This window comes from Pseudomonas sp. SDO52101_S400 (assembly GCF_054071635.1).
This window is the reverse complement of the sequence record NZ_JBSVWF010000024.1, coordinates 1-57,671: the sequence shown is the minus strand read 5'-3', so window position 1 is coordinate 57,671 and position 57,671 is coordinate 1. Positions and strand designations below refer to the sequence as shown.

At 62.8% G+C, this 57,671-nt stretch carries 16 protein-coding genes (1 of these 16 running past the window's edge); 8 read left to right on the top strand and 8 right to left on the bottom strand.

Going from position 1 to position 57,671, the window contains the following annotated elements; genetic code table 11:
• The 3 genes from mgtA to ACW9HX_RS14180 all read right to left on the bottom strand — a co-directional run.
• Positions 1-2,005 carry the 5' portion of a magnesium-translocating P-type ATPase gene (gene mgtA / locus ACW9HX_RS14190; RefSeq protein ID WP_457381090.1) on the bottom strand. It extends 695 nt beyond the left edge of the window, so only the first 2,005 of its 2,700 coding nucleotides appear in the window; the start codon lies at positions 2,003-2,005; its stop codon lies beyond the left edge, outside the window.
• A 603-nt stretch (positions 2,006-2,608) separates the two neighbouring features.
• A complete protein-coding gene (locus ACW9HX_RS14185) occupies positions 2,609-3,946 on the bottom strand; it encodes a lysine N(6)-hydroxylase/L-ornithine N(5)-oxygenase family protein (RefSeq protein WP_457381089.1) in 1,338 nt (445 codons plus the stop codon).
• Positions 3,947-4,078: 132 nt separating this feature from the next.
• On the bottom strand, positions 4,079-4,561 hold the full coding sequence (locus ACW9HX_RS14180; RefSeq protein WP_457381088.1) for a sigma-70 family RNA polymerase sigma factor: 483 nt from the start codon (positions 4,559-4,561) through the stop codon (positions 4,079-4,081).
• A 320-nt stretch (positions 4,562-4,881) separates the two neighbouring features.
• Between ACW9HX_RS14180 and ACW9HX_RS14175 the strand changes: the two genes are divergently transcribed.
• The 3 genes from ACW9HX_RS14175 to ACW9HX_RS14165 are packed head-to-tail and all read left to right on the top strand — an operon-like array spanning position 4,882 to position 9,430.
• Complete coding sequence (locus ACW9HX_RS14175) at positions 4,882-6,054, top strand: efflux RND transporter periplasmic adaptor subunit (RefSeq protein WP_457381087.1); 1,173 nt, start codon at positions 4,882-4,884, stop codon at positions 6,052-6,054.
• Positions 6,055-8,028, top strand: a complete 1,974-nt coding sequence (locus tag ACW9HX_RS14170; RefSeq protein WP_457381086.1) for a MacB family efflux pump subunit — start codon at positions 6,055-6,057, stop codon at positions 8,026-8,028. It begins immediately after the preceding gene.
• A 7-nt stretch (positions 8,029-8,035) separates the two neighbouring features.
• Entirely contained in the window at positions 8,036-9,430 is a 1,395-nt protein-coding gene (locus tag ACW9HX_RS14165) for an efflux transporter outer membrane subunit (RefSeq protein ID WP_457381085.1), read from the top strand.
• Between the two features lie 33 nt (positions 9,431-9,463).
• On the opposite strand, the gene pvdP is transcribed toward ACW9HX_RS14165, so the two are convergent.
• Positions 9,464-11,074, bottom strand: a complete 1,611-nt coding sequence (gene pvdP / locus ACW9HX_RS14160; protein ID WP_457381084.1) for a pyoverdine maturation tyrosinase PvdP — start codon at positions 11,072-11,074, stop codon at positions 9,464-9,466.
• A gap of 184 nt (positions 11,075-11,258) precedes the next feature.
• On the opposite strand from pvdP, the gene pvdM reads away from it, so the two are divergent.
• The 5 genes from pvdM to ACW9HX_RS14135 all read left to right on the top strand — a co-directional run bounded on the left by pvdM (position 11,259) and on the right by ACW9HX_RS14135 (position 20,821).
• On the top strand, positions 11,259-12,629 hold the full coding sequence (gene pvdM, locus ACW9HX_RS14155; RefSeq protein ID WP_457381083.1) for a pyoverdine-tailoring dipeptidase-like protein PvdM: 1,371 nt from the start codon (positions 11,259-11,261) through the stop codon (positions 12,627-12,629).
• Entirely contained in the window at positions 12,626-13,939 is a 1,314-nt protein-coding gene (gene pvdN / locus ACW9HX_RS14150; protein ID WP_457381082.1) for a pyoverdine-tailoring periplasmic protein PvdN, read from the top strand. Before pvdM ends, pvdN begins: the two co-directional genes overlap by 4 nt.
• Positions 13,940-13,978: 39 nt before the next feature.
• Entirely contained in the window at positions 13,979-14,887 is a 909-nt protein-coding gene (gene pvdO / locus ACW9HX_RS14145) for a dihydropyoverdine dehydrogenase (protein WP_457381081.1), read from the top strand.
• 88 nt (positions 14,888-14,975) lie between these two features.
• Positions 14,976-16,634, top strand: a complete 1,659-nt coding sequence (locus tag ACW9HX_RS14140; RefSeq protein ID WP_457381080.1) for a cyclic peptide export ABC transporter — start codon at positions 14,976-14,978, stop codon at positions 16,632-16,634.
• A 35-nt stretch (positions 16,635-16,669) separates the two neighbouring features.
• A complete protein-coding gene (locus tag ACW9HX_RS14135; protein ID WP_457381079.1) occupies positions 16,670-20,821 on the top strand; it encodes an amino acid adenylation domain-containing protein in 4,152 nt (1,383 codons plus the stop codon).
• Positions 20,822-20,986: 165 nt separating this feature from the next.
• On the opposite strand, the gene ACW9HX_RS14130 is transcribed toward ACW9HX_RS14135, so the two are convergent.
• From ACW9HX_RS14130 to ACW9HX_RS14115, 4 genes are all read right to left on the bottom strand, one after another.
• The gene (locus ACW9HX_RS14130; RefSeq protein WP_457381078.1) at positions 20,987-23,467 is read right to left on the bottom strand and encodes a TonB-dependent siderophore receptor; all 2,481 of its coding nucleotides are present in this window, start codon (positions 23,465-23,467) and stop codon (positions 20,987-20,989) included.
• Between the two features lie 346 nt (positions 23,468-23,813).
• The gene (locus tag ACW9HX_RS14125) at positions 23,814-27,026 is read right to left on the bottom strand and encodes a non-ribosomal peptide synthetase (RefSeq protein ID WP_457381077.1); all 3,213 of its coding nucleotides are present in this window, start codon (positions 27,024-27,026) and stop codon (positions 23,814-23,816) included.
• Positions 27,023-40,528 (bottom strand): non-ribosomal peptide synthase/polyketide synthase, encoded by a 13,506-nt coding sequence (locus ACW9HX_RS14120; protein WP_457381076.1) that lies wholly within the window; start codon positions 40,526-40,528, stop codon positions 27,023-27,025. The genes ACW9HX_RS14125 and ACW9HX_RS14120 overlap by 4 nt, the downstream gene beginning before the upstream one ends.
• Positions 40,528-57,492 carry a non-ribosomal peptide synthase/polyketide synthase gene (locus ACW9HX_RS14115; protein ID WP_457381075.1) on the bottom strand — a complete coding sequence of 5,655 codons (16,965 nt, stop codon included), beginning with the start codon at positions 57,490-57,492 and terminating at the stop codon, positions 40,528-40,530. Before ACW9HX_RS14115 ends, ACW9HX_RS14120 begins: the two co-directional genes overlap by 1 nt.
• Positions 57,493-57,671 lie beyond the last annotated feature (179 nt).

Below are 57,671 nucleotides of genomic sequence, written 5' to 3'. Positions count from 1 at the left end.
CTTCCTTGGCGATATCGACTGCGCTGTCCACGGAAATACCGATGTCCGCGGTGCGCAGCGCCGGCGCGTCGTTGATGCCGTCACCCATGAACCCGACCACATGGCCGTTGCCTTTGAGGATGCGCACGATGCGTTCCTTGTGGGTCGGCGTCAGCTTGGCGAACACGTTGGTGGTCTCTACCGCCACCGCCAGCTCCGCGTCGCTCATGCGTTCGATGTCGTTGCCCATCAACAGGCCTTGCTGAGCCAGGCCCACTTCGCGGCAGATCTTGGCAGTTACCAATTCGTTGTCGCCGGTCAGCACTTTCACGGCAACACCATGTTCGGCCAGGGCCTTGAGTGCCGGTGCAGTGCTTTCCTTCGGTGGATCAAGGAATGCCACATAACCGATCAGCGTCAGTTCCTGCTCGTCGCCCAGGCTGTAAGTGTCGCGACCTTCAGGCATCGACCGTGCTGCCACCGCTACCACGCGCAAGCCTTCAGCGTTGAATGCTGCTGTTACCTGACGAATTCTCGCCAGCAATTCATCGCTCAAGGCTTCGTCGACTTCACCGTGACGAACCCGGGTGCACACCGACAACACTTCTTCCACCGCACCTTTGCAGATCAACTGATGCGGTTGACCGTGACCTTCGACCACTACCGACATGCGCCGGCGATTGAAGTCGAACGGGATCTCGTCGACCTTGCGAAACGCCGTGCCGACCTTCAGTTCACGGTGGACTTCCACATGCTCCAGCACCGCCACGTCGAGCAGGTTTTTCAGGCCGGTCTGGTAGTAGCTGTTCAGATAAGCCATTTCCAGCACGTCATCGGAGTCTTCGCCCCAGACATCGACATTGCGCGCCAGGAAGATCTTGTCCTGGGTCAGCGTGCCGGTCTTGTCGGTGCACAGCACGTCCATGGCGCCGAAGTTCTGGATCGCATCCAGACGTTTGACGATGACCTTCTTGCGCGACAGGAACACCGCGCCTTTGGCCAAAGTCGAGGTGACGATCATCGGCAGCATTTCCGGGGTCAGGCCCACAGCGATCGACAGCGCGAACAGCAGCGCTTCGGTCCAGTCACCCTTGGTGAAACCGTTGATGAACAACACCAGCGGGGCCATGACGAACATGAAACGGATCAACAGCCAGCTGACTTTGTTCACGCCTTGCTGGAACGAAGTCACCGCCCGATCGGTTGCCCCGACCCGCAGCGCCAGCGCTCCGAAATAGGTGCTGTTGCCGGTAGTGAGAATCACCGCCACCGCCGTGCCGGACACAACGTTGGTGCCCATGAACAGGATGTTGTCCAGCTCCAGCGGGTTGCGTGTATCGCGATCCGCCTGACGGGGGAATTTTTCCACCGGCATCGATTCGCCGGTCATCGCGGCCTGGCTGACGAACAGGTCCTTGGCACTGAGCACGCGGCAATCGGCAGGAATCATGTCGCCGGCCGAGAGCACGATCAGATCGCCAGGCACCAGTTGCTTGATCGGCAATTCAGCGCGTGGCGCATCCCGACGCAGTACGGTGGCAGTGTTGCTGACCATCGCCTTGAGCGCGTCGGCCGCCTGGTTGGATTTGCTTTCCTGCCAGAAGCGCAGCAGGGTCGAGAGCACCACCATCGAGAAGATCACGACGGCAGCCTTGAGGTCGTCAGTCAGCCACGAGATCACCGCCAACAGGGTCAGCAGCAGGTTGAACGGGTTTTTGTAGCAGTGCCACAGGTGGGTCCACCACGGCAGCGGTTGCTCATGCTCGACTTCGTTGAGGCCATGCTGCGCACGCAGCACATCGACTTCGAAATCGGTGAGGCCGTCGGTGTGGGTACCGAGGTTCGACAGCAGCACGCCGCTGTCGCAATGGGCGGCGTCCACCAACGTGTTGGCCAGGGTGGACGGCACTTCACGGCTGACCGTGGTGTCGCGAAGACTATCCAGCACGGCCAGACGACGGAAGTGCCGGGCGATGTGACGGGTCCGCAGGAAGCCTGCGAAAAATTCCTTGAGCGTAAGTTTCATGGCTGTTGCCCCTATGGTCAGCCGGGAAACCGTCAAGCAGGTACATCCAGCCCTCTTGCACCGAAAAACCGGCACGGCAAGGGTTGGCGCGCCGGTCAAAAAAGACAGGCGTGTCGATAGGGCTGCGATTGCGACGAAAAAGTCGAAACCACGCTCTTTTCAGCGTCGATGAGAAGGACGTCGGGACATGGTCTCGAGTGACCATGATCGGGATGCCGCTGCTCGCTGTTCGGCGAGACAACGGCACAAAGGAATGCGCGTTATCTTGCCGAGAATCTGCCGGTTACAAGGACCGGCCGACAACTGTCACTCGAACAAGTACCCACTGTGGGTCTCCGCTATTGATGAAAACGCGCGAAGCTTACGCCCCGATGCCTGGAGAGTAAACCCGCAAAAAGAAGTGTGTCGGGGAATGTGGCGGGTGTTCAGGAAGGGTTCAGGAATGAGTTTTTGCGGTGTACTTGAAGGCCTCTTCGTCGGATCTCCGCCCGGACCAAGCCTGCTCCCACAGGGGATCTTCATTGAGCACAGATTTTGTGGTCAGCAGAGATCCAGTGTGGGAGCGGGCTTGCTCGCGAAAGCGGTGTGTCAGGCGCTCAAAAATCAGCTGGCAGTCGCCAACAACAGATCCATCACCGAACGGCTGTGCCCGCGATGCTTGCCATGCTCATACAACGAGCCGGCAATCTCGTCCGCGCGGATCGGCAGGATCGACAGCAGCGTATCGCTCAGGCCGTGGCTGGCCTGGCAGAAGCCCTGCATGTACAGACCGGCCTTGCAGCGCTCGTCGGTGATCAGTCTGTAGTTGCGATCGACCTCGAAGTCGCCCAGGTACTCTTCCAGCGGCGCCAGCAGTTTGCGATGCATCTGACGCTCGTAACCGGTGGCCAGCACGACTGCGTCGTAGGCACGCACGGTGACTTCGCCGGTGGCGTTGTTGCGCACGGTCAGTTCAATACCGTGCTCGGTAGCGGTGGCTTTCTCGACAGTGGTCAGGGTGCGGAACGCATGGCGTGCAATACCGGAGACTTTCTGGCGATAGAAGATGCCGTAGATGCGCTCGATCAGGTCGATGTCGACCACCGAGTAGTTGGTGTTGTGGTACTCGTTGACCAGACGCTCACGCTCGCTGCTCTTCTGCTGGAAGATCAGGTCGGTGAACTCCGGCGAGAACACTTCGTTGACGAACGGGCTGTCGTCCGCCGGTTTCAGCGCCGAGCCGCGCAGGATCATGTCGACCTGCACCGACGGGAACGAATCGTTCAGGTCAATGAAGGCTTCCGCCGCGCTCTGGCCGCCACCGATGATCGCGATGCTCATGGGTTGATTGTTTACGCACGGTTGTTTGGCCATCTCGGCCAGGTATTGCGAGTGGTGGAACACTCGGGCATCGCCCTTCAGCGCCTTGAACGCTTCCGGAATGCGCGGCGTGCCGCCGGCGCTGACCACCACCGAACGCGCGGTGCGAACGAATTGCTGGCCGTCCGTCCCACGGGAAATCACCCGCAGCGCTTCAACCTGATGGTTGTGCAGCACCGGCTCGATGGTCAGCACTTCTTCGCCGTAACGGCTTTGTTCGGTGAACTGTGCCGCCACCCAGCGCAGGTAGTCGTTGTACTCCATGCGGCACGGGTAAAAGGTGCCGAGGTTGATGAAATCCACCAGGCGACCGTGCTGTTTGAGGTAATTGACGAACGAGTACGGACTCGTCGGGTTGCGCAGGGTCACCAGATCCTTGAGGAAGGAAATCTGCAGCTCGCTCTGGGTCGAGAGCGTGTTGCCGTGCCAGCTGTAGGTCGGTTGCTTGTCGAGAAACAGCACATCCAGCTCGCCCTGGGTCGGGCCGCGCTCTTGCAGAGCGATGGCCAGCGCCAGGTTCGAAGGGCCGAAACCGACGCCGATCAGGTCGTGAACGATGGGCGATGCAATTGCCTGTGTCATTTCCAGTGTCCTCTGGATGTACCCCTCAACAGCGGGGATGAAGCCTGGGTGACCTGACCGGCCTTGTGCAGGACAGCAGATCGTCTGTTGAGTAGGAACGAGGACGGTGAAAAAAAATTTAACCGGGAACGATCAATGTCCATCCCATTGCTTGATGCGCACCCGGCAATGTTTCATGGCATTGACGATGTGTTTTTCGACCAATGCCTTGGAAATGCCCAGGTGCTCGGCGATCTCAGGGTGCGACAGCCCTTCGATCTTGCGCAGCAAAAAGCTCTCGCGGCACAACGCCGGCAACTCGGCCAGCGCGCGCTGCAACAGCGCCAGGCGCTGGCCATGATCGAGAGTGTGATGAGGGGAAGGACTGAAATAGCGCTCTTCGCTGTCGAGCACATCAAGGGATTCGACCTGGCGCGAGGCATTGCGCCGATGGTCATCGATCACCAGGTTGAGGGCCGTGCGGTAGAGAAATGCGCGGGGCTGCTCGATTGGCGTGTCGCTGGAACGCTCCAGTACCCGCAGATAAGCGTCATGCACCACATCTTCGGCCACCTGGCGGTTGCCTAGCTTGGCGTTCAGGAAACACACCAGCTCGCGATAGTAGTTTTCCAACATGACTCCCGGCCGCAGGGTGCGGTTTCGATCCTTGAGCCAGACCGGCGATCTGCCGAAACAGGCAGTGGCACGATGGTGGCAAATTCAGACGCGTAATTTATAGTAATTCTCATATAGATTTAAAGCGCTGTTTCCATTTGCCCGACAAATTGTTGCCAGCTATACCTGTTACCGCGTTTTTCAACGCTTAAATTCCCCACCCTGTCTCTCGTTTAAAGGACAGCCCCCCGTGTCTGTCGCGCCCTGCGACAGCGTTCGACCGTGGCCCGTTCGCGGTGCCTGCTGAACGACGGGCCGATTTCCACTGGCCGGAACCCTGCATGAAACGTCCCCGTCCCGCCCGACGCGCCCTGCTCATCGCCCTTTGTCTGATTCCCGTTATTGCTGTTGCGGCCTGGCAAGTCTTGCCGCCCGGCCGAGACAAATTTGCCACCGTGCAGGTCTCTCGCGGTGATATAGAAAGCAGCGTGACCGCACTCGGCACCCTCCAGCCACGGCGCTATGTGGATGTAGGCGCCCAGGCCTCGGGGCAAATTCGCAAGATCCACGTGGAAGTCGGCGACGTGGTCAAGGAAGGCCAACTGCTGGTGGAAATCGACCCGGCCACGCAAAAGGCCAAACTCGACGCCAGCCAGTTTTCCATCGAAAACCTCAAGGCGCAGTTGCAGGAACAACAGGCTCAACACGAACTGGCGCGCCAGAAGTACCAGCGCCAGCAGAACCTGGCCGCCGGCGGCGCCACCCGTGAAGAAGACGTGCAAACCGCCCGTGCCGAGCTAAAAGCCACGCAGGCGCGCATCGACATGTTCCAGGCGCAGATCCGTCAGGCACAGGCGAGCCTGCGCAGCGATCAGGCCGAGCTCGGCTACACCCGGATCTTCGCGCCGATGGCCGGCACCGTGGTTGCGCTGGACGCTCGTGAAGGCCAGACACTCAACGCGCAACAACAGACACCGCTGATCCTGCGGATCGCCAAGCTGTCGCCAATGACGGTCTGGGCTGAAGTCTCCGAAGCCGACATCGGCCACGTCAAACCGGGCATGAGCGCTTATTTCACCACCCTCAGCGGCGGCAACCGGCGCTGGAGCAGTACCGTGCGGCAGATCCTGCCGGTGCCACCCAAACCGCTCGACCAGACCAGCCAGGGCGGCGGCAGCCCGACCAGCACCAGCAAAAGCGGTGCCGGTCGCGTGGTGCTGTACACCGTGTTGCTGGATGTCGATAACGCCGACAACGCGCTGATGGCGGAGATGACCACCCAAGTATTCTTTGTCTCGAATCAGGCGAAAGACGTCCTCACCGCACCGATTGCCGCCCTGCATGGCAGCACCCAACCCGACAGCCAGATTGCCCGGGTCGTGGCGCAGAACGGCGACATCGAGCAGCGCACCGTGCGCACCGGTATCAGCGACCGTTTGAAAGTGCAGATTCTCGACGGTCTCAGCGAAGGCGATCATCTGTTGATCGGCCCGGCCGACGGCAACGGAGGCTGAATGCAAACGCCCCTGATCGACCTGCAGGACATCCGCAAATCCTACGGCGGCGGCGATGCACCCGAAGTTCACGTGCTGCGCGGCATCGACCTGTCGATCCATGCCGGCGAGTTCGTGGCAATCGTTGGCGCGTCCGGCTCCGGCAAATCGACGCTGATGAACATCCTCGGCTGCCTCGACCGCCCCACGTCCGGCGAATACCGGTTTGCCGGGGAAAACGTCGCCGGCCTGGACACCGATGAACTGGCCTGGCTGCGTCGCGAAGCCTTCGGTTTTGTGTTTCAGGGTTACCACCTGATTCCGTCCGGCTCCGCCCAGGAAAACGTCGAGATGCCGGCCATCTATGCCGGCATTCCCGCCGCCGAGCGCCATGCGCGTGCCGCTGCCCTGCTCGAGCGCCTCGGCCTGGCCTCGCGCACCGGCAACCGCCCCCACCAACTCTCCGGTGGTCAGCAACAGCGGGTGTCGATTGCCCGCGCCTTGATGAACGGCGGTCATATCATTCTGGCGGACGAACCGACCGGCGCCCTCGACAGCCACAGCGGCAAGGAAGTCATGGCCCTGCTCGACGAGCTGGCGAGCCAGGGCCATGTGGTCATCCTCATCACCCACGACCGTGAAGTGGCAGCCCGGGCCAAGCGCATCATTGAAATCAGCGACGGCCTGATCATCCGCGACAGCGCCGAGGAAGATCCCACCGTGCAGACCAGCGCCAACCCCGGCGCCTTGCAAGCGGTGGATCTGCGCAAACGCCTGAGCGAGGGCAGCGAAGCGAGCGGCGCCTGGAAAGGCGAACTGGTCGATGCGGTGCAAGCGGCATGGCGCGTCATGTGGATCAACCGCTTCCGTACCGCACTGACGCTGCTGGGGATCATCATCGGCGTGGCGTCGGTGGTGGTGATGCTTGCGGTCGGTGAAGGCAGCAAGCGCCAGGTCATGGCGCAGATGGGCGCCTTCGGCTCCAACATTATTTACCTCAGCGGCGCCGCGCCGAACCCGCGCACGCCACCGGGCATCGTCACCCTGGATGAAGTCGCCGCACTGGCCAGCCTGCCGCAGATCACGCGCATCATGCCGGTCAACGGCGCCGAAGCGGGGGTGCGCTTCGGCAACCTCGATCACATGAGTTACATCGGAGGCAATGACACCAATTTCCCGGACATCTTCAACTGGCCGGTAGTCGAGGGCAGCTACTTCACCGAGGCCGATGAGCGCAACGGTGCGGCCGTCGCGGTGATCGGCAAGAAAGTCCGCGACAAGTTGCTCAAGAACGTCAGCAATCCCATCGGCCAATACATCCTGATCGAGAACGTGCCGTTCCAGGTGGTGGGCGTACTGGCCGGCAAAGGCGCCAGCTCCGGCGATCAGGACAGCGACAATCGCATCGCCATCCCCTACTCCGCGGCCAGCGTACGACTGTTCGGCACGCACAACCCCGAGTACGTGGTGATCGCCGCCGCCGATGCGCGCAAGGTCCATGAAACCGAAATGGCCATCGAGCAATTGATGCTGCAGTTGCACAACGGCAAGAAGGATTTCGAGCTGACCAACAATGCCGCGATGATTCAGGCCGAAGCCCGCACGCAAAACACCCTGTCGCTGATGCTCGGTTCGATTGCCGCGATTTCGCTGCTGGTCGGCGGCATCGGCGTGATGAACATCATGCTCATGACCGTGCGCGAACGCACTCGCGAAATCGGCATCCGCATGGCCACCGGTGCCCGTCAGCGCGACATCCTGCGTCAGTTCCTGACCGAGGCGGTGATGCTCTCGGTGGTCGGCGGCATTGCCGGCATCGGCCTGGCGCTGCTCGTGGGCGGCGTGCTGATACTCAGCGAAGTCGCTGTCGCATTTTCCCTGGTGGCCATCGCCGGCGCCTTCGCCTGCGCCCTGATCACCGGGGTCGTTTTCGGCTTCATGCCCGCCCGCAAAGCTGCCCGGCTCGACCCGGTCACGGCCCTCACCAGTGAATGATCGATCTATGAAACCGCAACTGAGCCTGTTGACCCTTTGCCTGATGCTGAGCGCCTGCGGCAGCTCCGCACCACGCCCGGAAAGCGGCGTGATCGCCCCTGCCGCGTGGCAGTCGCCGACCGGGCAATCGGTGGCGCAAACCAACCAGCAATGGTGGACGCACTTTGCCAGCCCGCACCTGAACCAACTGATCGGGCAGGCACAAAACGGCAGTCACGATCTGGCCGCCGCCATCGCCCGCGTACGTCAGGCTCGCGCCAGCACGGTGATCGCCGGCGGTTCGCAATTACCGGAAATAACCGCCGGCCTGAATGCCAACCGCCAGAAACTGCTGCGCGGCAACGGCTACAGCCAACTGGATGCCGACAGCAGCAACAAGGCGGTGGACTACTTCGACGCCAACCTCAGCGCCAGTTATGAAATCGACTTCTGGGGCGGCCAGGCCGCCACCCGCGAGAGCGCCCGCCAGGGCCTGCGCGCCAGTGAGTTCGATCAGGCCACCGTGGAATTGACCCTGCTCAGTGACGTCGCCAACCGCTACACCCAGGCGCTGTCATTGCAGGAGCAAAGCCGCATTGCCGCGCTGAACCTGGCCAACGCGCAGAGTGTCTTGCAACTGGTGCAGACCCGCTTCAATGCAGGCTCCGCCACCGCGCTGGAACTGGCTCAGCAGAAAAGTCTGGTGGCCGCGCAACAGCGGCAACTGCCGACGGTGCAGCAACAGGCCGAGGACGCGCGAATCGGTCTGGCGGCACTGCTCGGGCGACCGGTGCAAGAGCTGCCACCGAGCCTCGAGTCGTTCGACCAACTGCAGTGGCCACAAATCGCTGCCGGGCTGCCCAGCGACCTGCTGACCCGACGCCCGGACATCGCCCGCGCCGAAGCGCAACTGGCAGCCGCCCGGGCAGACGTCAAAGTCGCCCGCGCCGCCATGCTGCCCAAGGTCACCCTGAGCGCGCAGCTGGGCTCCGGCGCCAACCGCTTCGACGATGTGATGCGTAGCCCGTTCTACAACCTCACCGCCGGGCTGATCGCACCGATCTTCAATAACGGTCGCCTGTCCGCAGAACGCGACAAGGCAACCGCCCGCCAGGAAGAACTGCTGGAAACCTATCGCGGCGCGATCATCAATGGCTTCGCCGACGTGGAAAAAGCCCTGAACAGCATCCAGGGCCTGGATCAACAGCGACAATGGCAGACCGAAGAGTTGAATCAGGCACAGACTGCGTTCAACCTTTCGCAAAGCCGCTATCAGGCCGGCGCCGAAGACTTGCTGACCGTACTGGAAACCCAGCGCACGCTGTACGCCGCGCAAGACCTCAACGTGCAACTGCGACTGGCGCGGATGCAAGCGAGCATTGCGTTGTACAAAGCGCTGGGTGGGGGCTGGGAGACGCGCTGAAAAACAAAAGATCGCACGCAGCGATCTTTTGCTTCAAACCTTGGCTTTCAAATGACGCGCATACCACGGCCGTTGCGGCACGCGGCGGAACAGTGCGGCGAGTTTTTTCTCGTCGCCGATGAAGGTGATGCGCAACGCCAGCTTCATGGTCTCGGGGTCCATTTCCACGGACTTGCCCACCTGCAACCCCGGCGTGGTGCTGCAACCGTGGGTGGTCGGCCCCAGCCACGGATCCGCCACCTCGTTCCAGCGTCCCGGCGCAAACCACTGCACACCGTTGACCACTTGCCGCGTTACTTCGCCCGGATGGAAACGCTCGTGAGCGCGGAACCAGTCCTCGATGCGGTCATCGATCCAGCCGTGGAAATGCCAGAACACCGGGTTGACGTGGGATGAAAACGGATCGCCGAGGAAGTCGTTTTCCGCCGCAAACCAGCGTGCGGCGAAATCCGCCGGATCCCGGGCAAACGGTACCGGCTGACCGTTGGACGGATCGCGCGGTACCGAGGCCCAGCGCATGTGCAGCCAGTCGTGCAGCCCCAGCTCCACTTCTGAACCGAACTGGCCCAACGTGAGCTTGGCCAGATAGGCCGGATCGCGGTACTGCGACTCCCAGACCTGAAAGTTGCTTTCATAGGTCTCGGCGGTTTTCAGGTCGCTGACCCATTGGCTGTACTCGTTGTCGCCATCGGCCAGCCACGTCGGCGGCAGTGCCGTGCCGTCGTGATTGTCGAAATAGCGGGCGAAACCGACCCGGTCGCGGATCAGCTCGGGCTGCGGCAGCGGGAAGTACTTCCACGACGGCAGATCCTGCATCGAGCGCGCCGTGCCCAGCATGTGCCGGTGCATGAAAAAGAAGTCGACGCCCGAACCGTTGCGGTCCTTGCGATCGCCACGGGCATCACGCTCGTTGTCACGCGGGCCGGGCTGCCAGCCGAGACCGCGCAACGCGTTGCGCTTGTCTTCGGCCAGGGTGTGCCACTTGTCCCGCGTGGCGTGCCAGACCTGGTGAAACAACCGATGCTCGGGAGAGATCAGCCACGCCAGCAGCGTCGGGTTCAGCGGCGTGCGCTGCCGGGCTTCGGGGAACAGATGTTTGACGGCAATGAAGCGATTGTCCTGCATCGGCAGAGCCAGCGGCCGATCCAGACGTGACACCCGACCACTGAGGCTGCCGCTGCCGGCGTTGCCGAAATCGGCCCAGACTTCGTCGAGGATCATTTGCAGCTCATAGTCGATATGACCGTCTGCACCGATCAGCCGCCAGCTCAACTTCGCCGCATCGCCACCCGCCAGATCACCGATTATTCGGTAACGCGGTGTTTCACCAGAACGCAGACGCTCAGGCGTATCCAGAAAACCGCAGACACCGCGCCCTTTCTGGCCGATGTCGAGAAACACCTGCAAACCGCTTGCCGGCAGTCCTTCGACGCCCGCGTCGCGGCCCTCGAAACGAATATCCCAGACCCCGCGCAATTTGTTCGCCAAACGCTGACCGGCCATGTCGGCCACGTCGAACGACGCCTCGCCGGGGGTGATCGTGGGGTCCGGTCTGGTCCATTCACGATGACCAAAATAAGCCGCAGGCACCGCAGCGCCGGTCAGCGCCAGGCCTGCCATGAACCATCGTCGAGAAATCTTCATTGCCCTACCTGTGTCAGCCATGAAGCAGGCTTTATCCAAGCTAGAACGTACGCTGCCTCGACAAATTTAAGGGTGCCCTCGCCACAGGGCGATGCGACTAAATTTCGTTGCCAATCACTCGTTCTTTCCAGATAGCAATGGCCCCTGCGCCAGCACCTTGACGGCGAACCTGACTGAGATGGCAATGACAAAACCACGTTCGAAAAAGGCTCTTTTCATTGGCCTGCCACTGGCCCTGGCGATCAGTGCCGCAGCAGGCTTCGCAGCCTGGGACTACTGGCTCAACGACAATCCCGGCTATCCGGCCAAGGTCATGGACCAGGCCCGCGAGATGCACCAGCACCTGCTGTCGTTCGACAGCCACATCACCGTCCTCCAGGACTTCGGCACCCACGGCAATGAAGCCGACAAGGACGGCCCCGGTCAGTTCGACCTGATAAAAGCCAATCGCGGGCAACTCTCCGGCGCGGCCCTGACGATTTTCGGCTGGCCGGAGCTGTGGAACGGCGCCAATGCGCCGCACAAGCCTACGGCCGGGTTCGTTGAAGAGGCGCGCAACCAGCAGGAGATCCGCTACAAAATCATCTCCGGCATGGTCCGCGACTTCCCCAATCAGGTCGGGATCGCCTACACGCCCGATGATTTCCGCCGCCTGCACGGCGAAGGCAAGTTCGCGATCTTCATCAGCATGCTCAACGCCTACCCGCTGGGCCACGACCTGAACCTGCTGGACCTGTGGACGGCGCGCGGCATGCGCATGTTCGGTTTCAGCTACATCGGCAACAACGACTGGGCCGACTCGTCCCGGCCACTGCCGTTCTTCAATGATTCGCCGGACGCGCTCGACGGCCTCTCCGACATCGGCAAGCAAGCGGTCAAGCGCCTCAATGACCTGGGCGTAATCATCGACGTGTCGCAGATGTCGACCAAAGCCCTGGAGCAAGTCGCGCAACTGAGCCGCACGCCGATGGTCGCCTCGCACTCGGCGCCACGGGCGATGGTCGACATCCCCCGCAACCTCAGCGACAAAGAACTGCAACTGATCAAGAACAGCGGCGGCGTGGTGCAAGTGGTGGGCTTCTCGCAATACCTGCGCCCGCTGACCCAGACCACCCAGGACAAGCTCAACGAACTGCGCAAGAGCTTTGACCTGCCGCCCCTGCCCAACCTGGCCGTGGCGCTGATGCCGGGCGACCCGATCATCGCCGCATGGCCCGAGGCCAAGTTCGGCCAGTACGCCAGCCGCCTCTACGCGATCCTCGATGAAGAACCCAAAGCCACACTCAAGGACTACGGCGACGCTATCGATTACACCGTGCGCAAGATCGGCATCGACCACGTCGGCATCAGCTCCGACTTCAACGAAGGCGGCGGCGTCAAAGGCTGGGAGAACGTCGGCGACATCCCCAACGTCACCGCCGAGCTGATTTCGCGCGGCTACTCCGAAGCCGACATCGCCAAGCTCTGGGGCGGCAACTTCCTGCGGGTCTGGGATCAGGTGCAGAAAGCCGCCCGACCTGCGCTGATTTCACAGCAGGACAAGATCAAGCCATGAGTGATCGTCGTACGTTTCTCAAGCAGGCGGGAATTCTCGCCGCCGGCCTGCCGCTGGCCTCGGGCATCGCCCAAAGCGCCAGCGCCACCAGCACCGCCAGCACCGCCAGCACCGCGAACGTTGCGCCCACAGCACCGGCACAGGACAAGTGGACGCAATTACGCACACTGTTCGAGCAGGATCCCGACTGCCTGCACTTCTCCAACTTCCTGATCACCTCGCACCCCAAACCGGTGCGTGACGCCATCGCCCTGCACCGCGCTGCCCTCGACAAGAATCCGGGACTGGCGATGGACTGGGACCTGGGCGTGATCGAGCAGCGCGAGGAAGAGGTGCGAGTCTGGGCCGGGCGCTATCTGCAAGCCGACGCCAGACAGATCGCCCTGACCGGCAGCACTACCGAGGGCCTGGCGATGATTTACGGCGGCGCACACGTGCGTGCCGATCAGGAAATCCTCACCACTCAGCACGAGCACTACGCCACCCACACCATCCTCGCGCTGCGCAAACAGCGTGAAGGCACCAAGGTGCGCAAGATCCGCCTGTTCAAGGATCCGCACACGGCAACCAAGGCCGAAATCCTCGCGGCCATCGACAGCAACATCCGCCCCGAAACCCGTGTGCTGGGCATGTGCTGGGTGCATTCGGGCAGCGGCGTGAAACTGCCGATCGCCGAAATCGGCGCGCTGGTCGACAAGCACAACAAGGGCCGTTCGGACGACAACCGGATCATTTATCTGGTGGACGGCGTGCACGGCTTCGGTGTCGACGACCTGAGCTTCCCGGCGATGAACTGCGACTTCTTCATCGCCGGCACCCACAAATGGATGTTCGGCCCGCGTGGCACCGGCATTGTGTGCAGCCGTTTCGATCAGGTCAGGTACGTCACGCCGATCATTCCGACCTTCTCCGAAGCCACCGCGTTTTCCACCACCATGACCCCCGGCGGCTATCACGCCTTCGAGCACCGCTGGGCCTTGAACGAAGCGTTCAAATTGCACCTGCAACTGGGCAAGGCCGACGTCCAGGCACGCATTCACGCCTTGAACAGCTACCTGAAAAAACGCCTGCAGGAACACCCACAGATCGAACTGGTCACGCCGCTGAGCCCCGAACTGTCCGCCGGTTTCACCTTCTTCCGGGTCAAGGGCAAGGACTGCGACAAGATCGCCGCCTACCTGATGCAGAACAAGGTGATCGCCGATGCCGTCGACCGCGACGTCGGCCCGGTCATTCGCAGCGCGCCGGGGCTGCTGAACAACGAACAAGAAATCGACCGTTTCATGACCGTGCTCGTCAGCCAGATCTGAGCACCGCGAACTCCTTTAAACCTGTTATCGAGAGAAATGATGAACAGTGAGCTACGTAGTTTTTCCATCAAGTCGCTCCCCGCGCTGACCCTGGCCGCGCTGCTCGCCAGCCTGATGCCGGGGCTGGCGCAGGCGGCTGAACCGCTGCAGCCGGGCAAGGTGTTCAAAGACTGCAAGGACTGCCCGGAGATGGTCGTGCTGCCCACCGGCACCTTCACCATGGGCACCCCGGAAGACGAAGTCGGCCGCGAACCGGACGAAGGTCCGATGCACCCGGTAACGTTCGCCAAGCCGCTGGCCATCAGCCGCTTCCAGGTCCTTCGGGGCCAGTGGGACGCCTACCTCAAGGACACCGGCTATCAGATGCCCGACGGTGATGATCGCGAGGGCCGCGCGTGCAAGGCCGGGATTCCGGATTACGCGGGCAGCGACCCGCGCAAGCAGTACACCGACAGGCATCCGGCCGTGTGCATGGACTTCGCCGAGGTCAATGCATACGTGGCGTGGCTCTCGAAGAAGACCGGCAAGCAATACCGTCTGGTCAGTGAGTCCCTGCGCGAATATGCCGCGCGTGCCGGCAGCGCCGGGCCCTTCCCGTTCCCGTTCGATGAGGGCAAGGAATACAGCATCGCCAAACACGCCAACACCTATGGCGCCGCCGATGGCTACAACTTCACCGCACCGGCCGGCAGCTTTCCGGCCAACGCCTTCGGCGTCTATGACATGCACGGCAACGTCTACGAATGGACGGCCGACTGCTACAACGAAAACTACGTCGGCGCTCCGAGTGACGGCAGCGCGTGGCTGACCGGCGACTGCAGCATCCGGCGCATCCGCGGCAATGACTGGGGCGAAGCGCCAGTGTTCTCGCGTTCCGGCAACCGCAACGCGGTCTACCCCAAAGTGCGTGGCGACTGGCTGGGCTTTCGTGTAGCCCGCGACCTCTGATCCACCCCGGCGTCGGCCATCGGGCCGACGCCCTCCCGGTTTTCTCGAATCATCGCCCCCAGCGGCCTCCAAAAGCGGAATCCCCCCCATGACCACTAAATCCCGTGGCGCCATCAGCGAAGTTCTCAGTCTGCTCAAGCCCTATTGGCTGGTGGTCATGATCTCGATCATGCTCGGCATGGTCGGCGGCCTCAGCGTCACGGCGTTGCTGGCGACCATCAATGACGCCCTGAACGCCAATGGCAGCCCGTCGCTGGGCGTGCTCGCCAGTTTCGCCGGGCTGTGTGCACTGGCGCTGTTGAGTTCGATCCTGTCCGACATCGGCACCAACCATGTCGGCCAGCACATCATTGCCGGGCTGCGAAAATCCCTTGGCGAAAAAGTCCTGCTGGCGCCGATCGAACAGATCGAACGCTTCCGCAGCCATCGCCTGATCCCGGTGCTGACCCATGACGTCGACACCGTCAGCGACTTCGCGTTTTCCTTCGCACCGCTGGCCATTGCCTTCACCGTCACCCTCGGTTGCTTGGGTTACCTGGCTTACCTTTCGGTGCCGATGTTCGCGTTGTTGCTGGTGGCGATCGTCATCGGCACCGTCGTGCAGTACGTCGCCCGGGCCAAAGGCATCAAAGGCTTTGAAGCCGCCCGTGAAGCCGAAGACGAACTGCAAAAGCACTACAGCGCCATCGCGGCCGGCGCAAAGGAACTGCGCATTCATCGCCCGCGCCGTCAGCGCATGTTCAGCCAGCGCATCGAAGGCACCGCCGATTACATCTGCAAAACCCACATCCGTTCGATCAACACCTTTGTGGTCGCCAAGACGTTTGGCTCGATGCTGTTCTTCGTGGTGATCGGACTGGCACTCGCCCTGCAATCCTTCTGGCTGGGCACCGACAAAGCGGTGCTCAGCGGTTTCGTACTGGTGCTGCTGTACATGAAAGGCCCGCTGGAATACCTGGTGACCACCCTGCCCGTCGTCAGCCGCGCCAACATCGCCTTCAAACGCATTGCCGATCTGGCGGAGCAGTTTTCCTCTCCGGAACCCCACCTGCTGCTGAGCGACACCGCCAGCGCCAAACCGGTGGTCGAGCATCTGGAACTGCGTGACGTGCATTACGCATTTGCCGCCGTGGACGACAACAAACCGTTCACCCTCGGCCCGGTCAACCTGTCGATCCGTCAGGGTGAAATCGTGTTCATCGTCGGCGAGAACGGCGGCGGCAAAACCACCCTGATCAAATTGCTGTTGGGGCTGTATGCGCCAAAGGGCGGGGAAATCCTGCTCAACGGTGCGCCCGTGGTGGCCGAGAACCGTGACGATTACCGTCAGTTGTTCACTACGATTTTTGCCGACTACTACCTGTTCGACGAACTGGTGCAAGGCGATCAACAAGTGCCCGAGGACGCCAACCGCTACCTCGAACGCCTGGAGATTTCGCACAAGGTCAGCATTCGCGATGGCGCGTTCAGCACCACCGATCTGTCCACCGGCCAGCGCAAACGCCTGGCCCTGCTCAACGCCTGGCTGGAGGAACGTCCGGTGCTGGTGTTCGACGAGTGGGCGGCCGACCAGGACCCGGTATTCCGGCGGATTTTCTATACCGAGCTGCTGCCGGAACTCAAATACCTGGGCAAGACCATCATCGTGATCTCCCACGATGACCGTTATTTCGACGTCGCCGACCAACTGGTGCGCATGCAAGGCGGCCAGGTCATCAGCGAAAAAGCCCCGGCAGCCGTCTGCTGAACCGGCCCGCCCCTGTCGAGTGTTAAGAGAAAGCCATGAACGAACTTCTTGATGATGACCTGCTGGCGCTGCTGTTGGCCGATGCCGACGCCGTCGATCCAGACCCGGTCGCCACCCGCCGCGAGCGTCTGGACCGGGCGCCGCTGTCGTACGCCCAGCAACGTCTGTGGCTGGTGCAGCAACAGGCACCGGCGAATGCCGCCTACAACTTGCCGCGTGCCCTGCGCCTGGACGGTGACCTCGATCCGCAGGCGCTGGAAAGCGCGCTCAACGCGGTGATCGACCGCCACGACATCCTGCGCACTGCCTTTCGCGAAATCGACGGCGTGCCGATCCAGGTGGTCGAGCGCCAGGCACGCCTGAACCTCAAGCGCCAGGACCTTTCCTCACTGGATGAGGACACCCGTCGCCTGCACCTGGAGCAACGCCTGCAAACCCAGGCCCTGCAACCGTTCGACCTGAGCCGCGCACCGCTGATCCGCACCACCCTGGTCAAGACCGCCGAGCGTGAACACGTGTTGCTGCTGAACATGCACCACATCGTGTCCGACGCCTGGTCCAACGCGATCCTCATGCAGGATCTGGCGCGCGCCTATGCGCAGGCCAGCGTCGGCCTCAGCCCGGTACTGAGCGAGTTGCCGATCCAGTACAGCGACTACGCGCAGTGGCAGCGCGGCGAGTACCTCGACGGCGTGGCCTGCAAGCGCGCCGACCATTACTGGCGTCAGTACCTGGGGCGAGAACTGCCGGTGCTTGAACTGCCGGTCGATCACGCCCGCGCCGAAGGCCAGCAACACCTCGCCGGGCGTCATTCCCTGAGCCTTGCGCCCACAGCGCTGCAATCACTCAACCGTTTTTGCCAGAACGAGGGCCTGACCCCGTTCGTAGTAGCGATGGGCGCGTGGCAATTGCTGCTCGGCCGCTACAGCCAGCAACGCGAATTCACCGTCGGCGTGCCCAACGCCAGCCGCAACCGCAGTGACAGCCAGGAACTTGTGGGTTTTTTTGTCAGCAGCCAGGTGTACAAGGCGACGCTCGATGGCCAGCAACCGGCGCGGGACTTTCTGCACGCCTTGCGCGCTCATTCGCTGGCAACACTGGAACACGCCGATTACCCGCTGGAGTTGTTGTTCGATCAACTGCAACGCGGCAGTGCCACTTCGCTCAATCCGCTGTTCCAAGTGCTGTTCAACTGGCGCACGGGTGGCGGCGAACCGGCGGCCGTGGAATGGGGCGGGCTGAACCTGCAGTTTCTCGATGCCGGTGAAAGCCAGGCCAAGTTCGACCTGTCGCTGGACGTCGACTTCAGCCCACAGAACCTGCAAGCCATATTCGAATACAGCCGCGACCTCTACACCCCTGCCACCATCGAGCGCATGGCGCGGCACTGGCAGCAACTGTTGCTACAACTGATCGCCCGCCCCGACCTGCGCCTGGACGAGTTGCAGCTACTTGCCCCCGAAGAGCATCGGCAGACCCTCGCCGAATGGAACCCGCAGCAGACCCGAATCGCCCCGTCACTGTGCCTGCACCAGTTGATCGAAGCGCAGGTCGCCCGCAATGGCGAAGCCATCGCCCTGACCTTCGGCGAACAACAGGTCAGCTACGCCGAGCTCAATCGCCAGGCCAACCGTCTGGCCCACCGCTTGATCGCCAACGGTGTCGGCCCGGACGTGCTGGTGGGCATCGCCGCCGAGCGCTCGCCGCAGATGCTGATCGGCTTGCTGGCGATTCTCAAGGCCGGCGGCGCCTATGTGCCACTGGACCCGGCCTACCCGGCTGATCGCCTGGCCTACATGATCGAAGACAGCCACATCGACTGGGTGTTGACCCAATCCCACCTGCGTGAACAATTGCCATTGCCGGCCCACGTGCGCTGCCTGCTGCTCGATGACGCCACAAGCCTGATCGACGCCGCCGAGCACAACCCCGACGTGGCCGTGCAGCCGGACAATCTGGCGTACGTGATCTACACCTCCGGCTCGACCGGCAAACCCAAGGGCGCCCTGCTGCCGCATCACAACGTGGTACGCCTGTTCGAAGCCACCAGCGGTTGGTTCGGCTTCGATCAGAACGATGTCTGGAGCCTGTTCCATTCCTATGCCTTCGACTTTTCGGTCTGGGAGATCTTTGGTGCGTTGCTGTACGGCGGTCGCCTGGTGATCGTGCCGCACGCCGTCAGCCGTTCGCCGCAAGACGTCTACACGCTGCTCTGCGAAGAAAAGGTCAGCGTGCTGAACCAGACGCCGTCGGCGTTCAAACAACTGATGAAAGTCGCCTGCGAACCTGACCAGACGCTGACCCAGCAACTGCGCTACGTGATTTTCGGCGGTGAGGCGATCGAGGTGAAAAGCCTGCGTCCCTGGTTCGAGCGCTTCGGCGATCAGGCCCCGCAACTGATCAACATGTACGGCATCACCGAAACCACCGTTCACGTCACCTACCGGCCGCTGTCGCTGGCTGACCTGAATGCCGAGTCTGCCAGCCCCATCGGCGTGCCGATTGCCGACCTGTCCTGGTATCTGCTGGATGAAGGCCTCAACCCTGTCGCCAAAGGCTGCACCGGCGAGCTGTATATCGGTCGCGCCGGGCTGGCCCGGGGTTACCTGAACCGCACCGACCTGACCGCCACGCGCTTCATCCCCGACCCGTTCGACAGTGTTCCGGGCGGGCGTCTGTACCGTACCGGCGACCTGGCGAAATACTGCAACGACGGCAGCATCGAGTACGTCGGGCGAATTGACCATCAAGTAAAAATCCGTGGTTTCCGCATCGAACTGGGCGAGATCGAGGCGCGTCTGCTCGATCAGCCGCAGGTGCAGGATTGCGCGGTGCTGACCCACGACGGCCCGAGCGGCCTGCAATTGGTGGCCTACGTCATCGCTGCGGGTTCGACGGAACTGCGTGACACCCTGATTAGCGCTCTGCGTGCGCAATTGCCCGATTACATGGTGCCTGCGCACCTGTTGTTCCTTGAGCGCTTCCCGTTGAACGCCAACGGCAAACTCGACCGCAAGGCCCTGCCGGAACCGGATGCCAGCCTCTGGCAACGTACCTACGTGGCGCCGGGCAATCCGCTGGAAGAAGCGCTGGCCAGTCTTTGGCAGCAGTCGTTGAACATCGAGCGCGTCGGGATCACCGACAACTTTTTCGAGTTGGGCGGCCATTCGATTCTCGCGATCCAGTTGATCGCCCAGCTCAAGGCGCAGCTTGATATCGAAGTGCGCCTGCAAGAGCTGCTGGCCCACCCGACCATCGCCGAACTGTCCGCTTTCGTCGCCCGTCAGCATTTCGCAACCGCGCAGTGCGTGGTCGAACTCAACAACGCACCGGCCGACGCACCGGCAATGTTCTGCCTGCACCCCAGCGGCGGCATCGTGTTCTGCTATCAGCCACTGGCCAAACGCTTGAACAATCGGGCGAAAGTCTATGGCGTGATGCATCGCGGCTTCGCACAACAACACAACGACGCGCAAACCTGGTCGGAGATGATCGCCGACTACAGCCGCGAAATCGTCAACACCCAGCCAAAGGGGCCCTATCACCTGATGGGCTGGTCGCTGGGTGGCCCGCTGGCCATGGATGTGGCCGCGACGCTGGAGTCTCAGGGCCATGAAGTGGCGTTTCTCGGGCTGGTCGACGGCACCGTGCCGACTTCGGCCTTCCCTGCCGACCTGCCCCGCTTCCAGCGACCGGACGACGAAGCGCTCGGCGTCACCTCGGAAGAAGTGCTCGACGCCGTGCACTACTTCAACCTGTTGTTCCCCACCCTGGCACTGCGCACCGCCGCCTACCTGCAAGCGTCGCCGCACGGCAGCGTCAAAGACTTCTATGACTGGGCAGCCGGTCAGGTCGAGCCGGGGCAAGGTGACTTGCTGACCACCGTGCAGAACATCAAGAGTGAAGTCATGAACGCCCAGGCGTTCTCGGTGCACGATCGTCTGGTGGAAGCCTTTGACGCCTTTACCTTCAAGCCACTGCGAGTCAAACCGAGTTGCTGGTGGGCGGTGCCGGAGAAAACCGCAGAGGAACTGGCCTTCAGCCAGGCGCTGATTCAGCGCTACAGCCAATCGGGCGAACTGAACTGCTCGCAGCTGTCACCTCTGGAACACCGCAGCATGATCTTTCAGGATGAACTGCTTGAACCCCTGATCGATACTTTCCTGAGCAACAGTCGAGTGCGCTGAGCGCTCTGCGCGAGACCCGAAAACCCCGTCAATCCTTGATTGACGGGGTTTTTCTTTGGAGGGTCTTTCGTTCATCCGCCGCTGAAGCCAGGCGCCGCCGATTTCTTCGGGGCAATAAAAAACCCGGCCTGCAATGGCAGGCCGGGTTCGGGTGTTACCGGTGGATCAGAACTGCGGTTTGTACGTCACGCTGAACATCACGTTACGCGGGTCGCCGTAGTAGCTGTTGCTGTTGATCTGGGCGAAGGCCGGAATGATGTAGCGCTTGTCGAACATGTTGTTCAGGTTGACCGCCAGATTGACCTCGTCGGTGGCCTGGTAGGCAACGCGCGAACCCCAGATGGCAAAGCCCGGCAGATCGAAGCTGCGGTCGAAGCTGACCGTACTGCTCTGGGCATTCACACCGGCCCCGACGCTGACTTTGTGGAAGTCACCCGGCAGGGTGTAGTCGCCCCACAGGCGGAACATGTGCATCGGCGTACCAGTGGCGAAGCGCTTGCCCTTGAGGTCGGAGTCTTCGAGGAACTTGGTGGTGTTGTAGGTATAGCCACTGGAAATCTGCATGCCGTCAAACAGCTCACCGGCGATTTCCGCCTCCAGACCCTGGCTGCGAACCTTGCCCGACGCCGTCGAGCAGTACCAGCCATTGCAGGCCTCCGGTCCTTCGATGTCGGTGGTCAGGTCAGACACGGCGCGGTTTTTCTGGATGTAGCGGAACAACGCCAGGGAGGTATTGAAGCGGCCATCCATCAGCTCGCCCTTGATACCCAGCTCGTAGTTGGTGCCTTCGATCGGCTTGAGCGCGGTCTTCTCTTTGGTCAGCTGGGTTTGCGGAATGAACACCTCGGCAACACTGCCGTAGGCCGACCACTGTTCGTTCAGCGCATACACCATGCCGACGTAAGGCGTCACACGGCCGGTGCTCTTGATCGAGTTTTTCTCGCCGCCTTCCTGCAGTTCACGGGCGAAGTAGTTGTCCTGGTCGAAGGAGAAGTCATACCAGCTGGTACGCGCACCGAGGATCAGGGTCAGCGGGTCGGTCAGGTTGATCCTGTAACTGCCGTAGATGCCCTTCTGGCGAACATCGTAAGTGCTCACGGCCAGGTTGGCGTTGTCGGCGATCATGTCGAACGACTGCTGCGGACGGTTGTGATCGATGTCGAAGACGTCTACACCCGGAGTGAACTGACGCGCGTATTTGTCATCGCTGGTGAACTTGGAGTAGTTGGCACCCACGGTCAGGCCTTGCTTGAAGCCGAAGCCTTCAAACTGGCCGTCGAGGTAGATGTCGAACGCACGGTTCTTGTTGGCAAAGTCGGTCGAGTAGTCGGAGAAACGCGGACCGGTGCTGCCTCCGACCGGTACCACGCCGGCGATGAACTGGTAGGTCGCCTCGTTCGACTCGTTCATGGCAATGGCCGAAGCCTTGATTTTCCAGCTGTCGTTAAAGTGGTGTTCAAGATCGGCGTACACCGCGGTCTGGTCGTTCATCGAACGGTTCCAGGTCGCGCCGGTGTAGGTCGAGCGCGGCAGGTTGATGTTGCTCGCGTCGGCATAGCGCGGCAGGCCCAGCAGGTACGGACGGCCGTGGCTCTTCTTGTTGCTGAAACCGATGCCGAGCACGGTGTCTTCGTCCAGGTCGAAATCCAGGGCGCCGTACACGGTCTGTTCCCAGTTCCAGGCGTAATCGGTGAACGAGTGGTCTTTTTCATAGTTGACCACTGCGCGACCACGGATGGTGCCGGCATCGTTCAGCGGGCCACCGACGTCAGCCTGGGAGCCATAACGGTCCCAGCTGCCCGCCTTGGCGGTGAGGGTCACGGTCGGTTCGGCCTGGCCGCGTTTGCGCACCATGTTGATCGCGCCGCCCGGGCTGTTCGCACCTTGCAGCAGGCCGGCCGCGCCACGGATCACTTCCATGCGGTCGTAGATCGCCATGTTTTCGGTGATGTAGCTGCCCAGTGCATACACGTTGCGCGGGATCGGCACGCCGTCGTACTGGATCGCTTCGATGTCGAAACCACGGGAGTAAATGAAGATACCCGGGCCTGGCGACTTCAGCGCGGTCAGGCCGGTGGTGGCTTCGACGGCCTGAGTCAGGTTGCTGATGTTCTGGTCATCCATGCGCTTGCGGGTCAGGACGCTGACCGACTGCGGGATGTCCTTGAGTTTCTGCTGGCCCTTGCCGATGGTCACGGCACCGGTGGTGTAGGAGTTGGTGCCTTCAGTAGTGGTGCCCAGCGCGGTGGCGTTGATCGTGGTGGCACCCAGTTCCAGACCTTTGGCGCTGCCACTGCGCACCAGCATCAGGGTGTTGCCTTCCACGGTGAAACGCACATCGGTGCCGCGCAGGAGCTGGCCGATGGCCGATTCCGGAGTCATGTTGCCTTTGACTGCAAAGCTCTTGAGGCCCGCCAGATCATCGGCGCTGTAGATGACCTGCATGTTGCTCTGTTCGCCAAACGCCTGCAGCGCCTGTGGCAGGGACTGTGCCGCGATATTGAAGGCTTTGTCCTCGGCCTGGACCTGAGCGCTGAGCGGCAGCAGGCACGCCATGCCCATTCCCGCCAGCACAGAGCGCGAGCGCAACGTTCGGGAAATCACCAGGGCCTTGAACAGGGGTTTCAATTCGTGAATTGCGGACATTGTGCTCTCTATTATTGGTCGAAGTGGAAAAGCCTGCGGGCCGCCGAGCGCCCCTCGAAATGCACACCCGCGCTCCGGGATCGTTCAATCATGTGAATCGATCGACTGGCCCCTCCCCGGGCAGCAGTCGCCCGCGCAATGGCGCGAGCCGGTCATGGGTTGCGTAAGAAATCCGTTTGTTGCCGCGTGAAAACCTGACTGAAAAGGCCCTTTTTCGAGTCATTTCACGCGCTTACGTTAGTAAGACGGAGCAGACCGGAAAAACCGGAATGCGTTTGTTTATCATTTGTGAAATAAATTAAAAAAAACCGCCGCACGGGGGCGACGGTTTTTCCTGGCCGGACGGTCAGACGTCCTGAGCGACCTTGGCGGCTTGCATCTGCCGGGCCTTTTCGGTCAGCAGGGCTTTCTCCTCGGGGCTCATGGACTCAAGACGCACCCGCGCCTGAGCCAGTTTGTCCAGTTGCCCGGGACTCGTTTCCTGACCACGCAACGCTTGCGCGAGCCCGGCCACGGTCGGATGGTCGAAGACCACGCCCGGGTGGATTTCGCACTGCAACAGCTTGCGAATACCCGCGACCAGTTTGATCACCAGCAACGAGTGGCCACCGGCGGCGAAAAAGTCGCGTTCGATGCTCAGGCGATCCTGCCCGAGCAATTGCGCCATGCGCCCGGCAAGCAAGGTTTCGAGGGCGTCTCGCGGCGCGACGTAGTCATCGTCGACGCCTTGATCGACCAGTTGCTGCAAGGCCTTGCGGTCGATCTTGCCGTTGGCCAGCCGTGGCAGGCGTTCGATGAAGCGAATCTGCTGCGGCACCATCACCGCCGGCAGTTGCTGCGCCAGTTGCTCACGCAGACTGTCCGCCGCCAGCGATTCACGCGCCACGACGAACGCCTGCAAGCCTTGCTCAGGACGGTCCCCGGCAATCACCACGGCTTCCTGCACCGATGGCAGGCGCAGCAATTGCGCCTCGACTTCCGTCAGTTCGATGCGGAAACCGCGCACCTTGATCTGATGATCGCGCCGCCCGTGCAGGACAATCGCGCCTTCAGGCAAATAGCGCGCAAGATCGCCGGTGCGATACAGGTGTTCACCGCGGATGAACGGGTTGTCGATCAACAATCCCGGCTCGGCGTCGACATTGATGTACCCGCGAAACAGCTGCGCACCGCCGACATACAACTCGCCAACGACACCGACCGGCGCCAATTGCTGTTGCGCGTCGAGCACATACACCTGATTGTTGTCGAGCACCCGGCTCAGCAGACCGGCGCCCTGCTCCGGCGCAACCTTGTGCACCATCACGCCGACCGTGGTTTCGGTCGGGCCGTAGTGGTTGAACACCTGACAATCGCCGCGCACCTGCGCGATGCGCTGGATCAACGGTGCGGCGATGGCCTCCCCGCCCAGCACCAGGGTTCGCGGCAAACGCGGGGTATCGCTGTCGAGCAGCGCGGCCAGATGCGACGGAACGATTTTCAGGCAGTCGATGGCCTGCTCTTGCAGATAGCCGGCGAATGCCTGTGCATCCTGCATCTGTTCATCGCTGGCCACGTGCAGCGCCGCCCCGTTGAACAGCGCACCGAACAATGTGGTGTTGCCCAGATCCGCCGCCACCGTGGAGGTCAGACCGAAGTGCCGGTGACCGTCCAGCCCCAGCGCCGAGCTGACACTGGCGGTGTAGTTGAGCAGGTGTCGGTGTTCGATCAACACACCTTTTGGCGTGCCGGTAGAACCCGAAGTGAACAGCACGTAAGCGAGGTCGCTGCCTTGAGTCTCATGGACCGGAGCCGGCGCCGTGTCCGCTGCCAGCAATTGATCGATGAAACGCACCGGCAGCGTACTGTCGTGCCATTCGGCAATCTGCGTGGCGTCGGTCAGCAACAGGCCGGCACGCGCCTGCTCGAGCATCAGTTGCTGACGTGCCAGCGGCCATTGGCGATCCAGCGGCAGATACGCCGCGCCCACTCGCCAGATCGCGAGCATCGCCACCACCAGCGCTGCCGAACGCGGCAAGGCCAGCGCGACGATCGAATCAGGACCCGCGCCCTCGGCATGCAACCCCGTCGCCAGCCGCTCGACCTGCGCCTGCAGCTGCGCGTAATTCAGGCTGCCGGCCTCATCGGTCAGTGCCAGCGCTTCTGGCGTGGACTGCGCCCATTCGGCGATGCGTTGCGGCAACAAGGGGGTGTCGGCCCAGGTACGCGCCGACGGATTGATCGACAGCAAACGCTGACGCTCGGCCTCGGTCAGCAGGCTGATCGTTTTCAGCGGCGCGTGTGCGTCGGCCACGATCTGGCCCAGCAGCGTGACGTATTGCTCCAGCAGCACTTGGATCGACGCCGCGCTGTAGCGCTGCGCGGCATATTCCAGCGCAACCGCGCTGGCCACGTTCTCGGTGCTCAATTGCACTTGCAACAGCAACTCGAACGCGCCACCGCGCCCGGTCTCCACCCGTTGCGCCGTGCAGCGGGTCGCGCCGATCGCCACAGGTTGTGCCTGACGGTGCAGCGCAAAACCATAGGCCGGACGGGCAGCCGCCGGTTGCAGCTCAGGGGCCCAGTATTCCTGCCAGAGCCGGTGTTCTTCCAGGCGCGCGACGACTGTCGGCAGCCATTGCGTGAACGACTGATCGGCATCCACGGGCAAATTCAGCGGCAGGGTTTTCTCGAACACCCCGATTGCACCGGAGAAATACTCATAGTCTTCGCGGCCATCGTGGCGCCAGCCCATCAACACTTCGTCGCGACCGCTCAAACGGGCCAGCAACAGCCACCAGGCGCTTTGCATCAGCACTGTCACCGGTTGTGCAACGGTCTGCGTCAGACGTTCAAGCCCTGCGATCAATGAAGCATCGAGTGGCTTGCTGAGACTCGCCGAATCAGCGCCCGACACCGTGGACTCACGCGCCGCCAGCCAAGGCGTCGACAAGCTCGCATCGACGCCACTGAGTTGTGTCTGCCAATACGCCCGGGCGGTCGCGGCATCCTCGTCGAGGATCACTTCGCTGCGCCATTCCAGGTACTGACCGAACTCACCCGACTCTTCGTCTTCAGGCCATTCACGCTGTTCATACGCGCGCAGCACGTGCTGATAGAGCAGCGTCAGCGCGTTGCCATCCAGGCTGTGACGAGCCGCGCCCAGCAGGAGCGCCCAACGTTGTTCCGGCAATGCGTACAACACCGCTTGCGCACCGGCAGATTCGCCGGGAACAAAGGCGCGCTGCGCCCACTCGGTCAATTGCGCCTGAATCTCGGCTTCGCTGGCCGGTGCGTTTTGCACCGTCAGCGGGAAGCGCTCGGCGACGTCGGTGAACTGGCGCAGGCCATGAAAACCGGGAGCCTTGGCCAACCGGGCCAGCAACATCGGTTGCTGTTCCAGCACCTGGTCGAAGGCCGCTTGCAGGCGCGCCACGTCAAGTTCACCGGCGATATCGATGCGCAAGAAACGTGCAGCGTCGGCCCAGCATGCAGCGCCGGGCAGTTGATCGCAGAGCATCTGCTGCTCGGGGGTCAACGCTTGCCCCACGTCCTGTTGTTCCATCACCACCTCGTTCATGCCTCTGTTCCTTCGGTTGCATGGACAGGCTCGACACGGGCGCCTTGCAGGTCGCTGTGGTCGAACATATCACCCATGGCCACGACAATCTTGCGCGGACCTTCGAACGGATCGCGGGCATGCGCCACCAGCATGTTGTCGAGCAGAATGGCATCGCCCTTCTGCCAGTCGAACCGCACGGCGCAAGCTTCGTAGAGCTCGCCGATGCGCTGCATCACCTCGTCTTCGATCGGCGTGCCGTCCCCGTAGTAAACGTGGCGCGGCATGCGCTCCAGGCCGAACATCGACAACAGGTCTTCACGCACATCCGGTTCCAGCCAGTAGATGTGGTGCAGTTGCACCTGGTTGAAGAACGATTTCGCACCGGTCACCGGGTGGCGAATGATCGCCGGGCCCGGGGTGCGGGTTTGCAGTTCGTCGTTGTCCAGCCAGCGCCATTCGATACCGCCGGCCCGGCAGCGGGCCTCGACTTCGGCACGGTCTTCGGTCTTGAAGAAGTGCTGCCACGACACGTCCAGTTTGTCGGTGAAGGTGCGCACATACAGCAGGCCCTTTTCCTCGAACTTGTCCCGCAGGTCCGCCGGCAGTTTTTCGTACATCAAGCGGCAATCCACCACCGGCGTCGCGCCGCCAACCGGGGCCGCCACTTCGCAATAGAACATCTGCTTGCGCGGCCAGCGGTCCTGATGGGAGCTCTCGTTGTGGAACAGAATCATCTTGCGTTCCGGGTACGGCGTGGAGCGGTAGGTGTTCTTGCCGCCCTCTTTCTTCGGCAGGTCGCCGTACTGGCCGTACAGACCGGGCTGGATCGCTTCGGCGAACGCTTCAAAGCCCTGAATGCCGTCGAGCTCGAAACCGCGGAACAGAATGCCGGCATGGGTGGCGAGCTTCGCCTCGATCAGCGGCCGGTTGTTCTTGATCCACTCGATCAGGTCCAGTTGCGGCTCGTTCGGCTCCACCAGCAGCGGGAACGGTTGTGGCGCCGCCATCAACGATTCACGCACTGGCGCCGGGCGTGCCTTGGCCACCGGGGCGGCGCCGCGCTTGAGGAATTTGCCCAGTTTGTCGGCCTTGGGTCCGGGGGCAGACGGCCGGGTGGCCGCTGCTAAATTGTCGACTGGCATGCTGATAGCTCCCAATTGAATGTCCTGATCAGCGACGATCTGTTCCAACAGGGCTATCCAGGCCTTGACCAGGTACTGAATGCGCTCATGTCCGAACAAGCTTGTGGCGAATTGCCAATTACCCAGCAATTGCCCTTCTTCTTCGTCAACGAACAATGCCATGTCGAATTTAGAATGGGTCTCCAGCGACGGCAGCGCTTCGACGCTCAAACCGCCCATGGCCTGGGTGCGGCCCGGCAGGTTGTTCATCACGAACAGCACCTGAACCAGCGGGTTCATGCCCTTGTGGCGTGGCACGCCCGACGCATCGACGATCATGTCGAACGGCAGGTCCTGATGTTCCAGCGCTTGCAGCAGCGTGTCCTGGGTCTGCGTCAGGAAGCCGCTGAACGAGGCCTCGCCAGCAAACCGTGAGCGCAGCGGCAACACGTTGACGAAGAAACCGATCAAGCGTTCCAGCTCCGCCCGCTCGCGCCCGGCCACGTCGGCACCGACCAACACATCGGCGCCTTCGCTGACCCGGTGCAGCAAGATCTGGAACGACGCCAGCAACGTGCTGTACAGCGTGACTCCAGCCCGTGAGGCCAGCGCCCGGACGTCGCGACTCAACTGAGCGCCAAGGGCAAACTGCACCGCGTCGCCGGCGTAGGACGGCGTCGCACCGCGCGGGTTGTCCTGCGGCAGACTGAGCTGGCCGCTGTAACCCGCCAGTTGCTCCTTCCAGAACGTCGCCTGCTGCCCGAGCACGCCTTGTTGCTCCAGCGCCTGTTGCCACAGGGCAAAGTCCGAATACTGCACGGCCAGGGCCGGCAAGGCATGCGGTTCACCAGCGCTGGCACGGTCGTAGATTTCCACCAGTTCGTTGATCAGCACGCCCATCGACCAACCGTCGGAAATGATGTGGTGCATCGAATACAGCAACACATGTTCGCTCGGGCTCAGGTGCAGGATGCGTCCGCGCAACAGCGGCGCCTGATCCATGTCGATCGGCGTGTTGGCGTTGTCGAGGACGGCTTGCGCCACCTGTTCTTCCTGATCGCTGCGCGACAGGCCGGACAGATCGATCAGCGGGAAATCCAGCTCGACTTCATCGACGATCACGGCAATCGGGTCGCCCTCATCGTCTTGCACATAGGCCGTGCGCAACACTTCATGGCGCTGCACCACTTCGGCGAAACTCGCCAGCAGGCGCTGCACCGACAAATCACCGCGCAAACGCAACGCCATCGGCATGCCATAGGCGGACGTGCCACCGGACAATTGCTCGGCGATCCACAAGCGGCGCTGCACCAGCGACAGCGGCGCGCTGCTCTTGGCGCCGTGAGCCTTGAGCTCGACCTGACGTGAATCGAACGCCGCCAGCTCGGCCCCGACGTTGGCCTGCATGACCGCCGCCAGATCCTTGAGCACCGGCGCACCGAACAGATCGCGCAGGCTCAGCGTCAGACCGGTAACTTTGCGCAAGCGCGAGACGGCCTGGGTCGCCAGCAACGAATGACCGCCGGCCTCGAAGAAGTGCGCGTTGCGCCCGATCTGCTCGCGCTCCAGCACGTCCTGCCAGACCTGAGCGATCTGTTGCTCCAGCTGGCCCTGCGGCGCGACGAAATCTTCGCTCGACACCTGGCTGTCCGGCAGTGGCAAGGCCTTGCGATCCAGCTTGCCACTCGGGCCGATTGGCAACTGCGTCAGCAGCAGGACATGGCTTGGTTGCATGTAGTCCGGCAGGCTGTTTTTCAGCCCGTCACGCAGTGTTTGAAGCAACGTTGCATCAGCGTTGCTGGCCAGTGTTTCGTCGTGCGGCACGACGTAAGCCACCAGTTGCTGACCGCCCACCCCCGGCTGCGCCAGCACCAGCGCCTGACGCACACCGGCCTGACGCAACAGGCAAGTCTCGATCTCGCCCAGTTCGATTCGGAAACCGCGCACCTTGACTTGATGATCGAGACGCCCGACGTATTCGATCAAACCGTCAGCGTTGACCCGCGCCAGATCGCCAGTGCGATACAGCCGCCCGCCCACCGCGCTGAACGGGTCAGGCAGGAAGCGATCAGCCGTCAGCTCAGGGCGCTGGAAGTAGCCCCGCGCCAACAGCTCGCCGCCAATCAGCAACTCGCCCACCACAGCTTGCGGCACCGGTTGCCCGGCGCTGTCGAGGATATAAATCGTGCGCCCCGCCAGACCGTGACCGATCGGCAATGCCGCCGGCAGCAGCTGGCCGCCCTGCACGTAGTCGACACAGTCGAGCACGGTGCTGGTGACCGTCGCTTCGGTCGGGCCATAGGCGTTGATCAGTTGCACTTGCTCAAGCCCTGCACGCTGATACGCCGCGATGCCTTGCGGCGGCATGGCTTCCCCGCCCACCACCATCTGGCGCAGACGACCGTAGTCGCGCGGGCCGTGGTCGGCGAAGTCCTGCACCACCACGTTCCAGTAGGCGGTAGTCAGGTCGGCGATGCTGATGTCCCGGGCAAGAATTTCCTGATACAGGGTTTCGCTGTCCCACACCTCGTTGCCACGCAGCACCACCGCCGCGCCGCAGGTCAGTGCCGGGTAGACCTGCTCGACAAAACTGTCGAAGTTGAACGTCGCAAACTGCAGCACCCGATCACTGGCCGACAGGCCTTTGTAGGCTTCTGACACGCGGGTGTGCCGGGCCAGCGTCGCGTGGCTGATGCCCACGCCTTTCGGGCGCCCGGTCGAGCCGGAGGTGAACATCACGTAAGCCAGGCTCTGCCCATGCACGACGGGCGACGGGTTGCTGTCGAGCAACGGCCATGCATCGCCGTCCACGGTCAGCGTGCGCACGCCAGCCACCGAGGGCAGCCGTTCCAGCAGATGCTGCTGACTGAGCATCAGGCGCAGGCCGCTGTCTTCGATCATCGCCAGCAGACGGTCGGCCGGATAGCCAGGGTCCAGCGGCACGTAGGCGCCACCTGCCTTGAGCACGGCCAACAGGCTGATGATCATGTCCATGGAGCGATCAACCGCAATCCCCACCAGCACATCGCTGCCGACGTTGTGTTGCAACAAGCCGTGGGCCACGCGGTTGGCGGCCGCATTGAGCTCGGCGTAAGTCAGTTGCCGGTCTTCGAATATCAGGGCGATGGCATCCGGGGTTTGCGACGCTTGCTGCTCGAACCACTGATGCACACAACGTTCGCTGGCCGGTGCGTCGATGGCAGTGAGCATCGGCCCGGCCGCCAGTGCCAGGTCGCCCAGACAGGTCGACGCCGGTGCCTGCACCATTTGCTGCAACAGGTGATCGAGCTGGCTCGCCAGTTGTTCGACGGAACGCTCGTCGAACTGCTCACGGTCAAAACTCAGGTGCAGCGACAGTTGTGCGTCGAGGCTGACCGCAAGGGTCAGCGGGTAGTTGGTCTGTTCGTGATTGGCCACTTCGCCAAAGCGCAGATCCTGCGGCGCACCTTGTTGCAGCGCTTCGGACACCGGGTAGTTTTCGAACACCAGAATATTGTCGAACAGCGCCTCACCGCCCTGCCCGGCCCAGCGCTGGATCTCGAACAGCGGCGTGTGTTCCTGCTCGCGCAGTGCCAGGTTCTGCGCCTGCACCTGTTGCAACCAGGCACTCAACGTTTGTTCGGCACGCGGGCTGGCGATCACCGGCAAGGTGTTGATGAACAGGCCGATCTGTTGCTCGACGCCGGCCAGTTGCGCCGGACGCCCGGACACGGTCGCACCGAAGCTGACGGTGTCGAGCCCGGTGAAGCGTTGCAACAGCAGCAGCCAGGCACTTTGCACCAGCGTGTTGAGGGTGACTTTATGGCCACGGGCAAACTCGTTGAGCTGGCGCGTGCGCACCTCGTCCAGCACATGGAAACGCTCGCCATGGCCCTTGACCGGTTGCACTGCGGCAAACGCGCGCGCCAGTCGGGTCGGCTCTTGCAGATCGGCCAGTTGCGCGTTCCAGAATGCTTCGCTGACGTGCGCGTCCTGTCGGGCCAGCCACTGAATGTAATCACGATAACGACCCACACCGCCGGCCGGTGGCTGGCCGCTGTAGCGTTGCAGCACTTCGCCGAGCAACTGCGAGTTGCTCCAGCCGTCCATCAGGATGTGATGACTGGTGTAGATCAAGTGGCAGGCATCGGCAGCGGTACGCACCACCAGCAGGCGCAACAACGGCGCTGCGCCCAGTTCGAAACCTTGCTGCTGTTCGGCCAGCGCCAGGGCGGCGATGGCCTGCGGCAGGTCCGCGCGGTCACGCCAGTCGAGCACGCTGAACGGTACGGTCAGATGCTTGTGGATGACTTGCACCGGACGCTGGAACTCACCGTCCCAGACAAAGCTGCTGCGCAGCACATCGTGGGCATCCAGCGCGTCTTGCCACGCCGCACGGAAGCGTTCGATGTCGAGGCCTTGAACGTCGACGCACATCTGATTGATGTAATCGCCGGCCTGTTGCTCGTACAGAGTGTGGAACAACATGCCCTGCTGCATCGGTGACAGTGGATAGATGTCTTCGATCTGTTGCGGCGCCAGCGCCAGCGAATCGAGCTGCACCTGAGTCAGGTGCGCCAGCGGGAAGTCCGACGGCGTCACGCCATGGCTGTCGCGCTGGCAGCAATGCTCCAGCAATGCCTTCAGTTCCTGCGCATAGGCATCGGCCAGCGCCTGAATGGTCGCGGTGTCGAACATCTGCGAACTGAACGTCCAGCCAACACTCAACTCGCCGCCATACACCTGACCATTGAGCGTCAGCCAGTTACCCAGCGCCGCCAACGGGCTTTGCTCGGCGCCGGCCGACTCGTTGGCCGGGCTGAACAACGCACCGCCATCGTCAGCAAAACCGGCATCGAACTGCCCCAGATAGTTGAAGGTGATGCGCGGCATCGGCAACGCTTGCAGGGTCTGACGCGCCGCGTCGTCGCCCAGATAACGCAGCGCACCGAAACCGATGCCTTTGGCCGGAATCGCGCGCAGTTGCTCCTTGACCGCTTTGATCGAACCGGCGAGGTCGCCAGTCGGGGTCAACCGGACCGGGAACAGGCTGGTGAACCAGCCCACGGTGCGGCTCAGATCCAGTTCATCGAACAGGTCTTCACGGCCGTGACCTTCGAGCTGAATCAGGGTCGATTCGCTGGCGGTCCAGCGGGAAATGACCCGTGCCAGTGCGGTCAGCAGCAGGTCGTTGACCTGCGTGCGATACGCCGCCGGTGCCTGTTGCAGCAGTCGGCGGGTCTGCTCTTTGTCGAGGCGGGTTTCGACGCTCGCGGCGTAGCGGTTTTGCAGTGCACCGTCAGCATGATCCAGCGGCAGTTCAACCTTCGCGCCTTGCAACTGCGCCTGCCAGAAGCCCAGTTCCGTTTGCAGTGCCGGGCTGGCGGCGTAGCTTTGCAGACGTTGCGCCCAGGCTTTCGCAGCGCTGGTCTTGGCCGGCAACTTGAGTGCCTGACCGGCCTGCAACTGCTGATATGCCTGTTGCAGGTCTTCCAGCAAAATCCGCCACGACACCCCGTCGACTGCCAGGTGATGGATCACCAACAACAAGCGCTGGCTGCCATCGGCGAGGGTCGCCAGCAGTGCCCGCAGCAACGGGCCGTTTTCCAGGTCGAGGCTGCGTTGCGCCTGTTCGCCCAGTTGTTCCAGCGCGGCATCATCCGCCACCGCGTGTTGCCAGAGCAGCGGTTCGACGCCCGGAGCACGGTGAGTTGCTGACCACTGCCCATCACACTGGCTGAACGCCAGTCGCAAGGCATCGTGCTGCACCAGCAGTGCCTGCAACGCTTGCTCGACGTGGGCGGCATCCAGCGTTTCGCGCGGTTTGAGCAACACCGACTGGTTCCAGTGATGCGGCTCGGCCATGGCGCTGTCGAAGAACAGGTGCTGGAACGGCAGCAACGGACTGTCGCCCGTCACCGGGCCCTGATCGGTGCTCGGGCCAGCAACACCGACCTTGGCCACCGCTGCCAGACTCTGCACGTTCTGGTGCAGGAACAGATCCTTGGGACTGAAATGAATCCCGGCTTGCCGGGCGCGGCTGACCACCTGGATCGAGATGATCGAATCCCCGCCCAGCTCAAAGAAGTTGTCGTGAATACCCACCTGCTCCAGGCCCAGCACGCTCTGCCAGATCGCCACCAGCGCTTGCTCGATCTCACTGGTCGGTGCGCTGTAGGCTTTTTGGCTGACACTCAAGTCGGCTTTCGGCAGGGCTTTGCGTTCGAGTTTGCCGTTGGGGCTGACCGGCATCTTCGCCAGCAACAGCCAGTGTTGCGGGATCATGTACTCCGGCAGGTTCTGGCTCAGGTGTACCTTGAGACGGCGCTGGAAGGCCTGACGACGATCATCGTCCGCCTCCAGCATCGATTCGTCGTTCGGCACCACATAACCCACCAGCAACGAACCGTCCTGGGCGATGACCACGGTCTCGCGCACCTCATCGTGCTCGGCCAGACGCGCTTCGATTTCGCCCAGTTCGATTCGCAGACCGCGGATCTTCACCTGATGGTCCATGCGCCCGGCGTACTCGATAACGCCATCAGCGCGATAACGTGCCAGGTCGCCGGTGCGGTACAGGCGCTGGCCGTCACCGAACGGGCTGGTAACAAAGCGTTCTGCCGTCAGCGCCGGACGACGGTGATAACCACGGGCCAGGCCTTCGCCGCCCAGGTACAACTCACCGATCACGCCGACCGGCAACGGCGCCAGGCTGTTGTCGAGGATGTAGGTGCTCAGATTCGCGATGGGCTGACCGATCGGCACGCTGTCACGACCTTCATCGCGGCAGGTCCAGTGAGTCACGTCGATCGCTGCTTCGGTCGGGCCATACAGGTTGAACAAACCGGCGTTCGGCAACTTGGCGAACACCTGCTGCTGGGCATCGACCTGCAAGGCTTCACCGCTGCACACAATTCGCGTCAGGCTGCTGCACTCGCCCACCGCCGGGTCTTGCAGGAACGCCTGCAACATCGACGGTACGAAGTGCAGCGTGGTAATGCGCTGTTCGGTGATCACCTGAATCAGTTGCGCCGGATCCCGGTGTGCACCCGGAGCAGCCACCACCAGCGACGAACCGGTCATCAGCGGCCAGAAGAACTCCCACACCGACACGTCGAAGCTGAACGGGGTCTTTTGCAGCACGCTGTCGTCAGCCGTCAGCTGATAGGCCTGCTGCATCCAGCACAAGCGGTTGACCAGCGCCGAATGACGGTTGCCCGCGCCTTTCGGTTTGCCGGTCGAGCCGGAGGTGTAGATCACGTAGGCGAGGTTTTCCGGATCGAGGTTCAGCTCCGGATTGGCTTCGCTGCGACCTTCCAGCCAGTCACCGTCCTGATCCAGCACCAGACTGCGCAGCCCCGCCGGAACCGGCAGTTGCGCCAGCAGATGGCTTTGGGTCAGCAGCAAAGCGATGCCGCTGTCCTCGAACATGTAGGCCAGACGATCCTGCGGGTACTCAGGGTCCAGCGGCAGATACGCGCCGCCCGCCTTGAGAATCGCCAGCAGGCCGACAACCATTTCCAGCGAACGCTCGACCGAAATGCCGACCAGCACTTCCGGGCCGACACCGTGTTCGATCAACACCGCTGCCAACTGGTTGGCGCGGGCGTTGAGCTGGGCGTAGGTCAGGCGTTGTTCTCCAAACACCAGCGCCAGAGCCTCCGGCGTGGCGCGCACCTGATCCTCGATCAGCGAATGCACGCTGCGCGACAGCGGGTATTCGGTGGCAGTGGCGTTCCAGCCTTCGACAATCAGCTCGCGTTCTGCGCTGTCGAGCAGCACCAGTTCGGCCAGCGGACGTGTCGCGTCAGCCACGACGGCTTTGAGCAGGTTCAGCCAATGCCCGGCGAGGCGCTGGATGCTGCTGTCTTCGAACAGATCGGTGGCAAAGGTAAAGGACGCATCCAGGCCTTCCGGGCTGTCGCCGGTGTCCAGCGCCAGATCGAACTGCGCCGTCCGGTGTTCCCAGCTCAGGCTTTGCAGGTTCAGCCCCGGCAATTGCGCGACCAGATCGGATTCGGCTTCGGTGCGATGGTTGAACATCGCCTGGAACAACGGGCTGTGGCTCAGATTACGCTCAGGCTGCAAGGCATCGACTAGTTGCTCGAACGGCAGGTCCTGATGCATTTGCGCGGCAATCGCGGTGTGCTTGACCTGCTGCAGCAACCGGGCGAAATCCAGCGCCGGATCGAACTCGGCACGCAGCACCTGGGTGTTGACGAAGAAGCCGATCAGTCGCTCGATTTCCAGACGATTGCGGTTGGCAATCGGCACCCCGACACGGATATCCGACTGACCGCTGTAACGGTGCAACAGGGTCTGGAACGAGGCCAGCAGCAACATGAACACGGTCACGCCTTCACGCCGTGCCAGCGCCTTGAGTGCGTCACCCAGCGCCGGTTCGATGGTCACGTTCAGACGTGCGCCGCGAAAGCTCTGCACGGCGGGACGTGGATGGTCGGCCGGCATTTCCAGCAGCGGTTGTTCGCTGCCCAGTTGAGATTTCCAGTACGTCAGCTGGCGCTCGCGCTCGCCGTTGTCCATCCACTCGCGCTGCCACACCGCGTAATCGGCGTACTGCACCGCCAGTGCCGGCAACTCGGCCGTGCGGCCCTGACTGAACGCGGCATAACAGGCGATCAGGTCTTCGATCATCACCTGCATCGACCAGCCATCGGAGACGATGTGGTGCAGGGTCAGCACCAGCACATGGTCGGTGTCGCTGATGCGCAACAAGGCTACTCGCAGCAACTCGCCCGCCAACAGATCGAACGCCTGCCGGGTCTGTTGTTCGACGAAGGCTTGGATCTGCTCATCCGTGGCGTTGGTCAGGGTCTGCTCGTGCAACGCGACCTGCCCGCTCGGCCGGATCACTTGCTGCACACGCCCGTCGGTATCGACAAACGCCGTGCGCAGGCTTTCGTGGCGCTGGATCAGCGCCTGGAAGCTTTGCTCCAGAGCCGCACGATCGAGTTCGCCGCGCAGGCGCAGCGCAGTAGGAATGTTGTACGCAGCGCTTTGCGGGTCCATCTGCCACAGGAACCATTGACGCTCCTGGGCGTAGGACAGCGCCAGCGGTTGCTCGCGGCCGACCTGTGGAATCGGGGTTTGCGTGGTCTGTTGATCGGCATCGAGGACGCGGACAAAGGCTTCCAGGCTGCTGTGTTCGAACAGCGTGCGCAGCGGCACCTGAATATCCAGCGTGCGGCGGATGCGCGAGACCACCTGGGTTACCAGCAGCGAATGGCCGCCCAGTTCGAAGAAGTTGTCGGTCAGGCCGACGCGCTCAAGCTTGAGCACGTCCTGCCAGATCGCCGCGACGTGTTTTTGCAGCTCGGTCTGCGGCGCGACAAAGGTGTTTTGCAGGGTGCTGGCGTCAAACTTCGGCAACGCCTTGCGTTCGAGTTTGCCGTTGGGGCTGACCGGCATTTTCTCCAGCCAGACCCAGTGCTGAGGCACCATGAACTCCGGCAGGCTCTGCCCCAGATGCGCCTTGAGTTCGAGGTTTTTCGCGCTGCGCGTGGCGTCATCGGCACTCAACAGCGCTTCGTCGTCGGGCACCACGTAGGCCACCAGCAACGAACCGTCCTGGGCGATGACCACGGTCTCGCGCACCTCATCGTGCTCGGCCAGACGGGCTTCGATTTCGCCCAGTTCGATACGCAGACCACGGATCTTCACCTGATGGTCCATGCGCCCGGCGTACTCGATCACGCCGTCAGCGCGATAGCGTGCCAGGTCGCCGGTGCGGTACAGGCGCTGGCCGTCACCGAACGGACTGGTGACGAAACGCTCGGCGGTCAGCGCCGGACGACGGTGGTAACCCCGAGCCAGGCCTTCGCCGCCCAGGTACAACTCACCGATCACGCCGACCGGCAACGGCGCCAGGCTGTTGTCGAGGATGTAGGTGCTCAGATTCGCGATGGGCTGACCGATCGGCACGCTGTCGCGGCCTTCGTCGCGGCAAGTCCAATGGGTGACGTCGATTGCTGCTTCGGTCGGGCCATACAGGTTGAACAGCCCGGCGTTCGGCAACTTGGCAAACACCTGTTGCTGCGCATCGACCTGCAAGGCTTCGCCGCTGCACACGATCCGGGTCAGGCTGGTGCAGTCGGACACCGCCGGGTCTTGCAGGAACGCCTGCAACATCGACGGCACAAAGTGCAGCGTGGTGATGCATTGTTCGGTGATCACCTGAATCAGTTGCGCCGGATCACGGTGCGCGCCCGGAGCCGCCACCACCAACGAAGAGCCGGTCATCAACGGCCAGAAGAATTCCCACACCGACACGTCGAAGCTGAACGGGGTCTTTTGCAGCACGCTGTCGTCAGCCGTCAGCTGATAGGCCTGCTGCATCCAGCACAAGCGGTTGACCAGCGCCGAATGACGGTTGCCCGCGCCTTTCGGTTTGCCGGTCGAGCCGGAGGTGTAGATCACGTAGGCGAGGTTTTCCGGATCGAGGTTCAGCTCCGGATTGGCTTCGCTGCGACCTTCCAGCCAGTCACCGTCCTGATCCAGCACCAGACTGCGCAGCCCCGCCGGAACCGGCAGTTGCGCCAGCAGATGGCTTTGAGTCAACAGCAAGGCAATGCCGCTGTCCTCGAACATGTAGGCCAGACGATCCTGCGGATATTCAGGATCCAGCGGCAGATAGGCACCGCCGGCCTTGAGAATCGCCAGCAGGCCGACAACCATTTCCAGCGAGCGCTCAACCGAAATGCCGACCAGCACTTCCGGGCCAACACCCTGTTCGATCAACACATCTGCCAACTGGTTGGCGCGGGCGTTGAGCTGGGCGTAGGTCAGGCGTTGTTCGCCAAACACCAGCGCCAATGCATCCGGTGTGGCGCGCACCTGATCTTCGATCAGCGAATGCACGCTGCGCGACAGCGGGTATTCGGTGGCGGTGGCGTTCCAGCCTTCGACAATCACGTTGCGTTCTGCGGCGTCGAGCAACACCAGTTCGGCCAGCGAGCAACTCGCGTCGGCCACAACCGCTGCCAACAGGTTTTGCCAATGCGCGGCCATGCGTTCGATGGTCGCGGCGCTGAACAGATCGGTGGCAAAGGTCAGTTGAGCGCCAAGGCCTTGCGGGGTCTCGAAGGTGTCCAGGCTCAGGTCAAACTGGGCGGTCTGGCTGGCCATGCTCAGCGGATCGATTTGCAGCCCTGGCAGACGCGCGCCTTGCTGCGACTCGCCGGTCGCGAGGTTCTGGTGGTTGAACATCACCTGGAACAGCGGGCTGTGGCTCAGGCTGCGTTCCGGTTGCAGGGCTTCCACCAATTGTTCGAACGGCAGCTCCTGATGCGCTTGTGCGCCCATCGCCGATTGTTTGACCTGTTGCAGCAGGCTGCGAAAACTCGCTTGCGGGTCAATGCGTGCCTTGAGCACCTGAGTGTTGACGAAGAAGCCGATCAGGCGCTCGGTCTCGACCCGGTTGCGGTTGGCGTTGGGCACGCCGACGCTGATTTCGTTCTGGCCGCTGTAGCGGTGCAACAAGGCCTGGAACGAGGCCAGCAAGACCATGAACACGGTCATGCCTTCGCGCTGGGCAAGGGTTTTCAAACCGGCAGCCAATTGGCTGTCGAGGCTCACATCGAGCCGCTGGCCACGGAAGCTCTGCACCGACGGTCGAGGAAAATCGGTCGGCAGTTGCAGCACCGAATGGTCGCTGCCCAGTTGTTGCTGCCAGTAAGCCAGTTGCCGCGCCCGCTCGCCCGCCTCCATCCAGTGCCGCTGCCAGATGGCGTAGTCGGCGTACTGGATCGACAATTCGGCGAGGCTGACATCGCGCCCCTGTGCATAACCGGAATACAGCTGCACCAGTTCTTCGACCATGACCCGCATCGACCAGCCATCGGCCGCAATGTGGTGCACGGTGACCGCCAATACATGATCGTCATCCGCCAGACGCAGCAGGCTGGCGCGCATCAGCGGGCCGGTCTGCAGATCGAACGGGAGGTGCAACTGTTCGTTGATGTAGGCCTGAATCTGCTGCTCGCGCTGCGCCGGGTCCGCCGCGCTATCCAGCGCATCCACCGCGATGGTCAGCGGCAGTTGTGCGTGAATCACCTGCACCGCGCCTTCGTCGTCCTGACCGAAGGTGGTGCGCAGGCTGTCGTGACGGGCGATCACGGCGTTGAACGCACGCTCCAGCGCCGGCACGTCGAGGGTGCCGCGCAACTGCAGCGCGGTCGGAATGTTGTAGGCCGCACTGTGCGGGTCCATCTGCCAGACAAACCATTGCCGGTCCTGAGCGAACGACAACGGGATCGCGGTGAATTCCTCGCGGGTCTGCGGGATCGGCAGGTTCGCGGGGGAAACCCCTTCCTGGAGCATCTTTTCAAGATAGAGCGTGCGCTTTTCCAGGGGCAGACAAATAAACCGCCTGGCAATCTTCAGTGCGACATTCCTATCCATCAAGCCTCCTCCATTTCATCAAGCAGGGATTCCAGCTTGCTCAGTTTCAACATATCGACTTGCTCATCGGCGGCGTCCAGCTGGCTGACGAAATCGCCAAGCGCGGGGTGCTGGAAAATCAATTGCGGTGTCAGCTTCAGGCCCAGTTCCAGTTGCAGGCGCGAAACCACGGTGACGGCCAGCAAGGAGTGGCCGCCCAGTTCGAAGAAGTTGTCGTTGAGGCCGATGCGCTCCAGTTGCAGCACGTCCTGCCAGATGGCCGCCACTTGTTGTTGCAGTTCAGTGGACGGCGCGACAAAGGCCTGCTGCGCCTGGCTGGCATCGAACTTGGGCAGAGCCTTGCGTTCGAGTTTGCCGTTCGGGCTGACCGGCATTTTCGCCAGCAGCACCCAGTGCAGCGGAACCATATAGTCAGGAACGTTCCGGGCGAGGTGTTCTTTAAGACGCTGGAACAGATCGCTGCGACTGGCCTCGTCGGCATCCACCAGACGGGCGTCGTTCGGCACCACATAACCCACCAGCAACGAGCCGTCCTGGGCGATGACCACGGTCTCGCGCACCTCATCGTGCTCGGCCAGACGGGCTTCGATTTCGCCCAGTTCGATACGCAGACCACGGATCTTCACCTGATGGTCCATGCGCCCGGCGTACTCGATCACGCCGTCAGCGCGATAGCGCGCCAGGTCGCCGGTGCGGTACAGGCGCTGACCGTCACCGAACGGGCTGGTGACGAAACGCTCGGCGGTCAGCGCCGGACGACGGTGATAACCACGGGCCAGACCTTCGCCGCCCAGGTACAACTCGCCGATCACGCCGACAGGCAACGGCGCCAGGCTGTTGTCGAGGATGTAGGTGCTCAGATTCGCAATCGGCTGACCGATCGGCACGCTGTCGCGGCCTTCGTCGCGGCACGTCCAGTGAGTCACGTCGATCGCTGCTTCGGTCGGGCCGTAGAGGTTGAACAGCCCCGCGTTCGGCAGTTTGGCGAACACCTGCTGCTGCGCGTCGACCTGCAACGCTTCACCGCTGCACACGATCCGGGTCAGGCTCGTGCAGTCGGACACCGCCGGATCCTGCAGGAATGCCTGCAACATCGACGGCACGAAGTGCAGCGTGGTGATGCGTTGCTCAGTGATCACCTGAATCAGTTGCGCCGGATCACGGTGCACGCCCGGAGCTGCGACCACCAACGAAGAGCCGGTCATCAACGGCCAGAAGAACTCCCACACTGACACGTCGAAGCTGAACGGGGTCTTTTGCAGCACGCTGTCATCGGCTGTCAGTTGGTAAGCCTGTTGCATCCAGCACAAGCGGTTGACCAGCGCCGAGTGGCGGTTGCCCGCGCCTTTCGGTTTGCCGGTCGAGCCGGAGGTGTAGATCACGTAGGCGAGGTTTTCCGGATCGAGGTTCAGCTCCGGATTGGCTTCGCTGCGACCTTCCAGCCAGTCACCGTCCTGATCCAGCACCAGACTGCGCAGCCCCGCCGGAACCGGCAGTTGCGCCAGCAGATGGCTTTGGGTCAGCAGCAAAGCGATGCCGCTGTCCTCGAACATGTAGGCCAGACGATCCTGCGGGTACTCAGGGTCCAGCGGCAGATACGCGCCGCCCGCCTTGAGAATCGCCAGCAGGCCGACAACCATTTCCAGCGAACGCTCGACCGAAATGCCGACCAGCACTTCCGGGCCGACACCGTGTTCGATCAACACCGCTGCCAACTGGTTGGCGCGGGCGTTGAGCTGGGCGTAGGTCAGACGTTGTTCGCCGAACACCAGCGCCAGCGCGTCCGGGGTGGCGCGCACCTGATCTTCGATCAGCGAATGTACGCTGCGCGACAGCGGATATTGCGTGGCCGTCGCGTTCCATTGTTCGACCTGCTGCTGTTGCTCCTCGCTGGAAAGCAATTCCAGTTGGCCCAACGCCAGGGCGCCGCCCTGCATCATCTGCGTCAGCAGGTTGTGCAAGTGCTCGCCCAGTCGCGCAATGTCGACTTCGGCGAAGTGTGCACGGCCGTAGCTGAAGTGCAGCGACAGGGTGTCGCCCATGCTCACGGCGAGGGTCAACGGGTAGTTGGTCTGCTCGTGGTTGGTGACGTCGGTGAAGCGCAATCCGGCCGGCGCACCTTGTTGCATGGCCTCGGACACCGGGTAGTTCTCGAACACCAGAATGCTGTCGAACAGGGCGTCGCCGCCCTTGCCGGCCCAGCGCTGGATCTCGAACAGCGGCGTATGTTCGTGCTCGCGCAGGCTCAGGTTTTGCGTCTGCACGGTGTGCAGCCACTGGCCGACACTCTGCTCGGCACGCGGGGTGCCGATCACCGGCAAGGTGTTGATGAACAGCCCGATCTGCTGCTCGATGCCTTTGAGATCCGCCGGACGCCCGGCCACCGTCGCGCCGAATGCGACCGTGTCCTGACCGCTGTAGCGTTGCAGCAACAGCAGCCACGCCGCTTGCACCAGGGTGTTGAGGGTGACTTTCTGCTCGCGGGCGAACTCGGCCAGTTGCCGGGTCGCAGCGGCGTTCATGACGCGCTGATGATCGGCATACCCCGCGACGGCCATCAGGTCATCACGACGGGCGATGGCCTGGGTCAGTCGGGTCGGCTCTTGCAGGTCGGCCAACTGGGTTTTCCAGAAAGACTCGCTGACGCTGCCGTCCTGACGTTGCAGCCAGGCGATGTAGTCGCGATAACGCCCCACCGATTGCGCCAGCGGCTGGCCGCTGTAGCGGTGCAGCACTTCGCCCATCAACTGCGAGTTGCCCCAGCCATCCATCAGGATGTGATGGTTGGTGTAGATCAGGTGATAGGTGTCTTCGTCGATGCGCACCAGACACAGGCGCAGCAACGGCGCGGCGGTCAGTTCGAAGCCCCGTTTGCGCTCCTGCGCGGCCAGTGCGTCGAGATCGGCCTGATAGTCGCGGCGACCACGCCAGTCCTGCACGCTGAACGGCAGCTCGACCTGTTTGTGCACCACTTGCACCGGACGCTCGCCCTGCCACAGGAAACCACTGCGCAGCACGTCATGTGCCTGCAACGCCGCCTGCCAGGCGGCACGGAAGCGCTCGACATCCAGGCCCTGCACATCGGCGCGGGTCTGGTTGATGTAATCGCCCGCCTCTTCCTCGTACAGCGTGTGGAACAGCATGCCTTGCTGCATCGGCGACAGCGGGTAGATGTCTTCGATCAACGACGCCGGCAGCGGCAAGCCATCGAGTTGTGCCTGGCTCAGCGGCGCCAGCGGGAAGTCCGACGGCGTCACACCGTGCACGCCGTCGCGGCAGCAATGTTCGATCAGCGCCGCCAGTTCCTGGGCGTAATCATCGGCCAGGGCCTGCACGGTGCCGCGCTCGAACATTCGTTCACTGAAGGTCCAACCGAGGCTGAATTCGCCACCGTAAATGCCGCCGTTGAGGGTCAACGGACTGCTGAGCAAGGCGTCCAGGCTCTGCTCCGCACCGCGTGCTTCACTGGATGGCGTGAACAGGGCTGCCTGCCCCGCGTCGAAGCTGCTGTCGAACTGCCCGAGGTAGTTGAAGGTGATCGCCGGTTGCGGCAAGGCACGCAGGGTTTCGCGTACCGCGTCGCTGCCCAGATAACGCAACACACCGAAGCCGATGCCTTTGTTCGGGATGGCGCGCAGTTGTTCCTTCACCGCTTTGAGCGAAGAGCCGATTTCTGCGCTGACGGTCAGCTTGACCGGGAACAGGCTGGTGAACCAGCCAACGCTGCGGCTCAGGTCGATATCTGCGAACAAGTCTTCGCGGCCATGACCTTCGAGCTGAATCAGCGTGGAATCCTCGCCGGTCCAACGGCTGATCACCCGTGCCAGTGCCGTCAGCAACAGGTCGTTGACCTGGGTGCGGTAGGCTGCTGGCGCGTCATGCAGCAGTTGCCGGGTCAGATCCGCACCGAGTCGGGTCTGCACCGTGTGTTCATGACGGCTCTGCAAGCTGCCGTCGGCGTGATCCATCGGCAACTGGCTGGACACGTTTTGCAGCTGTTCGAGCCAGTAAGGTTGCTCGGCCAGCAGCGCTTCACTGCTCGCATAAGCCTGCAGGCGCTCGGCCCAGGTTTTGAACGCGCTGGTCCGGGCCGGCAGTTTCACCGCCTGAGCGTTGCTGATTTGCTGGTAAAGCCCTTGCAGGTCTTCCAGCAGAACACGCCACGAAACGCCGTCGACCACCAGGTGATGAATCACCAGCAACAGCCGCTGAGTGCCGTCCGCCAGCGTCGCCAGCACGGCACGCAACAACGGGCCGCCAAGGGCGAGGCTGCGCTGTGCTTCAAGGCCCAGCGCTTCGAGTTCGGCGGCATCAGCAACCCGGGATTGCCACAGCAGATCATCCGCCTGCTCGCCGACTGCACGGTGTTGCGCGATCCATTGACCGTCGACAGACGCAAACGACAAGCGTAGCGCGTCGTGGTGTTCGATCAACGCATCGAGGGCGGCTTTCAGATGCCCGGCGTCCAGGGTCTGCGAGGTGTTGAGCAGCACCGACTGGTTCCAGTGATGCGGCTCGGCCACGCCTTCTTCGAAGAACTGCAACTGCGCCGGCAGCAACAGCGATGCACCGGTGACCGGCGACTGGTCGATGACAAAACCGCCCTCGCCGACCCGCGCGACACTGGCCAGACCTTGAATGGTCTGGTGCTGGAACAGGTCTTTCGGACTGAAATGAATCCCGGCCTGACGGGCGCGGCTGACCACTTGAATCGAGACGATCGAGTCACCGCCCAGCTCGAAGAAGTTGTCGGTCACACCAATTTGCGCCAGGCCCAGCACCGCTTGCCAGATGTCCACCAGCGTTTGCTCGGCGGCATTGGTAGCGGGCAGATAATCCTGCTGCGCTTGCGCCGCATCGGGTTTCGGCAACGCATGACGATCAAGTTTGCCGTTGGGCGACAGCGGCATTTTCGCCAGGAACAACAGGTGCGTCGGCACCATGTAGTCCGGCAGGGTTTGCTGAAGCTGCTCGCGCAATGCACGGCGCAGTTCGTTTTGCAGATCGCTGTCGGCCATGACCGGTTCGGCGTTGCTCGGCACCACGTAAGCCACCAGTTGCTGACCGCTCGGCCCGGCCACCGCCATCACCAGCGTTTCGCGGACGGTCCGGGCATCCAGCAGACGCGCTTCGATTTCACCCAGTTCGATACGGAAACCGCGAATCTTCACCTGATGGTCGACACGACCGATGTACTCGATCACCCCGTCGGCACGGAACCGCGCCAGGTCACCGGTGCGATACAGACGTGCCCCCGGCTGCACCGAGAACGGGTCCGGCATGAAGCGCTCGGCACTCAGGTCCGGACGGTTGAAATAACCGCGAGCGAGCAATTCGCCGCCGATCATCAGCTCGCCCACCGCGCCCACCGGCACCAGTTGGCCCGCGATATCCAGCAGGTAGATGGAACGGCCCGGCAACGCCGAACCGATCGGCAAGGTCGATGGCGTCGGCTCGGCACCGGTCACGTAGTCGCCGCAGTCCAGCGACGTGGCGGTCACGGTGGCTTCGGTCGGGCCGTAGGTGTTGAGCAAACGAACGTGGGCCAGACCGGCCTTGTTCCAGGCCGCCATGCCTTCGGGCGGCATCGCTTCACCGCCGGCATGCACCTGACGCAGCACGCCGTAGTCACGCGGGCCGACTTCGGCGAAGTCCTTGGCCAGCATGCCCCAATAGGCGGTGGTCAGGTCGATCACGCTGATGCGCTTGTCGAGCATCTCGCGGTAAAGGGTTTCGCTGTCCCATATCTCGGTGCCGCGCAGCACAACCGAAGCACCGGTAATCAGCGCCGGGTACAGCTGCTCGACGAAACCGTCGAAGTTGAACGTCGAGAATTGCAGCACGCAGTCCCGGGCGGTCAACGCCATCAGGTCCACGGTCACGTAGGCGTGCTTGGTCAGCGAGGCCTGATTGATCCCCACGCCTTTCGGACGTCCGGTGGAGCCCGAGGTGAACATCACGTACGCGAGGTTATCGGCCTGGGTCAGGTTCGGCAGATCAGCGCTTTCGAGCTGCTCCGGTTGACGATCAACACACAGCACCTCGACGCCTGCAACCTGCGGCAGACGCTCCAGCAAATGGCTCTGGCTCAGCAACAGCAGCAGACCGCTGTCTTCGATCATGCAGGTCAGGCGATCACTCGGGTATTGCGGGTCCAGCGGCACGTACGCGCCGCCGGCCTTGAGCACCGCCAGCAGGCTGATGATCATCTCCAGCGAACGCTCGACCGCGATCCCCACCAGCACGTCAGGACCGACGCCGCGCTGACGCAAGGTGTGCGCCAGGCGGTTGGCCTGCTGGTTGAGTTCGGCGTAGGTCAGACGCTGATCGGCAAAGTACAGCGCGACCCGATCCGGCGCCCTTTGCACTTGCTGTTCGAACAATTGATGCACGTGCAGCGCAGTTGGGTAGTGCCCTGCGCAATAGCCCCAATCATTGAGCGCCAGCTCCCGTGCAGCCGCGTCGAGCAGTTGCAGGTCGCCCAGGCAACGTTGGTCGGAACCGGCGGCCATCTGCATCAGCACGTGGTTCAACTGAGCGCCCAGTTGCTCGACGGTGGCGTCGGCAAAGTGCTCGCGGTCAAAGCTGTAATGCACTTCCAGCGTGCCTTCCAGGCTTACGCCCAGGGTCAGCGGGTAGTTGGTCTGTTCGTGGTTGGCCACCGGGCCGAAGCGCAGACCTTGCGGAGCACCCTGCTCCAGCGCCTGGGCAATCGGGTAGTTTTCGAACACCAGAATGTTGTCGAACAGCGCTTCACCGCCCTGCCCGGCCCAGCGCTGGATATCGAACAGCGCGGTGTGTTCGAACTCGCGCAGCGCGAGGTTTTGCGCCTGCACCGCTTGCAACCAGCTGCCGAGCGATTGCTCGGGCCGTGGGCTGGCGATCACCGGCAAGGTGTTGATGAACAGACCGATCTGTTGCTCGATCCCCGGCAAGTCCGCCGGACGCCCCGCCACGGTGGCGCCGAACGCGACGCTGGCCTTGCCGGTGTAGCGTTGCAGCACCAGCAGCCATGCCGCCTGGACGAGGGTGTTGACGGTGACTTTGGAGGCACGGGCAAACTCACCCAGACGCGCAGTTTGCTCGCTGTCCAGCACGCGATAATGGTCGCCGTAGCCTTGCACCGCCGGTGCATCTTTCGGCCGGGCGATGGCGTGAGCCAGGCGCGTCGGCTCGTCCAGCGTGCGCAACGCCGGCAGCCAGAACGCTTCGCTCGCCGCCGCATCCTGACGCTGCAACCAGCCGATGTAATCGCCGTAGCGACCCGCGTGTGTCGCACTGAACTTGCCGCTGTAGCGTTGCAGCACTTCGCCGAGCAACTGCGAGTTGCTCCAGCCATCCATCAGGATGTGGTGGTTGGTGTAGATCAAGTGATGACGCTGGTCATCGATACGCACGATCACCAGACGCAGCAGGGTCGATGCATTCAGGTCCAGGCTCTGACGCTCGGCGTCGGCCAGAGTCTGCAACGCGTCTTCCAGATGCGGTTGTGCACGCCAATCGTGCAGGCTGTAAGGCATTTGCGCGTGCTTGCTGACCACTTGCACCGGCGCATCCAGCTCGCCCTGCCAGACGAACCGCGTACGCAGAATGTCGTGCGCATCGACGGCGGCCTGCCAGGCCTGATGGAAACGCTCGGGATCGAGGCCTTCGACGTCCAGGCGCATCTGGTTGATGTAGTTGCCGGTGGACTCTTCATACACCGCGTGGAACAGCATGCCCTGCTGCATCGGCGACAGCGGGTAAACGTCTTCGATCAATTGCGGCGCCAGCGGCAAGCCGTCCAGTTGAGCCTGGCTCAAGCGTGCCAGCGGGAAGTCCGACGGCGTGACACCGTGATGCTCGGCCTGGCAGCAGTGCGCGATCAGCGCTTGCAGTTCCTGGGCGTAATCATCGGCCAGACGCTGAATCGTTGCTTCATCGAACATCTCGTGGCTGAACGTCCAGCCCAGGTTCAGTTCGCCGCCATACACCTGGCCGTTGAGCGCCAACTGGTTGGCCAGCGGCGCATTGGCATCCAGCTCATCGCCCGCCGCTTCGCTGGACGGTACGAACAGCGCGCCATCGGCGGCGTCGAAGCTGCCGTCGAACTGGCCCAGGTAGTTGAAGGTCAGGCGCGGTACCGGCAGCTGCGCGAGAGCAACGCGATCAGCCTCCTCGCCCAGATACGCCAGCGCTCCAAAACCGATGCCCTTGTTGGGGATCGCTCGCAGTTGTTCCTTGATCTGTTTCAGCGACGCGCCAAGCTCTGCAACCGGCGTCAGTCTGGCCGGGTACACGGTGGTGAACCAGCCCACGGTACGGGTCAGGTCGATGCTGTCGAACAGCTCTTCACGGCCATGGCCTTCGAGTTGAATCAGCGCACTGTCGGCGCCGGTCCAGCGCACCATCACGCGGGCCAGTGCGGTCAGCAGCAGGTCATTGACCTGAGTGCGATAGGCCGCCGGAGCGTCCTGCAGCAACTGACGGGTCAGGGCCTTGTCCAGGCGGGTGCGCACGGTCAGCGCGTGACGGTTTTGCAGCCCCCCGTCGGCGTTGTCCAGCGGCAGCGCGACATCGGCGCCCTGGAGCTGCTCCTGCCAGTACGCCAGTTCGGAACGCAGCTCACTGCTGCGGGCGTAGGTTTGCAAGTGCTCGGCCCAGGCCTTGGCAGCGCTGGTTTTGGCCGGCAATTGCAGGGGCTCGCCCGCCGCGATCTGCCGGTAGGCGCTTTGCAAATCATCGAACAGAATCCGCCACGACACGCCGTCCACCACCAGGTGATGGATCGCCAGCAACAACCGCTGGCTGCCGTCGTCGAGGTTCGCCAGCACTGCACGCAGCAGCGGCCCGGCTTGCAGATCGAGGCTGCGTTGCGCCTCGTTGGCCACTGCTTCCAGCGCAGCGGCATCGACCACATCGACATTCCACAGCAGAGCGTCGCTGCGGTTGTCGATGCCACGGTACTCGGCGTGCCAGCCATCGGCCTGCTCGACGAAACTCAGGCGCAAGCCATCGTGGTGCGCGACCAGCGCCTCCAGCGCCTGCTCCAGTGCCGCCGCCTGCAACGGCTGGGTCGGCTTGAGCATCACGGCCTGGTTCCAGTGCTGACGCTCAGGGATGTCCTGTTCGAAGAAGGCCTGTTGCACCGCCAGCAACGGCAGCGCGCCAGTCACCGGGCCCTGATCGATGGCTTGCGCCTGTTCGCCCACTTTGGCCACTGCCGCCAGTGCGGCGATGGTCTGGTGCTGGAACAAGTCTTTCGGAGTGAAGCGGATCCCGGCCTGCCGCGCACGGCTGACCACCTGGATCGAGATGATCGAATCACCACCCAACTCAAAGAAGTTGTCGCTGACACCCACCTGCTGAAGTTTCAGCACGTCCTGCCAGATCGTCGCCAGTTGCTGCTCCAGCACGGTTTGCGGCGCGACGTAGGCTTGTTGCAGTTGGCTGACATCCGGTTTCGGCAGGTTCTTGCGGTCGAGTTTGCCGTTCGGCGTCAGCGGCATGCGTTCCAGACGCAGCACGTAGGCCGGCACCATATGCGCCGGCAGTGTGGCTTTGAGTTGCTCACGCAGGTCTTCGGCGAAATCTTCGCGGGCCGAATCACCGACCACGTAGGCCACCAGACGCTTGCCGCTGCCGGCGCTGCCTTCCTGCGCCACGACCACTGCTTCCCGCACGCCGTCGAGGGCTTGCAGGCAGGCTTCGATTTCCCCCAGTTCGATCCGGAAACCACGGATCTTCACCTGATTGTCGATGCGATCCAGGTAGTCGAACGTACCGTCGGCACGCTGGCGCACCAGGTCGCCGGTGCGGTACAGCAAGCCACCGGTGTGGCTGAACGGATCCGCGACAAAACGCTCGGCCGTCAGCCCCGGACGGTTGAGATAACCACGCGCCAGACCCGTGCCGCCGAGGTACAACTCACCAGCCATGCCTTGCGGCAACAGGTTCAGATCGGCGTCGAGCACGTACGCGCTGCGGTCACCGATACGGCTGCCGATCGGCGCGTAGGCCGCACCGCACGGCACTTCGCGACCGGCCTTCCAGATCAGCGGCGTGACCACGGTTTCGGTCGGCCCGTAACCGTTGATGATGTAGTCCGGATCGAGGGCGCGTTTGACCCGTTCGAAACTGGCGCTCGGCACCGCGTCACCGCCGAAGCAGTAGATGCGCACCTTGGGTGGGTTGCCCTCGCGTTCGGCATGTTCGGCCAGTTGTTGCAAGTACACCGGCGGGAACGCAACCACGGTCACACCGTGTTCGCGCATCGCGTTGTAAGTCTGTTCCGGGGTCCACAGCGTGTCGTCGCGGATCAGCAGCGAGGCACCGTGGGTCAGGCTGGTCAGCCAGCGCTCGTGGGCACCGTCGAAGGCGAACGACATGAAGTGGAATTCGCAGTCGCTGTCACGCATTTCATAACGCTGACCGATGGCCTGGCAGTGCATCGCCAACGGGCCGTGGGCAACGCTGACACCCTTCGGATTGCCGGTGGAACCGGAGGTGTAGATCACGTAGGCGAGGTTGTCCGGATCGAGCTGCACCTGCGGTGCCTTGATCGGCCACTCGCGCAAGTCGAGGCGATCCAGTTCCAGCACCGGCACCGATTCGGCGACCGGCAATTGCGCCGACACCGACGAATCGCTGATCAGCAACGCCAGCCCCGAATCCTCGATCAGGTACGCCAGACGCTCGCGCGGATAACTGGTGTCCAGCGGCACATAGGCACCGCCCGCCTTGAGTACGGCCAGCAAGGCGACGATCACCGCTTCGCTGCGCGGCAAGGCCACGCCGACCCGGGTTTCGGCACCGACACCGCGGGCAATCAGCGCGTGGGCCAGTTGATTGGCGCGCTGATCGATCTCGCCATAACTGAAGTGCTGACCGTTGAAAATCACTGCGGTGCGCTGCGGACGCTCGGCGGCCAGGGCGCTGATCCGCTGGTGCACAGCGATGTCCACCGGGTACGGCTGCGGGTGGTTATCAGCCTGTTGACGGGCGTGTTCGCCAGCGTCGGCCAGGGCGATTTCACCGAGGCTGCGCTCGGCGGACACGGCAAACTGCTCAAGCAATTGCAGCAAGTGCGCACTGATGCCTTCGATGGCAGCGCTGGCGAAATGGCCGCGATCGAAACTGTAGTGCAGCGCCAGTTGTTCGCCGAGGGTGACGGCGACGCTCAACGCATAGTGGGTCTGTTCCAGGTTGGCGACTTCGCCGAACACCACGCCCTGATCGGCGCCTTGCTTCAGGGCCTGGGCAATCGGGTAGTTTTCGAACACCAGAATGTTGTCGAACAGCGCTTCACCGCCCTGCCCGGCCCAACGCTGAATGTCCGCCAGCGGCGTGTGCTCGAAATCGCGCAGGCCGAGGTTTTGCGCCTGCACGGCTTGCAGCCAGTGGCCCACGCTTTGATCGGGACGCGGCGCACCGATCACCGGCAAGGTATTGATGAACAGTCCGACCTGCTGTTCGATGCCCGGCAGGTCCGCCGGACGCCCGGCAACCGTGGCCCCGAACGCCACCGCCTCGTGACCGGTGTAGCGTTGCAGCAACAGCAGCCACGCGGCCTGGATCAGGGTGTTGACGGTGACTTTCTGTTGGCGGGCGAAGGTTTCCAGCATACGGGTGTGCGCCACGTCGAGGGTCTGGAAGTGATCGCCGTGACCGCTCTGGCTGTCGCTGGTCGCGGCCACGCGGGCCAGACGGGTCGGTTCTTGCAGGGCAGCCAGTTGCTCGCCCCAGAAGTTTTCGCTCAGTTGAGCATCCTGACGTTGCAGCCAGGCAATGTAGTCGCGATAGCGTCCGCCGGCATTCGCCGGAATCTGCCCGCTGTAGCGCTGCAGCACTTCGCCGAGCAACTGCGAGTTGCTCCAGCCATCCATCAGGATGTGGTGATGGGTGTAGATCAGGTGCCACTGCTCGGCGCCGGTCTGCACCAGCACCAGACGCAGCAGCGGCGCGCAGGTCAGGTCGAAGCCTTGTTGGCGCTCGGCATCGGCCAGCGCCGCGAGGGCTTGCGGCTGATCGTCACGGGTGCGCCAGTCCAGCGTGGTGAACGGCAACTGCACCTGCTTGTGGACGATTTGCACCGGCTCGGCCAGCTCGCCCTGCCAGACAAACCCGCTGCGCAGGATGTCCTGGGCATCGACGGTGGCTTGCCACGCATCGCGGAAACGTTGCGGATCGATACCTTGAACGTCGACGCGCATCTGGTTGATGTACTCGCCCGCTGCTTGCTCGTAGAGGGTATGGAACAGCAGCCCCTGCTGCATCGGCGACAGCGGATAGAGATCGTCCAGCTCACCGGCCGGCACCGGCAGCGCATCGAGTAGCGCCTGTGTCACCTGCGCCAGCGGGAAGTCCGACGGTGTCGCTTGCGGCGCTTCAAGCGCACAGCAATGGTCGATCAGGGCATTGAGTTCAAGGGCGTATTGGTCCGCCAGTTGCTGCACGGTCGCCGTGTCGAACATCTCACGGCTGAAGCCCCAGTTCAGCGCCAGCTCGCCGCCGTACACCTGGCCTTCGACCGTCAGCCAGTTGGCCAGCGGCGCCGAAGGATCCTGCGCCGCACCGCCACCCTCGCCGGACGGCACAAACAGGGCTGCCTCATCGAACTGGCGGTCGAACTGGCCGAGGTAGTTGAAGGTGATACGCGGTTTGACGTCGCTGTTCAGCGCTGCTGCCGTTTGCGCATCCGCCAGATAACGCAGTGCGCCGTAGCTCAGGCCTTTGTCCGGCACGGCGCGCAGTTGTTCCTTGATGGCTTTGATCGAAGCGCCGAGGTTGTCCGCCGGGCGAAGATTGACCGGAAACAGGCTGGTGAACCAGCCAAGGGTGCGAGTCAGGTCGATGTCATCGAACAGGTCTTCGCGACCATGACCTTCCAGTTGAATCAGGGTGCTGGCCTGGCCGCTCCAGCGGCAGACCACGCGGGCCAGCGCGGTCAGCAGCAGGTCGTTGACCTGGGTGCGATAGGCCGCCGGCGCCTGTTGCAGCAACTTGCGGGTCTGTTCGGCGCTGAGCTTGAGCTCGACCTTGTCTTCGAAACGGTTTTCCAGTGTGCCGTCAGGACGCTCGCAAGGCAGTTCGGCACGCGGTGCGTCACGCAGTTGCGCCTGCCAGTAATCAAGGCTTTCAGCGAAGGTCGGCAGGTGCCCTTGCAGGCGTGCGACCCACTGCTGATACGAACTGGTCTTGCCCGGCAAGGCACTCGCCGCGCCGCTCAGGGCCTGGGTGTAGGCGGCTTGCAGGTCTTCCAGCAGCACGCGCCACGACACGCCGTCGATCACCAGGTGATGCGCGACCAGCAGCAAGCGCTGCCCGCCATCGGCCAGATCCACCAGCAACGCACGCAACAATGGCCCGTTGCTCAGGTCCAGACTGCGCTGGGCTTCGTCGCACAAGGCCTTGAGGTCTTCCAGCGATTGCGCGTTGCGCTGCCACAACACCGACTCGCCGGTTGGCACGGCATAGGCCTGCTGCCAGCCCTCGGCAGTCGATTCGTAGCGCAGGCGCAGCGCATCGTGATGGTTGAGCAACTGGCTCAGCGCACGATCCAGCGCGGCAGCGTCCACAGGCTGTTGCGCCGCCAGCAACAGCGATTGGTTCCAGTGCTGACGCTGAGGGATGTCTTGCTCGAAGAACCACTGCTGCACCGGTGCCAGCGCCACGGCGCCCACAGCTGGGCCCTGATCGATCAGGGTCTGTTGGCCCTGACGGGCGACTTGCGCAAGGCTGCGGATGGTCTGGTGCTGGAACAGTTCTTTGGGGCTCAGCACGATCCCGGCCTGACGGGCGCGGCTGACCACTTGCATCGACACAATGGAGTCGCCGCCCAGTTCGAAGAAGTTGTCTTCGAGGCCGACGTTTTCAACCGACAACACGTCCTGCCAGATCGCCGCCAGGGCTTTTTCCAGGGCGCTGCGTGGCGCCACGTGTTCGCGTTGTTGCTGGCTGCCATCGACGGCCGGCAATGCCTTGCGGTCGAGTTTGCCGTTGGGTGTCAGCGGCAGTTGTTCGAGGAACAGCAGGTACGCCGGCACCATGTAGTCCGGTAAATGTTGGCGCAACGCCGCTTTCAGGGTTTCGCGCAGGCTTGCCTGGGCATCGGCATCCGCGTCCAGCACCGCCGCGTCGGTCGGCACGATGTAGGCCACCAATTGTTGGCCGCTGGCGCCTTCCTGAGCCAGCACCGCCAGTTCGCGCACCGAGTCCTGTTGCAACAGCCGCGCTTCGATTTCGCCGAGCTCGATGCGGAAACCGCGCACCTTCACCTGATGGTCGATCCGGCCGACGTATTGCAGCGCGCCATCGGCCCGATAACGGGTCAGGTCGCCGGTGCGGTACAGACGCTCGCCATTGCTGGCGAATGGATTGGGCACGTATTTCTCGGCGGTCATCGCCGCGCGGCCCAGATAGCCACGGGTAATACCGGCACCCGCCAGATACAGCTCGGCCGCCGCGCCTTGCGGTACCGGTTGCAGATCGGCGTCCAGCAAATAGCTCGCGGTGCCGGTGAGAGGTCGACCGATGCTCGGCGTACCGCCCGCCGCACGACGGGTCCAGGTCGAATACGTGGTGTCTTCTGACGGGCCGTACAGGTCGTAGACATGTTCGACGCTAGCCTGCTGATACAGCGCTTCCACCAGGCTTTGCTTCAGCGGTTCACCCGCAAGGTTGATGATGCGTACGCTCGACGGGATCGCGCCGTCGCGCTGCAAGGCATTGATCGCCGAAGGCACGGTGTTGATCAACCGCACCTGATCGCGAGCCGGCAGTTGCGGCAACTCCAGGGCGTTGCGCGCGATGATCACCGAGCCGCCATTGGCGAGGGTGACAAACAGCTCCCACACCGACAGATCGAAGCACACCGACGTCGACGCCAGAACACCTTGAATGTCATCACGGCTGTAGACCGTGCGCGACCAGTCGATCAACGCCTGCACGTTGCGGTGCGCGATGGCCACGCCTTTCGGTTTGCCGGTGGAGCCGGAGGTGTAGATCACGTAGGCGAGGTTGTCCGGCGTCACCGCCGTGAATGGTGCACTGGACGGATACGCCGCCAGTTCTGCGCCGATCCGGTCCAGCAACAGCACCTGAGTGTCGGCGCTGACGGAGAGCGTTTCGGCCACATCGTGCTCGGTCAGCAGCACCAGCGCACGGCTGTCTTCAAGCATGTAGGCGACGCGGTCAGCCGGATAATCCGGGTCCAGCGGCACATAGGCGCCGCCGGCCTTGAGCACCGCCAGCAATGCCACCAGCAGGCTGTCGGAACGCTGCATGGCAACGCCGACCCGGACTTCCGGGCCAACGCCGCATTCGATCAGTTTGTGCGCCAGTGCATTGGCCCGTGCATCGATTTCGGCGTAGGTGAAGGCTTGCTCGCCGAAGGTCACGGCCAGCGCGTCCGGTTGGGCGGCAACCTGTTGCTCGATCAAACGATGGATGCTCGAAGCCTCGACAGTGCCGGCCTGCGCGCTATTCCAGTCGAACACCATGCGTTGGTATTCAGCCGCTTCCAGCAGCGGCAGATCGCTGATGCGCTGGTTGCTGTTCTGCACCATGCCACGCAGCAGATTCAGCCAGTGCTGCGCCATGCGCGCGATGGTCTGCGGGTCGAACAAATCGTTGGCGTAGGTCAGCGCGGCGTGCAGCCGGCCGCCCTTTTCGTAGGTGTCCAGGGTCAAATCGAACTGGGTGGTGCGCCCCTGCCATTCGATGACGCCCAGTTCCAACCCTGAAACGGTACTCACCGTGCTGATGTCGGCGACTTGCGGCTGATGGTTGTACATCACCTGAAACAGCGGCGTGTGACTGAGGCTGCGCTCCAGTTTCAGCGCTTCGACCAGCCGTTCGAACGGCAAGTCCTGGTGAGCCTGGGCACCGAGCGCAGTTTCTTTGACGGCGCGCAACAGATCACCGACGCGGGTCTGTCCGTCCAGTTCGGTACGCAACACCTGGGTGTTGACGAAGAAGCCGATCAGGCCTTCGATTTCACCCCGGTTGCGGTTGGCGATCGGTACCCCGACGCGGATGTCCGACTGCCCCGTGTAGCGATGAAGCAGCACGTTGAAGGCGCCGAGCAGCAACATGAACAGGGTGATGTTGTGCTGTTGGGCGCTGCTGCGCAGTTGTTCTGCGAGCGCACCGTCGATGGCGAATTCGTAGCGCGTACCGCGATAGCTCGGCATCGCCGGGCGCGGGTAATCGGTTGGCAACTCCAGCACCGGATGCTCATTGCCCAGTTGCGCCTGCCAGTATTCGAGCTGACGCGCCTGCTCGCCCGCTTCCAGCCAGCGGCGCTGCCACAGTGCGTAGTCGCTGTACTGGATCGGCAACGGCGCCAGTTGCGGCGACTGCCCGGCTTCATGGGCGTCATAGCAACGAATGAATTCGTCGATCAGCACGTTCATCGACCAGCCATCGGAAACGATGTGGTGCAAGGTCAGCAGCAGCACGTGCTCCTGTTCGTCGAGCTTGAGCAGCTTGACCCGCAGCAGCGGGCCAACGGCCAGATCGAACGGCTGCAAGGATTGTTGCTGAGCGGCGTCGGCCACCGCGACTTCGCGCTCCGGCGCGGCGAGGCCGCTGAAATCCACGTGTTCAATCACCAGCGGCGCTTCGGCCGGCACTTGCAGCAGGCTGTCGTCGGCCTGTCGCTGGAACACCGTGCGCAGGGTTTCGTGACGTGCCACCAGGCTGGCAAATGCCGCGTCAAGCGCGGTCAGGCTCAGGCGCCCCGTCAGGCGCACCGCCCCCGGCAAGTTGTAGGCGCCGCTGTGCGGGTCCAGTTGCCAGAGAAACCACATACGCTGCTGCGCGTAGGACAGCGCCTGCCGATCATCGGCCTCGACCCCTTGAGGAATCGGAAAACGGGCGAAATCCACGCCCTCCTTGTGCAGGGCCGCGAGGAACATCTGGCGCTTTTCCAGGGGCAACCCGATAAACCGGCGAGCAAGTTTCAAGGAGTCTTCAGCATTCATTTCTTGGTATCCGAATCAGTAGGCTGGCAGCACAAAGGCACGTCGTCCCTATAAAACGAATGCAAAGCGGAAAAATTAGCGATTGAGAAGAACTATCAGAAGCGACTGTGGGAGCGAGCTTGCCCCGGGCGGCGATCCGACGATAGCGGCCTGTCAGTCAACCTTGCGCTGACTGAAAA

Excerpts from the sequence above, each read along its gene's own strand:
- pvdN (WP_457381082.1), top strand. The coding sequence starts at position 12,626 with ATGAGTGATCGTCGTACGTTTCTCAAGCAGGCGGGAATTCTCGCCGCC.
- ACW9HX_RS14165 (WP_457381085.1), top strand. The coding sequence starts at position 8,036 with ATGAAACCGCAACTGAGCCTGTTGACCCTTTGCCTGATGCTGAGCGCC.
- ACW9HX_RS14135 (WP_457381079.1), top strand. The coding sequence starts at position 16,670 with ATGAACGAACTTCTTGATGATGACCTGCTGGCGCTGCTGTTGGCCGAT.
- ACW9HX_RS14140 (WP_457381080.1), top strand. The coding sequence starts at position 14,976 with ATGACCACTAAATCCCGTGGCGCCATCAGCGAAGTTCTCAGTCTGCTC.
- ACW9HX_RS14170 (WP_457381086.1), top strand. The coding sequence starts at position 6,055 with ATGCAAACGCCCCTGATCGACCTGCAGGACATCCGCAAATCCTACGGC.
- pvdP (WP_457381084.1), bottom strand. The coding sequence starts at position 11,074 with ATGAAGATTTCTCGACGATGGTTCATGGCAGGCCTGGCGCTGACCGGC.
- pvdO (WP_457381081.1), top strand. The coding sequence starts at position 13,979 with ATGAACAGTGAGCTACGTAGTTTTTCCATCAAGTCGCTCCCCGCGCTG.
- pvdM (WP_457381083.1), top strand. The coding sequence starts at position 11,259 with ATGACAAAACCACGTTCGAAAAAGGCTCTTTTCATTGGCCTGCCACTG.
- ACW9HX_RS14115 (WP_457381075.1), bottom strand. The coding sequence starts at position 57,492 with ATGAATGCTGAAGACTCCTTGAAACTTGCTCGCCGGTTTATCGGGTTG.
- ACW9HX_RS14130 (WP_457381078.1), bottom strand. The coding sequence starts at position 23,467 with ATGTCCGCAATTCACGAATTGAAACCCCTGTTCAAGGCCCTGGTGATT.
- ACW9HX_RS14175 (WP_457381087.1), top strand. The coding sequence starts at position 4,882 with ATGAAACGTCCCCGTCCCGCCCGACGCGCCCTGCTCATCGCCCTTTGT.
- ACW9HX_RS14125 (WP_457381077.1), bottom strand. The coding sequence starts at position 27,026 with ATGAACGAGGTGGTGATGGAACAACAGGACGTGGGGCAAGCGTTGACC.
- ACW9HX_RS14185 (WP_457381089.1), bottom strand. The coding sequence starts at position 3,946 with ATGACACAGGCAATTGCATCGCCCATCGTTCACGACCTGATCGGCGTC.
- ACW9HX_RS14180 (WP_457381088.1), bottom strand. The coding sequence starts at position 4,561 with ATGTTGGAAAACTACTATCGCGAGCTGGTGTGTTTCCTGAACGCCAAG.
- ACW9HX_RS14120 (WP_457381076.1), bottom strand. The coding sequence starts at position 40,528 with ATGGATAGGAATGTCGCACTGAAGATTGCCAGGCGGTTTATTTGTCTG.